Origin of the sequence: Pseudomonas sp. LB-090624 (assembly GCF_003205205.1) — a bacterium.
Classification (GTDB): Bacteria; Pseudomonadota; Gammaproteobacteria; order Pseudomonadales; family Pseudomonadaceae; genus Aquipseudomonas.
This window is the reverse complement of record NZ_QJRL01000018.1, coordinates 1-57,671: the sequence shown is the minus strand read 5'-3', so window position 1 is coordinate 57,671 and position 57,671 is coordinate 1. Positions and strand designations below refer to the sequence as shown.

Sequence of the window (57,671 nt, the reverse complement as noted above, 5' to 3'; positions counted from 1 at the left end):
GTGTTCGCGGGCCAGTTGTTCGGTGAGCAGGGCGCGGAAGTCGACGCGTTCGTCACCAGCCACCTGGGCGAGGATGGGCGGCAATTCGTTCTGCGGATTGATCTGCCAGCCTTCGTTGGCGGTGCGGTTCAAGTGGATCGCCAGGTTGGGGATGATCGCGATCGGCAGCTTGAAGTCGATCAGCTGGCTTTCGACCTTGCCGTCACGGCGGTAGGTGACGCGCCCGGCCAGCGAAAGATCGCGGTCGAACCACGGTGCCAGCAGGGCGCCGCCGTAGACTTCCACGCCCAGTTGCAGGAAGCCTTGGCGCTGCAGCTCGGGCTGTGGCTTGACCCGCAGGCACGGGCTGTCGGTGTGCGCGCCGACCATGCGAATACCGTTGAGCAGCGGGTCTTGCTTGCCCAACTGAATGGCGATGATCGAAGAATCGTTACGGGTGACGTAGTAGCGGCCGCCAAGCTCGACGACCCAGCTGTCGCGCTCGTCCAGGCGCTGGTAGCCGGCCGCCTCCAGGCGCTGGGCCAGGCTGGCGGTGGCGTGGAAGGGCGTTGGGGAGGCCTTGAGAAAGTCGATAAGGCCAGAATTCAGTGCGTCGCGCATAGCTCACTCCAAACAGCAGTGGCGCGAGTTTAGCCTATTAAGTCGACAAATTGTGTCGGCCTCTTCGCGGCTAAAGCCACTCCCACAGGTATTGCACAGCCCCTGAGAGCAGTGCGGTCCCTGTGGGAGCGGCTTTAGCCGCGAAGAGGCCGTTACCGACCCTGCAAGATCAGAACGGTGCCGGGCACTCGAACTTCAACCGCCCCCCGGACACTGGGTGGGTAAAGCTCAACATGGAGGCATGCAGGCATAGCCGCTCATGGGCAGCCAGCGCTTCGGGGTTGGCATACAGCCGGTCACCCAGCAGCGGGTGGCCGATCGACAGCATGTGCACGCGCAACTGGTGCGAGCGGCCGGTGATCGGCGTCAGCTCGACCCGGCAGTGATCCCCACAACGCTCGACGATCCGCCAGAAGGTCAGGGCATGCTTGCCCTGCTCATGGTCCACGACGTGTCGCGGTTTGGTGGGCGGGTCGTAACGCAGCGGCAAATCGATGCTGCCGCTGTCCAGTGCCGGCTGGCCCCAGCACAAGGCGGTGTAGGCCTTTTCGGTTTCGCGGTCATGGAACTGGCGTGACAGTTCGCGGTGGCTGTCGGCATCGCGCGCCAGCAGGATGATGCCGGAGGTTTCCCAGTCCAGGCGGTGCACGATCAGTGCATCCGGGTAGCCGTTTTCCTGCAGGCGGGTGATCAGGCAGTCCTTGTTGTCCTCGGCGCGGCCAGGCACCGACAGCAGCAGGGTCGGCTTGTTGATCACCAGGATGGCGGCGTCTTCGAAGAGGATCTGGACATTCGACAGCGGCATTGCAGTTCTCACGAAAATAGCAGAAAACGCTGGGGCCGCTTTGCCGCCCTTTCGCGACACAAGGCCGCTCCCACAGGAATGATTACACCTGGTGGGAGCGGCCTTGGGTGGCGAAAGGGCTGCAAGGCAGCCCCGGCTTTTAGCGCGGATCAGCGATCCGGCAGGGTGATGTTCAGCTCCAGAATCGAGCAGCTGCCCTGGTTTTCCAGCTCGATATGCACGTCATCATTGCCGATGTTCACATACTTGCGGATCACTTCCAGCAGCTCTTTCTGCAGTGCCGGCAGGTAGTCCGGCTCGCTGCGCTGGCCGCGCTCGTGCGCCACGATGATCTGTAGACGCTCTTTCGCTACCGACGCGCTGGTCTGTTTCTGCCTGCCACGAAAGAAGTCAAAAAGGTTCATGGTTTATTTGCTCCCGAAAATGCGCTCGAAGAATCCTTTCTTCTGTACATCGATGAAGCGCATTGGCTTCTCTTTGCCCAGCAGGCGATCGACAGCGTCGCTGTAGGCCTGTCCGGCGTCACTCTGGTCATCGAGGATGACCGGGATACCCTGGTTGGACGCCTTGAGCACAGCCTGGGACTCCGGAATGACGCCTTTGAGCTTGATCGACAGGATTTCTTCGACGTCGGCGACGCTGAGCATCTCGCCCTTCACCACGCGCTCGGGATGGTAGCGGGTGATCAGCAGGTGTTCCTTGATCGGCTCTTCGCCGTTCTCGGAGCGGCGCGATTTGCTCGACAGGATACCCAGCATGCGGTCGGAGTCACGTACCGACGACACTTCCGGGTTGGTCACGACAATCGCTTCATCGGCGAAGTACATCGCCAGGTGCGCGCCTTTTTCGATACCGGCCGGGGAGTCGCAGATGACGTACTCGAAGTCCTTTTTCAGGTCCATCAGTACTTTTTCCACGCCTTCCTGGGTCAGCGCGTCCTTGTCACGGGTCTGGCTGGCGGCCAGCACGTACAGGTTCTCGAGGCGCTTGTCCTTGATCAGCGCCTGCTGCAGGTTGGCTTCGCCGTTGACCACGTTGACGAAGTCATACACCACGCGGCGCTCGCAGCCCATGATCAGGTCGAGGTTACGCAAGCCCACGTCGAAGTCGACGATGACGGTCTTGTGGCCGCGCAGTGCGAGGCCGGTACCAATGGCGGCGCTGGTGGTGGTCTTGCCCACACCCCCCTTGCCGGAAGTAACCACGAGAATCTTGGCCAAGGTGTTTCACCCCTAAAATAGTCGGGACACAGGTCCCTGCAAATAACTGAAAAAGCTTAAATAACGGCAACAGTGAAAAAGTTGCTCTAAAAATGCTGGCAAGTATCCGTTAAAGACGGGTGATGTTCAACACGTCACCGGACAGGCTGACTTGCACGCCGGTCCCCCACAGCGGGTCGCGGCGCAGGTCTTCGCAGACCTTGTACTGGCCGGCGATGGAAACCATTTCGGCGGTCATCTGCTGGCAGAAGATACGCGCCTTGGTATTGCCCTTGATGCCTGCCAGGGCGCGGCCGCGCATGGGGCCGTACACATGGATGTTGCCATCGGCGAGAAGTTCCGCACCCGGGCTGACCGAGGCGGTAACGATCAGGTCGCCACCCTGGGCGTAGATTTGCTGGCCACCCCGTACCGGCGCGGTAATGATGCGGGTCGGGCGAACTTCGGGTTCGGCGGCCGGGGCTGGCGCCGGGGCCGGTTGCGGTTTGCGCACCACTTCGGGTTCAGGCTCCAGCGGTCGCTCACGGGCGCCGGAAGGTGGCAGCACTGGCAGGTCGATGGCGATGGCGGCGGCGATGTCCTCGATGCGGTTGGCGCGGATGGCCAGGGTACGCAGGCCGTGGTGGCGGCAGATCCGCATCAAGCCGGGCAGGTCGATTGCCCCTTCGTCGGCCGGCAGCTTGTCCAGCGCCAGCACCAGCGGCGTGTTGCTGAAAAAGTTAGGTGCCTGGGCGACTTTGGCCGCCAGCTGGCGGTCGAGGGCTTCAAGGTCATTGCGCGCCAGTTCCAGTACCGTGATGGCGAGCATGCTGCCCTTGAGCTGGAACACGGAGGCGGTGTCGGGTGTGTGGTTTGGGCTCATGGTCTGCATAGACGGCTTGTTGCGAAAAAAGTGCCCTGACTTATAACGAGAACACCGGTTGCCCGCAACATGCACTGATCCGTTGTAGAATGCGCGGCCTTTGTCTTTCCGGATGCTTCAATGGAACGCCCGCGTTTTCGTCGCTATTACTTTCATCCCAGGTTCTGGGGCCTGTGGCTGGGCCTGGGCCTGCTGTGGCTGGTGGTCCAGCTGCCGTACCGGGTGCTGTTGAAAATCGGTGCCGCGCTGGGCGCGCTGATGTATCACTTCGCCGGCGAGCGGCGGCGCATCGCCGCGCGCAATCTCGAGCTGTGCTTCCCGGAGCTGTCGAACGACGAACGGCAGCGTTTGCTCAAGGCCAACTTTGCCTCCACCGGCATTGCCTTCTTCGAAATGGCCATGAGCTGGTGGTGGCCCAAGGCCAGGCTGGCGCGTCTGGCCCACATCGAAGGGCTGGAGCACCTGCAGGCCGCCCAGCAGGCGGGGCAGGGGGCGATCCTCATGGCAGTGCATTTCACCACCCTGGAAATCGGCGCCGCGCTGCTTGGCCAACAGCACACCATCGACGGCATGTACCGCGAGCACGGTAACGCGCTGTTCGACTTCATCCAGCGCAGCGGCCGCGAACGCCACAACCTTGATTCGCTGGCGGTAGAGCGCGAGGACGTGCGTGGCATGCTCAAGCTGCTGCGTTCTGGTCGGGCGATCTGGTACGCACCGGACCAGGACTACGGCGCCAAGCAGAGCATCTTCGTACCGTTGTTCGGCATCCCGGCGGCGACGGTGACCGCTACCACCAAGTTTGCCCGGCTGGGCAAGGCGCAGGTGATTCCGTTTACCCAGAAGCGCCTGGAGGATGGCAGCGGCTATCGTCTGGTTATCCACCCACCGCTGGCGGACTTCCCCGGCGAGAGCGAAGAAGCCGACTGCCTGCGCATCAACCAGTGGGTCGAACGTGTGTTGCGCGAGTGCCCCGAGCAGTACCTGTGGGCGCACCGCCGGTTCAAGTCGCGGCCCGAAGGGGCGCCGCGGCTGTATGACAAGAAAAAGCGCTGAACCTTGTGTCAGCTGGTCTGGCTGCTTCGCGGGTGAACCCGCTGCCACAGGATTACCACGGGTTCTGAGTGTTGCGGGGCCCGTGGTCGCGGATGTGCCCGCTGAGCGGCCGGGTATGTAGGCACCTCAACCCCAGGAAGGACGCCATGGCACCACCCCCGATAACCGGTCTTATCCTTTCTGGCGGTGGTGCCCGCGCTGCCTATCAGGTCGGCGTGCTGGCCGGCATCGCCGAGCTGCTGCCCGCGGGCGCCCGCAACCCGTTTCCGGTCATCGTCGGCACTTCCGCCGGCGCCATCAACGCCGTGACCCTGGCCAGCGGCGCCAGCCAGTTCAACGAGACCGTGCAACGGCTCACGGCCTTCTGGCAGAATTTTCGCAGCCACCTTGTGATCCGTAGCGACTGGCCAGGGGTGGTGCGCCAGGCCAGCCGCTTCGTCAGCCACAGCCTGCTCGGCCTGGGCGGCCAGGCACCGGTGGCCTTGCTCGACAGCAGCCCGTTGCGCGGTTTGCTGGAGGCGCACCTGAACCTGGATGGCATCGCCCGTTCCCTGGCTGCCGATCAGTTGCGCGCCGTAGCGGTGACCGCTTTCGGTTACGAGTCTGGCCAGGCGGTAACTTTCTACCAAGGCCGCGGCACCATCGAAGCCTGGTTGCGCCACCGTCGCATCGGCGTGCCCACCGCGTTGACCATCGACCACCTGCTGGCCAGCGCGGCGATCCCGCTGTTGTTCGCCCCGGTACGATTGGGCGACGAATATTACGGTGACGGTGCGGTACGTCAGCCGGCACCGATCAGCCCGGCCCTGCACCTGGGCGCCAGCCGGGTGCTGGTGGTCGGCGTCAGCGGCAACCCGCAGCGGCCGGCGCCACCGTTGCCCACCCAGCGCGTGTTCAGCGGGCAGCAACCGAGCCTGGCGCAGATTGGTGGGCACATGCTCAACAGCACCTTCATCGATAGCCTGGAGGATGATATCGAGCTGTTGCAGCGGCTCAATCACCTGAGCCGGCTGTTGCCGGCGCACTTGGACGCACGGCGCCTGGGCCTGGCGCCGATCGAGGTGCTGGTAGTGGCGCCCAGCCAGCCGCTGGACGAGATCGCCGCGCGGCACCGGCGCGAGTTGCCGGCAGCGCTGCGCCTGTTCCTGCGTGGGCCGGGGGCAACGCGTACCAGTGGGGCGGGGGTGTTGAGCTATCTGCTTTTCGAGGCGAGTTATTGCAGTGAACTGATCGACCTGGGGCGGCGGGACGCTTTGGCGAAGAAGCGCGAGTTGTGCCAATTCCTGGGGGTTTGATGCCGCCGGTTCCGGCCTCATCTCCAGCAAGCCAAACCCCCAGGCCGAAGCAGGTTTACTCGGCTATCTGCAACTTGCGCGCCTGGGTGTACACGTACCGCACCTTCTCGTACTCGAACGGCGAGTTCAGCTGGCCGTAGCGGAAGTTGGTGGTGTAGCGCTTGTCCACCACGCGCAGGGCGAAGATCTCCGGGTGGTCGGTGCTGGCTTCGGCCACGTTCAGGTAGTTGACCGCCTGCTCACCCGCATAGTCCACCACCAACCCGGTGGTATCACGCAGGTTCGATGGCCCCAGCACCGGCAGCATCAGGTACGGGCCGTTCGGCACGCCGTAGAAGCCCAGGGTCTGGCCAAAGTCTTCGCTCTGCCGTGGCAGGCCCATGCTGGTCGCCGGGTCCCACAGCCCACCCACCCCGATGATGGTGTTGAACATCAGCCGTGCGGTGATCTCTGCCGAGCGCTTGGCCTTCAACTGCAACACACTGTTGAACAGGTTCGGCACATCGCCAAGGTTGTTGAAGAAGTTGCTCACCCCGGTGCGCACGAAGCGCGGTGTTACGTACTGGTAGCCGCTTACCAGCGGCAGCAGCACCCACTGGTCCAGCCGGTAGTTGAAGTGGTAGATGCGCCGGTTGATCGACTCCAGCGGGTCGTAGACGTTCAGCGCCTCCAGGGTGGAGCGCTCGAACTCGCGCTGGTCCAGCCCCGGGTTGAATTTGAGCTCGCGCAGCGGGTCGATGAAACCATCGGCTTCAGGCGCCAGCGGGGCCGTGTCGACCACCTGCGGGTCGGCCTCGACAACGCTTGCCCGGGGGGCGGTTTCGGCAGCCAGGGTGTGGCCGGCGGCAAGCAGGGCAGTGGCGAAGAGGAGTTTGTTAACCACGGAAGAACTCCAGCATGGCGTCACTGTTGACGCGGTAGTTGAGGTTGCCGCAATGGCCGCCATGGGGGTAAAGCGTCAGGCGGTCACCGAACACCTTGCGCAGGAAACCGATATCGCCAGGGCCGAGGATGACGTCGTCGGCGTTGTGCATCACGGCGATCTTGTCGCTGCTGCGCAGGTAGTCTTCCAAGGCATACAGGCTGACCTGATTGACCAGTTGCAGGATGCTGTTGCCGTCAGTGCGGGCGCGCCACATCGGGATCACCTGGTCGGTCATGTAGCAGTCGAAGTCGCACTGCAGGGCGCGCTTGAAGAACGGCGTGAGGCTGCTGCCCTCGGTGATCGGGAACTTCGGCGGAATGATCAGGCCGCGGCGGTTGATCAGGTCGGATGTAAAGGCGATGTCGGCCGCCGAAAAGCGGAATGAGGTGCCGATGAGCATGGCCATCTGTTCATTGGACAGGTGCTGCCTGGACTGCTGGAAGTCGTACAGCAAGGCGTCATTGAGGTCGATGTAGCCCTTGTCCTGGAAGTAGCGGGTGAGTTTTTCCAGCATCAGCTCGTAGAAGGTGGTGCTGCGGTCGATGCCCTTGACCTGGGTTTGTACCAGTTTGTCGAGGTTGTTGATCGAGGTGTACAGGTTGACCGGCGGGTTCAGCAGCAGCACGCGCTTGAAGTTGAAGCTGCGGCGGGTTTCGTCCAGGTGGCTGACGAAGGCGGCGTCAAGCGCACCCAGGCTGTAGCCGGTGAGGTAGAAATCACTGACCGGCAGGCGGGGGTGCTGGGCACGCACGGCCTGCATTACCCGGTACATGTCTTCGGCGTCTTCCTGGCTGATGCCGGGGGTGGCGAAGCGCGAGGCGGCGCTCATGAAGTCGTAGCTGGTGGGCGACGACAGTTGCACCACGTGGAAGCCGGCCTGGTAGAACAGCTTCTTCAGGTATTCGTTGATGGTGCTGGTGTAGGGGGCACCGGTGCCGGCGATGATGAAGATCAGCGGCGCCTCACGGTCCTGGCGGGCCAGGCGGTACTTGAGCTTCTTCACTGCCCAGAAGTTGTCGGGCAGGGTGAATTCGCGCTCCGGGCGCAGGTTCAGGCTGTAGTCGGACTGGTTGATTTCGTCGTCGCCGGGCAGGGTCGGGCGTTGCTCGGGCGGCGTGGTGGCGATGGTCGCCTCGAACGGGTTGGTCAAGGGGTAGCCGTAGCTTGCCGCGTCGATATCCCGCGCAGAAGCGGCCACAGCCATGAGCAGGCTGCCGAGCAGGGCAGCGAGGCGCAAAGATCGAAGCATGTAATCCCCCAAAAGAACGCAAGGTCGAGCAGTGTGCAGGCTAGGACCACAGCCGACCGGGCAAAGTTGCCAGTCGCGGTGGCCTTTGGTGTGCTGGTTATCTGCAACATAGCTGCAGGGTTGTGATTTTGCCTTACAACAGCCCATAAGCGATCATGGATGCTTTCGATTACCGCTATTGGAGAACAGGATGTCTCGTTCGCTGCCGGTTGCACTGCTGGTGCTGTTTGTCGGGCTGTGGCTCGCGGCCAGTTATGGCGTGCGTTATGGGCTGATGGAAGACGGGCAGTGGGTAGGGTTGTGCACGTCGCCGGCGGCCTATTGGCAGTGCGAGGTGCGCTCGCTGTTGGGGCTGGGCATTCACCACCAGGTGCTGGCCTGGGGTGGGCTGGGCCTGGCGCTGCTGGCGCAGGTGGCTCCCGGCCGCGCTGGCTGGTGGCTGGCGGTGCTGGCCCTGGTGTTCGCGGTGCCGGCGCTGGTGCTGTACACCGCTAGCATTGCGGTGTTTGCGCTGGTGCTGGCGGGGTTGCGGTTGGTCAGGTGACAACGGCGCGGCTGACAGGCGTGCGTTTTGGGTTTTGGGTTTTGGGTTTTGGGTTTTGGGTTATGGGTTATGGGTTTTGGGTTTTGGGGTGGGGCGGAAATCGCGCGCCGCCCGCGCGGCGCATCGCGAGCTGCGCTCGCTCCTACGTTTGTTTCGGGCCAGTTATGCCTGTGACAGGCGCGCGCGACCGCCTTGTTTGTACGGCGCGATATCGCGCCATGCGCCAGGGCGTCCGCGCGCAAATCCCACAGGAATGATTGGCCCGAAACAAAGGTAGGAGCGAGCGCAGCTCGCGATGCGCCGCGCGGGCGGCGCGCGATTTCCGCCCCACCCCAACAATCAAACCGGCCGCATCCGCAAACTCCGCCACAATGCCGCCGTCATCAGCACACTCACCACCGCCCAGCCCCAGGCCTGCCGGTTCTCCAGCCCTTCCACGAACAACTGCGGCGCCACCCCGGCCCCGACGATAAACGCCAGCAACGTCACCTCCGCCCGCCGCGCCCGCACCGGCCACAGCACATAGACCAGCGCCGGCAATGCCAGCGCTGCGCTGGGGAAGCTGCGGTAACGCGGGTCGAACACCATGGCCAGCATGCTTACCGCTGCGGCAAAGCCCGCCGCCAGCAGCAGCCAGCCAGCCCGCGCCTGTAGCCAGGCGAACAGCCGCTCACGCCAGCCTGCTCGACGTGCCAGCGCCAACAGTGCATGCGCCAGCACCAGCAGGTTCAACCCGGCCAGCGCCAGCGCCCACAGCCATTCCCCGGCAAAACGCGCATGGGTGCGCATCAGTTCGCCCCACAAGCCCAGGCAACCTGCGCCAAACGCTGCCAGCAACGGCAGCAGCACGGCCGCCAGCGGCGTAGCAGGGCGGCCGGCCAGCACCAGCATGACGAGCATCAGCGAGGCACTGGCCAGCAACCACTGCGGCCAGTAGTGCAGGTTGCTCACCGGCCCTTCGAGCACGCCCTTGTCGTGCCGGTCGGCGTCATACAGCCCCCAGTAGCCCCCCACCGCGCCCTCGTTGGCACGTTTCCACGGCTGGTCGAACGCCTCGATCAAGTTGTAGTGCCAGCCGTTGCGCTCGGCCATGGCCACGAAGCCCCGAATGAAGCGTGCCTCATTGACCCGGCTGGGCACCGCTGTCTCGCGCTGGCGGCCTTCGCTGGGCCAGCCGGTCTCGCCGATCAGGATGTCCTTGGGCGCAAAGCGCGTGCCGAACACCTGGCGTACATCGGCGACATGCGCCAGGGCTTCGTCGATGCCGCGTGGGTCGTCTTCCCAATAGGGCAGTAGGTGGATGGTCAGGAAGTCCACCGCCGGGGCGATCTGCGGGTGTTGCAGCCAGAACTCCCAGACATCCGCGTAGGTCACCGGCACCTTTACCTGGCTTTTCACCCGGGCGATCAGCTTGGCCAGATGTGCACCGGTAACTTCCTTGCGCAGCAGGGTCTCGTTGCCGACGATGACCGCGCTGACAACATCGGGGTTGGCGTTGGCGGCAGCGATCAGCAGGTCGATCTCTCTGTCGGTGTCGGCCGGGTGGCTGTTCACCCAGGCCCCAAGCATCACCTTCAGGCCATGCTTGCGCGCCAGCGCCGGAATTGCCTCAAGACCGCTCATGGAATAGGTACGTATGCACTGGAATCGCTCGGCGAGAAGCGCCAGGTCGGCGTCCATGCGTTGCGGGCGCAGGCGAAACGGCTGGTCGTAGGGTGACTGGTCCTTGTCGAACGGGGTGTACGAGGCGCACTGCAACTTGTGCGTGGGGCTGGCCGCGTCGGGCAGGTGTACCGGCTTGCCAAGCCCGTACCAGAGCGCCCCCAGGCCGAGCAGCGCCAACAGGCAGGCAAGCAGGTACAACGGCAGCAGCAGGCGGGCAGAACTGGGCATCGGGCGGTCCATCGTCAGGCGCAAAAGGGTAGATAGTAGCCCGGCGCCAAAGCTTTGGCATGCAAGGATCACGCAGACCGCTGTAGGCCGATGGCGCTAATGGCACAGTGCTGTCGCATATGGGGCGGGTACAGGTCGCAGCTGGATCAGGTCGCCCGGTGTTGCAGGAAGATGATGCAATCTCCAAGACCTGACGAGGGGATGCTTTGATGGCAACTTTGAAAAAAATGCGACGTTTCCTGGGTGTAGGTACCGCCCTGGTACTGGCAATGAGCGCAGCACAGGCAATGGCCAAGGAAGTCAGCATCGGTTACGTGGATGGTTGGGCCGATAGCGTGGCGACCACCAACGTGGCCGCCGAAGTGATCAAGCAGAAACTCGGCTACGACGTGAAGCTCCAGGCCGTGGCCACCGGGATCATGTGGCAGGGCGTGGCCACCGGCAAGCTCGATGCCATGTTGTCGGCCTGGTTGCCGGTGACCCATGGCGAGTACTGGACCAAGAACAAGGACAACGTGGTCGACTACGGCGCCAACTTCAAGGATGCCAAGATCGGCCTTATCGTCCCCGAGTACGTCAAGGCGGCGAGCATCGCCGACCTCAAGACCGACACCAGCTTCAAGCAGAAGATCGTCGGCATCGACGCAGGCTCGGGCGTAATGCTCAAGACTGACCAGGCGATCAAGGACTACGACCTGACCGGTTACAAGTTGCAGGCAAGTTCGGGTGCGGCAATGACCGCAGAACTGGGCCGTGCCTATGCCAAGCAGCAGTCGATTGCGGTGACCGGCTGGGTGCCGCACTGGATGTTCGCCAAGTGGAAGCTGAAATTCCTCGAAGACCCGAAAGGGGTGTATGGCGCGGCGGAAACCGTGAACAGCATCGGCAGCAAGGAACTGGCGACCAAGGCGCCGGAAGTGGCCGAGTTCCTGAAGAAGTTCAGCTGGCAGTCGAAGGACGAGATCGGTGAAGTGATGTTGGCGATCCAGGAAGGCGCCAAGCCTGACGCGGCAGCCAAGGACTGGGTGGCCAAGCACCCTGATCGCGTGAAGGAGTGGACTGGTAAGTGACTGAGGGCGTTTGCCGTTGGTTTTTTAGCGCCAGTTAGATCGAGCGCCGCCCGCGCGGCGCATCGCGAGCTGCGCTCGCTCCTACGTTCGTTTCTGGCCAATGATGCCTGCGAGATTTGCGCGCGTACGCCTTGTCGCATGGCGCGATATCGCGTCGTACAAACAAGGCGTACGCGCGCAAATCCCCCAGAAATAACTGGCCCGAAACAACCGTAGGAGCGAGCGCAGCTCGCGATGCGCCGCGCGGGCGGCGCTCGTTTTATGCCCGTCCGCTAAACCGACGCCGGTCCCTTTCCCGCCCTGTCCCAATCTTTTCTTTGTTACGCAATCGGTAAAACACCGTTGCATCTAAGACTAAGGTCGTCTGGTTGGCGTCCATCGGCAGCATAAAGTAAGGGTGTGGGTTCCATCCCCTACCTGTGCTGCTAGGACAAAAACAATGAACGACAGCATTTACCTCTCGATACAAAACAGCCCCCGCTTCAAGGAGCTGGTCAGCAAACGCGAACGCTTCGCCTGGATCCTCTCGGCGATCATGCTCGGCCTGTACTGCGCTTTCATCCTCCTCATCGCCTACGGTCCTCAAGTGCTCGGCGCCAAGCTCAGCCCTGAGTCATCGATCACCTGGGGCATCCCCCTGGGCGTCGGTCTGATCGTTTCGGCATTCGTCCTGACCGCCATCTACGTGCGCCGCGCCAACGGCGAATTCGATGAGCTGAACAAGGCCATCCTGAAGGAGGCGCAACAATGATCCGCCACGCCAAAGCCCTGGCCGTCCTGGCCTGCGGAGCCTTCGCACCCGCCGTGTGGGCCGCCGATGCCCTGACCGGCGAGGTGCAGAAACAACCGCTGAACGTTTCCGCCATCGCCATGTTCGTGGCCTTCGTCGCCTTTACCCTCGGCATCACCTACTGGGCCTCCAAGCGCAACAAGTCGGCATCGGACTACTACGCTGCCGGTGGCAAGATCACCGGCTTCCAGAACGGCCTGGCAATTGCCGGCGACTACATGTCGGCCGCCTCGTTCCTGGGCATTTCCGCACTGGTATTCACCTCTGGTTACGACGGCCTGATCTACTCGATCGGCTTCCTGGTGGGCTGGCCGATCATTCTGTTCCTGATCGCCGAACGCCTGCGCAACCTGGGCAAGTACACCTTCGCCGACGTTGCCTCGTACCGCCTCGGGCAAAAGCAAATCCGCACCCTGTCGGCCTCCGGTTCGTTGGTGGTGGTGGCGTTCTACCTGATTGCGCAGATGGTCGGTGCCGGCAAGCTGATCGAGCTGCTGTTCGGCCTGGATTACCACGTGGCGGTGATCCTGGTGGGTATCCTGATGTGCCTGTACGTGCTGTTCGGCGGCATGCTGGCCACCACTTGGGTACAGATCATCAAGGCGGTACTGCTGCTGTCGGGTGCCAGCTTCATGGCGCTGATGGTGATGAAGCACGTCGGCTTCGACTTCAACACCCTGTTCTCCGAAGCGATCAAGGTACACGCCAAGGGCGAAGCGATCATGAGCCCGGGCGGCCTGGTCAAAGACCCGATCTCGGCCTTCTCGCTGGGCCTGGCGCTGATGTTCGGCACAGCCGGCCTGCCGCACATCCTGATGCGCTTCTTCACCGTCAGTGACGCCAAGGAAGCGCGCAAGAGCGTGCTGTACGCCACCGGCTTCATCGGCTACTTCTACATCCTCACCTTCATCATCGGCTTTGGCGCCATCTTGCTGGTCAGCACCAACCCGGCCTTCAAGGACGCCGCCGGTGCCCTGCTGGGTGGCAACAACATGGCGGCGGTGCACCTGGCCAATGCGGTGGGTGGCAGCGTGTTCCTCGGCTTCATCTCGGCTGTGGCCTTCGCCACCATCCTGGCTGTGGTTGCCGGCCTGACCCTGGCCGGTGCTTCGGCGGTGTCCCACGACCTGTACGCCAGTGTCTGGCGTAAAGGCAAGGCCAACGACAAGGACGAGATCCGCGTGTCGAAGATCACCACCGTCGCCCTTGGCGTGCTGGCGATCGGCCTGGGTATCCTGTTCGAGAAGCAGAACATCGCCTTCATGGTCGGCCTGGCGTTCTCCATTGCCGCCAGCTGCAACTTCCCGGTCCTGCTGCTTTCGATGTACTGGAAGAAACTGACCACCCGGGGCGCCATGATCGGCGGCTGGCTGGGCCTGGTGAGTGCGGTAACGCTGATGATCCTCGGCCCGACCATCTGGGTGCAGATTCTCGGCCACGAGAAACCGATCTACCCGTACGAGTACCCGGCACTGTTCTCGATGGCGATTGCCTTCGTCAGCATCTGGTTCTTCTCGATTACCGACAAGTCCACGGCAGCGGATGACGAGCGTGCGAAGTTCTTCCCGCAGTTCGTGCGTTCGCAGACTGGCCTGGGTGCCAGCGGGGCGGTTTCCCACTGATGCTGTAGCCATAACGCGCTGAAACGCACAACGCCCCGCCAGCCGGGGCGTTGTGCTTTCCGGAGCAGGCCCGGGCAATACTGGCAAACTGCATCCCTTGGGAAATTTCCTAAATCCGCTCGGCGGATCTGGCACAGCTCAGGTAATCGAGCGACAAACCCTCGGCGCACGCATGGTGCGGGCACAAGCGCTGGTGGCGTCATGTGAACGGCTTGAAGCGCAACGTACGCCACGGCCAGCGGATGCGTCACAGGCGCGCCAGGCAGCCAGAGCGCTGGAGGAGACCATGCGGCGCCTGGACCGCTGGCTTGCCAGCTACCTCGCGGAGCATGCTCCCCGCCGCCAGGGCGGTACTGACCACACAGTCATGTCTGCCCATTCACTACCCTGATGAATCCTCCCAGCCCCCTTGCCCTTGATTAGACTCGCTGCACTACCTGCCAGAACAAGGCCAGCCACCATGCATAACCGCATCATGATCACCGGCGCCGGGTCCGGCCTCGGTCGCGAGATCGCCCTGCGCTGGGCGCGCGAGGGCTGGCGCCTGGCGCTGGCCGATGTCAACGAAAACGGCCTTCGCGAAACCCTGGAACTGGCGCGGGCCGCTGGCGGCCAAGGATTCATCCAGCGCTGCGATGTGCGTGACTACAGCCAGCTCACCGCTCTGGCCCAGGCATGCACCGAGCAGTTCGGTGGCATCGACGTGATCGTCAACAACGCTGGCGTTGCGTCTGGCGGTTTTTTCGCCGAACTGTCCCTGGAAGACTGGGACTGGCAGATCGCGGTCAACCTGATGGGCGTGGTCAAGGGCTGCAAGGCCTTTTTGCCGTTGCTGGAGCGCAGCAAGGGCCGGATCATCAACGTCGCATCGATGGCCGCACTGATGCAGGGCCCTGGCATGAGCAACTACAACGTCGCCAAGGCTGGCGTGCTGGCGCTTTCGGAAAGCCTGCTGGTGGAGTTACGCGAGCTGGAGGTGTCGGTGCACGTGGTGTGCCCGTCGTTCTTCCAGACCAACCTGCTGGACTCGTTCCGCGGACCGAACCCGGCGATGAAGGCGCAGGTAGGCAAGCTGCTGGAAGGTTCGCCGATCAGCGCCGCCGACATTGCCGGGTACATCCACCAGCAGGTCGCCGCGGGCGAGTTCCTGATTCTGCCCCATGAGGCCGGGCGCCAGGCTTGGCAGCTGAAACGTCAGGCGCCTGAGCGGCTGTACGACGAGATGGCCGAGATGGCGGTAAAAATGCGCGCGAAGGCCCCTTCGCGATGAATGTTCTGCAGAAGCACTGACCCGGGGCAGGGGGGGAAGGCCTGCTCCCGACAAGACCAAGCCAGCTGATGCGTCAAGCCGCAGCATCCAAGAACGCCCCGACCGTCGGGGCGTTTTCATTTCCGCAGTCACTCAGAAAACACCTACATACGCATTGATGCCCTACTCGTAAAGTTCCCGCCTGTCATACGGGCATCGATAAATGCCGGCACATTTGGGGACTGCTCAATGAAGTTACGTTGTTTTACCGCCTGCGCCCTGCTGCTGACGGTGGGGGCCGCAGGGGCCAAGGAAATACCTCAGGACGTCAGTGTTCAGGCTGTCGTTTCGACACCTGAATTTCAAGTGACCTCGGTGGATAATTGGTGGGACGACGAACTTCGGGCGGAATATGACCCGAGCCGGCTCGTCTTCAAACAAATCAAGAAAGATGTATTTGTAAAAAGTACCTACGGGCCTATTTACGCGAAAACGGACAGTCCCTTCTACCGGTTCAAACGGGTAGGCGGAGCTGAATTTCAGCGCCGTTACTATATCTCGCTGAATCGCCTTGTCATGGGTACCACGCCGGTTGAAATCGTCAGTGCTGCTGAAGCCGCTGAAGGAAAAACCATTGAATTCAGGTTTTATCCCATGGCAGAGGCATCCACGGTTCGCATGCCCGGCACCTACATCACCCACGCCACTTTGATGTTTGAAACGGGTGCGCCCTGATCCTCGTTTCAGGCGGGCGCTCCCGCGTCCCTGTTATTGATAATGTGCAACCGTTGAAGGAAATTTGATATGAAATCCTCTGTATTGGCTATTCCATTCTTTGCGATGTTTGCCGGTGTCGCTGTCGCCGCTGCTCCTGAGCCGATCAGCCATGACATTTCTGTAACGGCAGTCATTCCCGGCAATGACTTTTCCGTGGAACCTGTCGGTGATTGGGTTCGAGACGGCGTGACGCTTGAGTATCAGCCGCAGGCCGAGCAATTCACGAAAGTGACTGAAAATTTCATGGCCCAGAGTGATGTCGGCGCCATTCAGGCGAAGTTGCTGCAAACCGCAGAGTTGCAAGAGCAGAGTAACGTTGACCAGAAGATTGCGCTGGTCATCACGGTAGGGGATAAGCCATTGACGCTCGCGCCTCAGGAGGTCATGGACGCCGAAGATGCCAAAGGCGGTAAAGAACTGCCTATTGCCTTTGAAGCTGTAAAGCCTGAAGGCGGTTTTGTGAAGGGTGATTATAACGGGGTCGTGAAAGTGTTGTTTGAGACGTCCTCCACCAGCCTTTGATCGATGCAGTGCCGCCTGCCTCCACCCCGTCGGATGTTGTCCAGCGGTGGGGCAGGTGTTGATGTGGATTGAATCATGTTCCAGTTTGCTGCACCCGGCCGTGCACTCGCTGCTTGGTTGCTGGGTGCTGCTTGCCTCTTCCCTTTCGAAGTGTTGGCTGAACGCGAGCCTGATGCTAATGGCCTGAACACGTTCGGGCGTTTGCCAGACGACTTCGAGGCGCACTTTTTCGAGGTGCCACTTGCAGTGCGAGTCGAGCTGGATCAGCGCTACCTGGGTGATGCCATGGTCGTGCTGAGCCGTGATAACCGTGTGCAATTACTGGCATTTACCGACACCGAGCAGAGCACAGAGCCTGCCACAGTGCGCCAGTTATGGCTTCAACGGCTGGAGGGCGGACGCATGCTGGGCGACTGCCTGCAAAACTGCCCGGACGGGTTGCAGGCTATCCATTACAGCCTGGCCAATTCGCAGCTGTCGCTGCTCACCTCCAATGCCGAGAAACTGGAGCAGGACGCGCGCTATCACCGTCTCCCAGAGCAGGGCAGCACCGGGTTGCTGCTGCGTAATCAACTGAATCTGGTGAATGATGGTGAACAGACCTCGGGCAGAATCGGCCTGCTCGGCCAGGGCAATCTGCATGACTGGACCACGCTGGCCGAGGCACGCGTTGATCGTAGTCCAGCTGAGCAAGGCGATGTGCGTTACCGCATGAACCAGCTTTACGCAGAGCGCATGCACGAAGAGCACTTCTTTCGGCTGGGCTACTTCTCTACTGGCGCAGAAGGCCTGGTGCGCCAGCCAACGCTCCTGGGGCGTCGCCCTGACAGCACGCTTGGCTTGATGCTGGGCAGCAGTGACAGCCTGCTGGTCGACAATGGCCAAGCCAGCGCCATCCCTGTCTACGTCACGCCCAACCGCCCGGGTATCGTCGAAATCTATCGCAATGGTTCGCTGATCAACAGTCAGCCGGTACAGCCTGGTTTACAGGCACTCGACACGCGGGTGTTGCCCGGCGGCATCTACGATGTCGAGCTGCGCTTGCTCGAAGACGGCCTGGAGACCTCGCGTAGCGAAGTGTCCATCTACAAGCCCAGCCGCTGGCAGAACCTCGATAGCCGCTGGCGCTACAACCTGTACCTGGGCCAGCAGCTCGAGTTGCTGAGTAACTGGGATAGCCATCGCGAACAGGGCCTGGCGCTCGGGGCCCTCACCAATTATCTGCTGCACCCGGCTGCGGTGCTGGGGTTGTCGATGCAACAGGTCGGCGCTGACCTGCAATTGGGTACCTCGCTGGACTGGGATGTCCATGAGCGCTTCAAGCTGTACGCCAGCCTTAATCAAACCCAAGGTCTGGGCAATGGCGGTGATCTGCAGTTGACCTATACCCACCCCACGGGCTCGTTGTTGCTAAGTCATAACCAGACCTGGCTTGAGCCCAGCGGTCAGGAACGCGACGATCGTTCACAGCGGCAGGTGCGCAGCCGCACCGCGTTTTCGATCAACCAGCGGGTAACCTCGCGCAGTTCAGCAACGCTGCGCCTGGAACACAGTGCGGGCTCGGCCAGCGGGCTGGGTGCCGACCTCAGCTGGGCGTTCTACGGAAAACTGCGGGGGCATCAGAGCAGTGTTCGCCTGTCACTGTTCGACAGGCCCGGCACGCGCAGCAGTGCCGGTGTCCGCAGCCGCGGCATTAACGTCGCTGTCAGCATGAAGCTCGAGCGCGACGGCAAGCAGCTTGGGGTCGATGTCGGTAGCCGCGCCTCGCGTGAGGGGGGTAACGACCCGTACGCTTCGCTGTGGTACAGGCAGGACGTCGACCTGGGCCCAGTGCATAGCCTGGGGGGCAGCGCAACGCTCGACGGCTATGGCACCAGCCTGGCCGCCAATGGGCGCTTTCGCAGCCAGGCATTGCAGGGCGATGCCTATGCCCAGACTTCATCGTTCAACGATAACCTCAGCGGTGGCCTCAACCTGGAAAGCACCTTGGCGCTGGGCGCCGGGAAGCTGGCCATGGGGGGCCAAAACCTGCCGCTCGATGCCGGCCTGATCATCGATGTCGAAACCGACCTGCAAGGTGTGAAGCTACGCGCCAACGATGGCCAGGGCATGAGTGCAATACTCCGCCCCGGGCGCAATATCGTGCCGGTGACGGCATTCAAGTCTGGTCATGTGCGCTTCGACTTCGACGCGAAGGACATGCCGCCAGCGCAGATCCAGCCCCTTGCTGTCGACTATCACCTCAACCGCGGTGGGGTGGGCTATCACGCGGTGAAAGTCATGCGAACGGTCACTGTGTTTGGCCGGCTGCTCGACGGCCAAGGCCAGCCGCTGCAAGGCGCACATGTGATCAATGACGCGGGCCGCACGGTGGTCGAGGTGGATGGCTATTTCAGCGTCGAAATGAGTGAGGCCCGGCCCACCCTGGAAATTCGCCATGGCACGGCAGGCAGCTGCCTTCTGACATTACCGCCGGACCACTTTGACCGCGACGATGACTTGCTGATCGTCGGTGATCAGCGCTGTGTACCGCGTATGGGCTGAACCGGCTTTCAGCCTGTCGCTTTAGAGGGCCTGATCCCGGGCCAGGATTGGATGTTGTGCAAACAGAGGTCGAAGATGCAAAGGTTCACATTTTACTTATCACGTTTGTTGTTCGTCGTGCTGCTGCTGCTGCCAGGGTTTGCCAAGGCCGGGCCACAGCTGGATGTCGGGGCCTTGTATGACTACCTCGAGCCGGGCAAGGGTACCTATGCCAAACGCATCTACAACCGTGGGGACAGTACCGCGTTCGTCAAGGTCAGCGTGCTGGAGCTGGTATACGACGGCGAAGGCGAGCCGCGTGAAGTGGACGTCGATGAGTTGCCGTTCGACCAGCGCAGCGTTGTTGCCAGCCCTGCGCGGATGATCATCCCGGCACGTGGCATGCAGGCAGTCCGGTTGCTGTATCGCGGTGAGCGGGCTCAAGAGCGTTACTACCGGCTGCGTTTCGTGCCAGTGCTACCGGAGCAGGATGACAGCTTTGCACTGGACGATGCGGAACTTGAGGCTTACCGCAATGAGCTCAATGCCGGTGTGCAGTTTCTGGCTGGCTACGGCACCATCCTGATCGCCAAGCCTACTGCCACGCAGTATCAGACCTCGATCGAGCGAGCGGGCGGAAAGTGGACCGTGCGCAACGCGGGTAATGCCACGGTGCTGCTCGACAATGTCCAGACCTGTGTGCGGGGCGATGACGACTGTGATCACCCGGCCAAGCACCATCTTCGCCCTGGGCGCACGCGCGAGTTCATCGAAAAAACCGGTGTCGAATACCGCTTCGAGCTGGTGGAAGGCGATGCGCGCAAAGCCATCGATTTGAAGGCAGGGTGAGAGGTCCAGGCATGGCTGGTAAATGTGCAATGCTGGCGCTGCTGGTCGGCGGGTTTGGTGCATCGTGGGCGCAGGCTGCCGACATCACGCTTGACCTGCGTTACCGCGGCGACACCCGGCAGTTCGAAAACCTGACACCGCGGTCTTCCCCTGTTTGCACCCAGCTGCCGCAGCTTTGTGCTGATCCACTGCAGAGCCTGCTGGACGTGAATGTTGAATACGCCAAGACAGTCGATGGCGAGGGCGCGGACGGTTTCTACCTCTCGGCACCTGTTCAGCCGACGCCGCTGCTGATGGTCCGTGATCAGACCGGTGAGCAGGTCAGCATGGACTTTGCCATTACCCACCTGGGCGGCGCAGTGAGTTCGGACGATGGGGCGCCCACGCTTGCGGCGCGCACGGGCCTGGACTCGAGTGGTTGCCAGGTTGCGTTGGCGAGCGCGGCGCATCGGTTGTTCCTGTGGTCGGTGGCCAGCAGTGGGTGTTGGGCCAACCTCAACGCCGCGCGTGCAAGCATTCACCATGTCAGCCACCTTACGCTGGGTTACCGGCTGAAGACGCCTTTGCCGGCGAGCTTGAAGTCGGGCGTATACCGCGGGCGGGTGGTCTATTCGGTAGGCCCCGACAGGGAGATAGGCCTTGGCTCGAGCCGAACGGTCTCCGCGCTCACCGCAGATTCAATCGCGATCAACGTTACACTTGAGGTGGTGCATGACCTTGAGGTGCGTTTTGAGCCGGGTTCCGAGCAGGTGGCGCTGGAGCCGCCTCAGGCTCGTGGGCAACTTAGCCGAGGGCAGGGCAAGGCAGACAAACTGGAAAAGGACGTAGCGTTCAGCCTGACTGCCAGCGGGCCATTCCAAGTGTGGGCCCTGTGCAGCACCGGGTTGGGCAGCACGTGCAATCTACGGTCGGCCAAAGGCCATGACCTACCGCTGTCGCTGGCAATGACCTTGCCGGGTGTTACCTACCATGGTCGCTCGCTCAACCGGCAGGCAATGGCCTTTGGCGGGGCTGGGAACGCCATGAGCCTGGAAGTCCCGCCTGAAGGTGTGACCGGTAGCCAAGGGCAGTTGCATTTTCATGTATACCCTCGCGGCCACACCCCGGATCAGGATATGTTGCCTGGTACCGAGTATCAGGCCGTGGTGACGATCGTGTTCGATGCGGACCTTTAGGATGACAAGCGGGTGTTGCTACCCGCCTGCCACGCTCCTTCAGCAGTTGCCTGAAGTGGCTGTCCGCATCGGGTCATATCATCCCGAGCAACAGCAAGACCAGCAGAATCACCAATACCACGCCAATAATGCCGGATGGGCCATAGCCCCAGCTACGCGAGTGGGGGAAGACCGGTAAGCCACCGATCAGCAGCAGAATCAGGATGATGATAAGGATCGTGGTCATGGTGGAGTCCTTGCGTGGTTGAGGGGCAAGGGCCTCGAATTGCAGGCCTCTTGATAAATCGGACCGGCGCCGCTTGCGAAAGATTCCATTGGTGTATCGCGGGTACCGGCCTCTTCGCAGCGCAAGGCCGATATGCTGGTGAAAATGCGCGCTCAGCCCCACTCACGAGGAATAGTCTGTAGGGGAAGTTACCCTGAAATGTAGGGCCCTTCTGAATTGCAGGGGAGCTATTGAGTAGCCGAATGCCTGGCAGGCAGTCTCCGGTTTTCCCTTTGGCAGGAGTATCGGAACATGTTGGTAATCGGGCGCGAAGTGGGGGAAATCATCGTGATTGGCGATAACATCCGCATCATGGTGGCGGATGTCCGGGACGGTGTGGTGCGTTTTGGCGTGGACGCACCGCGCTCGGTGCCGGTGCACCGGGCGGAGGTGTACAAGCGTATCAAGGAGGCCAAGCGAGGCGAGGCCTGATGTTGCCTGCAGCCTCCCTACGCAGTCGTGTCCGCGATGGGGCCGGGCCGGCTAGTCGAGCAGTTCGCGGGGCACATCGTGCTTGGCCAGCAACTGGCACTGCTGGCTCTCTGGGTCGAACAAAATGAACGCCTGCCCCTTGGCCAATGCCTGGCGTACCCGCAGCACGCGGGTTTCCAGCGGGGTGTCGTCGCCGTTGTCGGTGCCGTCGCGGGTAACGAAGTCCTCGATCAGGCGGGTTAGGGTTTCTGCTTGCAGTTGGTCATAGGGGATCAGCATGGTGGGCGGCGTCTTGGGTATGGGTGCAGGCATGCTACGCGAAACCTTGGGGAATTTGGGGCCGCATGGGCGGCCCCGAACCCCTCAGCCCTTGTTACCCACCAGGCTGTCCACTGCTGGCACCCGCGTGTCGCTCTCCATCTGCGCATCGTGCTCCAGCTGGTGGCTGAAGCGTTCCAACGATGCATTGGCCGGCTGCGAATCACTGGCAAACACAGGCGGGCTCAGCAGGTACGCCGACAACAACCGGCTCAGCGCCGCCAGGCTGTCGATATGCGTGCGTTCGTAACCGTGCGTGGCATCGCACCCGAACGCGACCAGCGCAGTCCGAATATCATGCCCCGCAGTCACTGCCGAATGGGCATCGCTGAAGTAATAGCGAAACAGGTCACGGCGCACCGGCAAATCGTGGTCGCCGGCCAGCTTCAGCAAATGCCGGGACAGGTGGTAGTCGTAAGGCCCGGACGAGTCCTGCATGGCCACGCTCACCGCATGCTCGCTGGACGCCTGGCCGGGTGCCACGGGGGCAATGTCGATGCCAACGAACTCGCTGACATCCCAAGGCAGCGCGCCGGCTGCGCCCGAGCCGGTTTCCTCGGTGATGGTGAACAGCGGGTGGCAGTCGATCAGCGGCTGGCGACCGCTTTCCACCACAGCCTTCAGTGCCGCCAGCAATGCCGCTACCCCGGCCTTGTCGTCCAGGTGGCGGGCGCTGATATGGCCGCTTTCGGTAAACTCTGGCAACGGGTCGAAGGCGACAAAGTCACCGATGCTGATCCCCAGTGCCTCACAGTCGGCGCGGGTGGCGCAGTAGGCATCCAGGCGCACTTCCACATGCTCCCAGCTCACCGGCATCTGATCGATGGCGGTATTGAAGGCATGCCCGCTGGCCATCAGCGGCAGCACGCTGCCTCGGAACACGCCGGTATCGGTGAATACGCTGACCCGGCTACCTTCGGCAAAGCGGCTGGACCAGCAACCCACCGGTGCCAGCGCCAGGCGGCCGTTGTCCTGCAACTGGCGCACGCTGGCGCCGATGGTGTCGAGGTGGGCCGACACTGCGCGGTCGGGCGAGGTCTGCCGGCCCTTCAGCGTGGCGCGGATGGTGCCGCGGCGGGTCAGCTCGAAGGGGATGCCCAACTCATCCAGGCGTTCGGCCACGTAGCGCACGATGGTGTCGGTGAAGCCGGTGGGGCTGGGGATGGCGAGCATTTCCAGCAGCACGCGTTTGAGGTAGTCGAGATCGGGTTCGGGGAGTCGTTCGGACATGTCCAGGCCTCCGGTCGGGTTAAAATTTCGCAGTCATTGTGGGAGCGGCCTTGTGTCGCGAAAGGGCCGCAAAGCGGCCCCGGCAATATCGGCAGCGAAGCTGAGATCCTAGGGGCGCTTCGCACCCCATTCGCGACACAAGGCCGCTCCCACAAAAAGCCGAGCAGTTGTCAGGCCAACGGCCGGCTATGGGGAAACAGCAGGTCGATAAAACGCTCGGCCGTGGGCTGCGGTTCATGGTTGGCCAGGCCGGCACGTTCGTTGGCCTCGATGATCACGTACTCCGGCTGCTGGGCATCGCGCACCATGAAGTCCAGCCCCACCACCGGAATTTCCAGCGCTCGCGCAGCCCGCACGGCCGCGTCGGCCAGCACCGGGTGCAGGCGTTCGGTCACGTCTTCCAGGGTGCCACCGGTGTGCAGGTTGGCTGTGCGCCTTACCGCCAGGCGTTGCCCGGTCGGCAATACATCGTCATAGCCAAAGCCCGCCGCACGCAGGGTGCGCTCGGTTTCATCATCCAGCGGAATACGGCTTTCGCCGCCTGTGGCAGCCTGGCGTCGGCGGCTCTGTGCTTCGATCAACTGCCGCACGCTGTGCTTGCCGTCACCTACTACCTGCGCCGGGTGGCGGATGGCGGCGGCTACCACTTCATAACCGATCACCACAACGCGCAGGTCGAACCCGGCATGGAAGCTTTCCAGCAGCACGCGGCTGTCGAACTGGCGGGCGTGGGCAACCGCCTGGGTAATCTCGTCGATGCAGGTCAGGTTCACCGCCACCCCCTGGCCTTGCTCGCCATCGACCGGCTTCACCACCACTGCGCCATGCTCGTCGAGAAACGCCAGGTTGTCGTCGGCATTGCCCGCCAGCTGCTGTGCCGGCACCTGCAGCCCAGCGTTGTGCAGGGCATGCTGGGTGAGGCGCTTGTCCTGGCACAGGGTCATGGTCACGGCACTGGTCAAGTCGCTGAGCGATTCGCGGCAGCGAATGCGCCGACCACCCAGGCTTAGGGTAAACAGGCCGCCAGCGGCATCATCCACGTGGACCTCGATGCCGCGGCGCAGCGCCTCGTCGACGATGATGCGGGCGTAGGGGTTGAGATCAGCTTGCGGCCCGGGGCCAAGAAACAACTGCTCGTTGATGCCGTTCTTGCGCTTGACCGCAAAGGTGGGCAGGTTGCGAAAGCCCAGCTTCTGGTACAGGCGCTTGGCCTGGCGGTTGTCGTGCAGCACCGACAGGTCGAGGTAGGCCAGGCCGCGGCTCATGAAGTGCTCGATCAGGTGGCGCACCAGCACTTCACCCACACCGGGGCGGGTGCAGTGCGGGTCCACGGCCAGGCACCACAGGCTACTGCCATGTTCCGGGTCGTCGAATGCCTTGGCATGGTTAAGGCCCATGACGCTGCCGATAACCGCGCCGCTGTCTTCGTCTTCCGCCAGCCAATACACCGGGCCGCCCTGGTGGCGCGGGGTGAGCAGCTCGGCATCGACCGGCAGCATGCCGCGCGCCTGGTACAGGGTGTTGATCGCTTGCCAGTCGGCGGGGTTCTGCGCCCGCCGCACGCGAAAGCCGCGAAATACCCGCTGCGCCGGGCGGTAGTCGGTGAACCACAGGCGCAGGGTGTCGGAGGGGTCGAGGAACAGTTGCTGCGGGGCCTGGGCCAGCACCTGCTGCGGAGCTGCCACATACAGGGCGATGTCGCGTTCCCCGGGGCATTCGTCGAGCAAGTCGGTGGCCAGGCTGGCCGGGTCGGGGTAGGTGTGGCCGATCAGCAACCGGCCCCAGCCGCAGTGCACGGCCCGCGGCTGGTCGTGTGGCTGGCTGCCATCGCCGGCCAAGCGCGCCTGCAGGCGCTCGTAGGACGGCGTCTGGCCGCGCAGCAGGCGCTGACCGTAAGCGATTTCGTGGGCTTTCATGGGTCAGATTCCTTGTTCGCTCAGCCACAGGTTGAGCGCGGCCAGTTGCCACAGCTTGGACCCGCGCAGCGGCGTCAGCTGGCCGTGCGGGTTGCTCAGCAGGCGGTCGATCATGGCCGGGTTGAACAGCCCACGGTCCTGGCTGGGGTCGGTCAGCAGCTCGCGCACCCAACCCAGGGTGGCGCCCTCCAGGTGCTTCAGGCCCGGCACCGGGAAGTAGCCTTTCTTGCGGTCGATCACCTCATGCGGGATCACCCGTCGCGCCGCCTGCTTGAGCACCTGTTTACCCCCATCCGGCAGCTTGAAGCGCGCCGGGATGCGGGCCGACAGTTCCACCAGGCGGTAGTCGAGGAAGGGCGTACGTGCCTCCAGGCCCCAGGCCATGGTCATGTTGTCCACTCGCTTGACCGGGTCGTCGACCAACATCACCGTGCTGTCCAGGCGCAGGGCCTTGTCCACCGCATCCGGGGCGCCGGGGCGGGCGAAGTGCTCACGGACGAAATCGCCGGCAGCGTCGGACTCCAGCAGCCACGGCGCCTGTACGGTGTCCCGGTACTCGGCGTGGCTGCGGTCGAAGAAGGCATCGCGGTAGGCGGCAAACGCATCGTCGGCGCCGTCCACCTGCGGGTACCAGTGGTAGCCGGCAAACAGCTCGTCGGCACCCTGGCCGCTCTGCACGCCCTTGCAGTGCTTGGCCACTTCCCGCGACAGCAGGTAGAAGGCGATGCAGTCGTGGCTGACCATCGGTTCGCTCATGGCACGGAAGGCGGCCGGCAGCTGGTCGATGATTTCGTGTTCGGCAATGCGCAACTGGTGGTGACGGGTGCCGTAGTGTTTGGCGATCAGGTCCGAATACTGGAACTCGTCGCCACGCTCGCCGCCGGCATCTTCAAAGCCGATGGAGAAGGTCGACAGGTCGTCAACACCCACTTCGCGCAGCAAACCGACCAGCAGGCTGGAATCGACGCCGCCGGACAGCAACACACCCACATCGACGGCTGCCCGTTGGCGGATGGCCACGGCGTCGCGGGTGGCATCGAGTACGCGGGTGGTCCAGCCTTCCAGGTCAAGTTCACGCTCGTCCGGGTTGGGGCCGTACTTCAGCTGCCACCAGGTCTGGCGTTCCACTTCGCCATGGCGGTCGACGCGCATCCAGGTGCCAGGCTCCAGCTTCTGCACATTGGCCAGCAGGGTGCGTGGTGCCGGTACCACGGCGTGGAAGTTCAGGTAGTGGTTGAGTGCCACAGGGTCGAGCATCGGGTCGATGTCGCCGCCCTTCAGCAGCGCTGGCAAGGTCGAGGCGAAACGCAAGCGCTCGCCGTTGCGCGACAGGTACAAGGGTTTGACGCCGAGGCGGTCGCGTGCCAGGAACAGGCGCTGGTTATCGCGCTCCCAAATGGCCAGGGCAAACATGCCGTTGAGTTTGGGCAGCAGCGCCGCGCCCCAGGCGTGGTAGCCCTTGAGCAGCACCTCGGTGTCGCCATCGGACCAGAACTGGTAACCCAGGTCTTGCAGTTCCTGGCGCAGCTCGGGGAAGTTGTAGATGGCGCCGTTGAAGGCCAGCGACAGGCCCAAGGTGTTGTCGACCATCGGCTGCGCCGAACCGTCGGACAAGTCCATGATTTTCAACCGCCGGTGGCCAAGGGCAATCGGCCCCTGGCTATGGAAGCCCCAGGCATCCGGGCCACGCGGGGCCAGGTGATGGGTGATGCGCTCTACCGCAGCCAGGTCGGCTGGGCGAGGGGCTTGGTCGATGGGGGTGAAACGCAACTCTCCTGCTAATCCGCACATAAGTCCTTACCGGTTTTTCCGTTGGGGAGGTGATGCCCCGGATTAGGGCAACTTAAGGAACTGACCTGTGTGCTTTGTGAGAGTTTTAGAACAATCTGTTATATGAGGGTGAGGTGGCAGGTTATTGTCTGGGGTTTTGTGGTGTTGCAGAAATCGAGCGCCGCCCGCGCGGCGCATCGCGAGCTGCGCTCGCTCCTACATTTGTTTCGGGCCAGTAACGCCTGTGACAGGCGCGCGCGACCGCCTGGTTTGTACGACGCGATATCGCGCCATGCGCCAAGGCGTTCGCGCGCAAATCCCCCAGGAATAATTGGCCCGAAAAAAACGTAGGAGCGAGCGCAGCTCGCGATGCGCCGCGCGGGCGGCGCTCGATCTCATAGGCGACGAACAACTCAAGGCATGCACCTGCCAGCCGCTACTGGCCCACCCGACAGGTGCACCAAGCAATCACTTCCCCCGAATCAACCGGCGCAAGGCAAACCGGTTCGGATGACACGCCTGCGCCACCTCCCGCGGCACCGGCAGCGGCTCGCCGCAGACCCAGGCGGCCATCAGCTCCCCGCTCAAAGGCGCCGTGATCAACCCGCGCGACCCGTGCCCGCTGTTCACATACAACCCTTCCAGCCAAGGGCAGGGCACATCCGGCACCTGCCGGGCATCCCGGCCTAAAACGGCATAAACTTCGGCGAATGCCTGTGCGTCAGCCACCGGCCCGACGATCGGCAGATAATCCGGGCTGGTACAACGGAACGCCGCGCGCCCTTGCAATTGCTCAGGGTTCAGCTCCGCCACGCCCAGGCGCTGGGCCAGGTCAGTGGAAATCTCATCCAGCAACGCCAGGTTGCCCTGGTGCTCGGCCACTGTCGGCGCCAGGTCTTGGCTGTGGAAATCAAAGCTCGCCCCCAGGGTGTGTTCATCACCCCGCGGCGGTGCCACGTAGCCCTCCGCGCACACCACGGTGCGCAGCGCCCGGCTGCTGGCGGTAGCCGGCAAGCGGGTGATCTGTCCACGTATGCGCTTGAGCGGCAACCCTGCACAGGGCTCGAAGCGCCGCACCTCGGCAGCCCCGGCGAGGATCACCACAGGTGCACTGGCCAACAGCTGCTCGCCCGCCCAGGCCTGCCAGCGTTCATCGACCTTGCGTAGCTCGATGACTTCCTGATGGGTCACCAGGCGGATACCTGGGTGCTGCAACTGTTGCTGGCACAGCGCCGGCGGATGCACCCAGCCACCTTCGGGGTAGAACAGCCCGCCGCCAGGCAATGCCACCCCGGCGATGGCTTCGGCCTCAGCGCGTGTCAGCGCATGCAGCAAATCGTGGTCGAAAACGGCAGCCAGTTTGCCCTGGCGCTCGGCCTCCTTGCTGTCGAAGGCCAGTTGCAGCACCCCGCAGGCATCCCAGTCGCGGCCGCGCTGCAAGTGTTGCAGTTGGCGCCGGGTGTAACCGAAGCCGGACAGGATCATCTGCGACAGCGCGGTGCCATGGGCCGACAGCTTGAGGTACAGCACCCCTTGCGGGTTGCCCGACGCTTCCTGTGCTGGCGCGCCGTGGCGCTCGAGCACGGTCACCTGCCAACCACGCCGGGCCAGGCTGGCGGCGCTGGCGCTACCGGCAAGCCCGGCACCGATCACCAGTGCCTCTCGCGGGTGATGTGCAGCAGGCGGGCGAGCGTACCAAGGGGCACCAGGGCCGGGTTGGGGGCCGATGTAGGCACCACTCATCACCTCCCACTTCTTGCCGATGCCTGGCACTTTCTTCATGGCAAAACCGGCTTCTACCAAGCTGCGGCGGACCCAGCCGGTGGTGGTGAAGGTGCCCAGCACTGTGCCCGGGTGTGACAGCCGCGCCAGCTGCGCGAACAGCTCCGGGGTCCACATGTCGGGGTTCTTGGCCGGGGCGAAGCCGTCGAGGAACCACACGTCAACCTGTGCATCCAGTTGCGGTAACTGCTCCAGGACATCGCCAATCAGCAGGGTAAGGGTGACCCGGCCCTCAGCAAAGGTGAATTGCTGGAAGCCCGGATGCACTGCCACGTACTGCGCCAGCAGGGGCTCGCTGTAGGCGGCAAGCTCAGGCCACAGGCGCACGGCACGGGCCATGTCGGCGTGGCCAAGGGGGTACTTCTCGACACTGACGAAGTGCAGGCGGGCATCGCTGTGCGCGTGCTGTTCAAAAAGCTGCCAGGCACAGAAAAAGTTCATCCCGGTGCCAAAACCGGTTTCACCGATCACCAGGCTGGCGTGCGCTGCCAGGTCGGCAAAGCGCTCGGCCAGACGGGTCTGGCCGAGAAACACGTGCTTGGTTTCTTCGATGCCTTCGTTGACTGCGAAATAGACGTCGTCGTACTGCCGCGAGTGGGGGCGGCCCTGGTCGTCCCAGTCGATCTGGGCGTGCTGGAGGAGGGTGGACATGGTGGGCTCGATTGCAGCGGATGGCGCGATTTTATGCCATCCGCACCCCCTGTGGGAGCGGGTTTTCCCATGAAGGGGTCGGTACAGACAGAAATGAAATCCGCTAGTCTTGCTTATCCATTGAAGGAGCCAGTGCATGTTCGAATCCGCCGAAATCGGCCACAGCATCGACAAGGAGGCTTACGACGCCGAGGTACCCGCTTTGCGCGAGGCCTTGCTCGAAGCCCAGTACGAACTCAAACAGCAGGCGCGTTTTCCGGTGATCGTGCTGATCAACGGCGTCGAAGGCGCCGGCAAGGGTGAGACGGTCAAGCTGCTCAACGAGTGGATGGACCCGCGCATGATCGACGTGCTCACCTTCGACCAGCAGACCGACGAAGAACTGGCCCGGCCGCCGGCCTGGCGCTATTGGCGGGCGTTGCCACCGAAGGGGCGGATGGGCGTGTTCTTCGGCAATTGGTACAGCCAGATGCTGCAGGGGCGGGTGCACAGGCTGTTCAAGGACGCCGTCCTCGACCAGGCCATCACCGGCGCTGAACGCCTGGAGCAGATGCTGTGCGACGAGGGCGCGCTGATCATCAAGTTCTGGTTCCACTTGTCCAAGAAGCAGATGAAGGCCCGCCTGAAATCGCTCAAGGACGACCCACTGCACAGTTGGAAGATCAGCCCGCTGGACTGGCAGCAGTCAGAAACCTACGACCGCTTCGTACGCTTTGGCGAGCGTGTGCTGCGCCGCACCAGCCGCGATTATGCGCCCTGGCATATCGTCGAGGGGGTCGACCCGAACTACCGCAGCCTGGCGGTGGGGCGCATCTTGCTGGAAAGCCTGCAGGCCGCGCTGGCCAACAACCCCAAGGGCAAGCACCAAGGTAACGTGGCCCCGCTGGGCCGCAGTATCGACGACCGCAGCCTGCTCGGGGCCCTGGACATGACCCTGCGTCTGGACAAGGCCGATTACCAAGAGCAACTGGTAACCGAACAGGCGCGCCTGGCAGGGCTGCTACGTGACAAACGCATGCGCCGGCATGCGCTGGTGGCGGTGTTCGAAGGCAACGATGCCGCCGGCAAGGGCGGTGCCATCCGCCGCGTGGCCGCAGCGCTGGACCCGCGCCAGTATCGCATCGTGCCGATTGCCGCACCGACTGAAGAAGAACGCGCGCAGCCGTACCTGTGGCGGTTCTGGCGGCACATTCCGGCGCGCGGCAAGTTCACTATCTTCGACCGTTCCTGGTATGGCCGGGTGCTGGTGGAGCGGGTCGAAGGCTTCTGCACCCCGGCCGACTGGATGCGCGCCTACAGCGAGATCAACGACTTCGAAGAGCAGTTGGTGAATGCGGGAGTTGTGGTGGTGAAGTTCTGGCTGGCGATCGACCAGCAGACCCAGCTCGAGCGTTTCCAGGAGCGTGAGCAGATCCCGTTCAAACGCTACAAGATCACCGAAGATGACTGGCGCAACCGTGACAAGTGGGGTGACTACACCCAGGCCGTGGGTGACATGGTCGACCGCACCAGCAGCGAGATCGCGCCGTGGACGCTGGTGGAGGCCAATGACAAGCGCTGGGCGCGGGTGAAGGTGTTGCGCACCATCAATGAGGCGCTGGATCTCACAGGCGCAAAGAATCTCAGCCCATGCCCTACAAGAATGATTGGATGAATTCTTTTCTCGGTACGGTTCCCCGTAACAGTCCCCCAAGCCCGTAGAATTCAATCATTCCCACCACGGGCTTGATCGAGGAAACTATGCACACCACTTCCGGCCGCTGGACCTATGGCCTGTTCCTGGCACTTCTCACTGCATTGCTTTGGGGGATCTTGCCGATCAAGCTCAAGCAGGTGCTGCAAGTGGTCGACCCCATTACCGTCACCTGGTACCGCCTGCTGGTTTCCGGTGGCCTGCTGTTCGCCTGGCTGGCAGCCAAGCGACGCTTGCCGTCGTTCACCCAGCTGGCGCCCAAGGGGAAGGGCCTTGTCGTGGTGGCCGTACTTGGCCTGATGGGCAACTACGTGCTGTACCTGATCGGCCTCAACCTGCTCAGCCCCGGTACCGCGCAACTGGTGGTGCAGGTCGGCCCGGTGCTGTTGCTGGTGGCCAGCGTGTTCGTGTTTCGTGAGCGCTTCAGCCTGGGGCAGGGCGTGGGCCTGCTGATTTTGCTGGCGGGTTTTGGCCTGTTCTTCAACCAGCGCCTCGAAGAGCTGCTGACGTCACTGAGTACCTACACCACCGGCGTGTTGACCATTCTGCTGGCCACCAGCATCTGGGTGTTTTACGCCCTCAGTCAGAAGCAACTGCTGACCGTGTGGCATTCACAGCAGGTGATGATGGTGATCTACCTCAGTTGCGCTGCACTGCTCACGCCTTGGGTACACCCGCTGGAGGCGTTGCAACTGACTCCGGTGCAGGGCTGGCTGCTGCTGGCCTGCTGCCTGAATACCCTGGTGGCTTACGGCGCATTTGCCGAGGCGCTGGCGCACTGGGAGGCGTCGCGGGTGAGTGCCACCCTGGCGTTGACACCGCTGGTGACCTTTGTCGCGGTGGCGCTGGCGGCACTGGTGTGGCCTGAGTATGTGCAGGCCGAGGACATCAATGCCCTGGGTTATGTAGGGGCGGTGACCGTGGTGTCCGGCTCGGCGCTGGTAGCGCTGGGGCCATCGCTGGTGGCTAGTTGGCGCGCGCGCAAGGCGCGATTGGCTCAGGTTCACTAAGCCTGTGGGAGAACTGCCTTGCTCACTTTCTAGAATCTAGCGCGATCCCTGTGGGTTTGAGGCTGATGCAGTACCTCGCGAAACATCAGCGCGCCTGATCATCCGAGGAATTGCCTAGTATTTCTACCAGTTGCGAGTCTTTTGCCATTTGGATTCAATGTGCCTGAAGGTCGAGCAGGGTAAGCAATATGAAGGTACATAATTTTGTGCATCCTGGTATAAAGGTCAATGTGAATTACCTTGAGCAATTCGTTCGTCATAATCTACACCGTGAGCCTTGGAAGAGTGCCAGTGAAAAAGTACTGAATGATTATTTGAAAAGAGCAGATAAAAACTGGGTTCCGAAGCCGCGCGAGGTAGTGGATTGCGGAGCTTATAGCCAGCCGGATTGTGGGTGTACTGATGAAACTCGAGATGGTCAGGCTGCCTATGCGCAGGCATTGCTCTGGGTGATCAAGGATGACAAGGAATATGCAGCTACTGCCATCAAAATCCTTGACGCATGGTCTCGAGAATTTACCGGAGGACATATCGGCGAAAATGCACGCCTTCAGGCATCGTGGGCAGCGTGCTTATTCATCAGTGCTGCGGAAATCCTTGCTCATACTGCGTCTGGCTGGACGACTGAAGGTAAGGCGCGATTCAGAGGGATGTTGGAAGCGCAGTTTCAACCGATCATAGAGGACCTCTTCCATGGTGACGGGTGGAAGTGGGATACCGTGCCTGGCAATTGGCGCTCCACAGGTATCGAGGCACTTTTATATATAGCGATTTTTACTGACAATCACGAAATCTTCGCCAGGAGTATCCAGTTATGGAAAGACCATATCGTGGCGTCCATTTATCTGGAAAGTGATGGAGCGCGTCCCAGACTACTGCCCAATTGGACCCGGGTGCCGACCGACGAAGAGGTCAATCAACAGTGGGGTAGTCCATACCGATACATTGAGGGGATGAACGTTGAGAGCTGTCGGGACTTCGCCCACACCGCTTATGGTCTGGCGGCTACTATCAATGTGGCTGAAACGGCGTTATTGCAGGGGATCGATCTGTACAGGGATGAAGAAACGCAAGCCATGGCGCGAATGATGCAGACGATGGAGTTTCATTCTCGGTATGAAAACATTGCATTGATGCCAGACATTTGTAAGCGATACCACGGCATCCAGTTGAGTGCTCAATGGACATTTGAAATTGGTTATACCCACTATGCGGTCCGTTTGGGGCACTCTTTGCCGGAAACTCGCGCATTTGTGCAAAGACATCGGCCGACGCAAGGCGATTTTCATTACATGTGGGAAAGTCTGACCCATGCTTATCCTCGTACCGGGGATGACCCGATTTCTTGAGTGCCAGAGAGATAGGCATCTACCCGATAAAACGGTGAGCCGCCCGTGGCGCGGTGCCGAGGTGATGAGGCAACCGGGGCGGCTCATGGGGAAATCTAGCCTTTGCCCCCAGGCGCCAGCATGTTCTCCGGCCGTGCCCACTGATCGAACTGTTCATTGGTCAGGTACTTCAGCGCCAATGCAGCCTCGCGCAAGGTCTTGCCCTCGCTATACGCCTTCTTGGCAATTTCCGCCGCCTTGTCATAGCCAATATGCGGGTTCAACGCCGTCACCAGCATCAAGCCCCGCTCCAGGTGCGCGGCCATCTGCTCGGCATCCGGCTCGATGCCCGCCACACAATGCTGCTGGAAGTTGCGGCAACCATCAGCCAGCAACTCGACCGACTGCAACAGGTTATGAATGATTACCGGCTTGAACACGTTCAGCTGCAAATGCCCTTGGCTGGCGGCAAAGCCAATGGCCGCGTCATTGCCCAGCACCTGGCAGGCCAGCATCGACAGCGCTTCGCACTGGGTGGGGTTGACCTTGCCCGGCATGATCGAGCTGCCGGGCTCGTTGGCCGGCAGGCGCACCTCGGCCAGGCCGGCGCGCGGGCCGGAACCCAGCAGGCGCAGGTCGTTGGCAATTTTCATCAAGGCCACGGCCAGGGTTTTCAGGGCGCCCGCCAGGCTGGTGAGCGGTTCGTGGCCGGCCAGCGCTGCAAACTTGTTGGGCGCGGTGACGAACGGCAAACCTGACTCTGCCGCCAGCTCGGCGGCGATGGCCTCGGCAAAACCATGCGGGGCGTTCAGCCCAGTACCTACGGCGGTGCCACCCTGGGCCAGTTCGCACACCGCTGGCAGGGTGGCGCGGATGGCCCGCTGGGCGTAGTCGAGCTGGGCGACGAAGGCCGACACTTCCTGGCCGAAGGTGATCGGCGTGGCGTCCATCATGTGTGTGCGGCCGGTTTTGACCAGTTTGTTGTGGCGCGCCGACAGTTCGGCCAGCCCCGAGGACAGCTCGGCAATCGCCGGCAGCAATTTTTCATGCACCGCCTGCGCAGCAGCAATGTGCATGGCAGTGGGGAAACAGTCGTTGGAACTCTGCGAGCGGTTGACGTGGTCGTTGGGGTGCACTGGCGCCTTGCCGCCACGCCCCTTGCCGGCCAGTTCGTTGGCGCGCCCGGCGATCACTTCGTTGACGTTCATGTTGCTCTGGGTGCCGCTGCCGGTCTGCCAGACGACCAACGGGAACTGGTCATCGTGCCGGCCAGCCAGCACTTCGTCGGCGGCCTGTTCGATCAGCCGGGCGATGTCGGCCGGCAGGTCGCCATTGCGGTCGTTGACGCGTGCCGCGGCCTTCTTGATCAGCGCCAGGGCGTGCAGCACCGCAAGGGGCATGCGTTCCTTGCCAATGGCGAAGTTGATCAATGAACGCTGGGTCTGCGCACCCCAGTAGGCGTCCTCAGGAACTTCGACCGGGCCCAGGCTGTCTGTCTCGATACGGCTCATTCTGTACGCACTCCTGTGTAGTTCGAAATCGCAGTTTAGGCCCTCATTCGACGGAGCGGTTCCATCGCTCGTCGTGCCACTTGAGCACATCGCCACCACGGCGCAGAATGCTCTACTCTGAGGTACCCGCCTCCCTCTTGTTGAAGGAAATGCAATGACCCGTCTCCGTGTCCTTTGTGCCGCCGTTGCACTGGTTTGCGCCAGCGGCCAGGTACTCGCTGCCACTGCCAGCCACAACGCTGCTGCCGAGAAATTCCTGACCCTGGCCAACGCCGACAAGCTGGGCACCCCGGTGTACATGCAAGTGCAGCAGATGTTCGCCCAACGCTTCGCCCAGACCAAGGCCCCGGCCGCCAAGCAGCCGGTGCTGGAAAGCTACCAGGCCAAGGCCAACGCCGCCCTGGACAACGCCATCGGCTGGAACAAGCTGAAGCCGAAGATGGTCGACCTGTACACCCAGACCTTCACCGAGCAGGAGCTGAAGGACCTGGTCAAGTTCTACGAGTCGCCGCTGGGCAAGAAAGTGCTGCGTGAAATGCCCAAGGTCACCCAGCAGTCGGCGCAGCTGACCCAGCAGAGCCTGGAGCCCGCAGTACCGGTGGTGAACAAGCTGCTGGAAGACATGACCAAGGAGCTGGACCCTAACGCCGGCAAGGCCGCCGCCCCGGCGAAGAAGTGAGTACGCCGCAATGACCATGCAGCAGCGTATCGAACAGCAGCTGGCGACGCTGGCGCCGCAACACCTGCAAGTGCTCGACGAAAGCCACATGCACAGTCGTGGTCAGGAGACCCACTACAAGGCAGTGATCGTCTGCGAGCAGTTTGCCGGGTTGAACAGCGTCAAGCGCCACCAGAAGGTGTACGCCACCATGGGTGAGCTGATGGGCCAGATCCATGCCCTGGCCATTCATACCTACACCGCCGAAGAGTGGGCCAAGGTCGGCGTTGCACCGGCCTCCCCAGTGTGCGCCGGCGGCGGGCACTGAAACCTTTTTGTTGTTCTGGTAGAATCCGCTTCATCCCAAAGGGGGCTGCTGTGCAGCCCATCGCCAGCAAGCCAGCTTCCACAGGTACTCCACCCGTGGGCGCCGGCTTGCCGGCGATGGGGCGCGCAGCGGCCCTTTGTTCATTGTGTAACCCGGTCCGCCCCTTACGAGGGCAACCACCTGGAGAACCTGCTTCATGTCCCAAGCCATCGTCGTCGCGGCGCTGTACAAGTTCGTCACCCTGGAAGACTACGTCGAGCTGCGTGAGCCACTGCTCAAGGCCATGCTCGACAACAACGTCAAAGGCACCCTGCTGCTGGCCCACGAGGGCATCAACGGCACCGTATCGGCCACCCGCGAAGGCATCGATGGCCTGCTGGCATGGTTGCGCAACGACGCGCGCCTGGTCGATGTCGACCATAAAGAGTCGTATTGCGACGAACAGCCGTTCTACCGCACCAAGGTCAAGCTTAAGAAGGAAATCGTCACCCTCGGCGTGCCGGGCGTAGACCCCAACCAGGCAGTCGGCACCTACGTCGAGCCCAAGGACTGGAACGCCCTGATCAGCGACCCGGAAGTGTTGCTTATCGACACCCGCAACGATTACGAAGTGGCCATCGGCACTTTCAAGGGCGCCATCGACCCGAAGACCGAAACCTTCCGCGAGTTCCCGGATTACATCAAGGCCAACTTCGACCCCAGCAAGCACAAGAAGGTGGCGATGTTCTGCACCGGCGGCATTCGCTGCGAAAAAGCTTCGAGCTACATGCTCGGTGAAGGCTTCGAGGCGGTCTATCATCTTAAAGGCGGCATCCTGAAATACTTCGAGGAAGTGCCTCAGGAAGACAGCCTGTGGGACGGCGACTGCTTCGTCTTCGACAACCGCGTCACGGTGCGCCATGACCTTAGCGAAGGCGAGTACGACCAGTGCCACGCCTGCCGCCACCCGATCAATGCAGAGGAGCGCGCGTCCGAGCACTATTCGCCAGGTGTCAGCTGCCCACATTGCTGGGACAGCCTGAGCGAGAAGACCCGGCGCAGTGCCATCGACCGGCAGAAGCAGATCGAGCTGGCCAAGGCCCGCAACCTGCCGCACCCGATCGGTTACAACTACAAAGCCGAGGCTTGATGCATGTCTGCACGCCTGATCTATGTGATGGACCCGATGTGCTCCTGGTGCTGGGGGTTCGCGCCGGTGGCCGAGGCCCTGATCGCCCAGGCGCGTGACTCAGGCGTGTCTACCCACCTGGTGCCGGGCGGGCTGCGCACTGGCGGCAGCGCGCTTGACAGCGCCACCCGCAAGTACATCCTCGAACACTGGCAGGCGGTGGCCGACGCTACCGGCCAGCCGTTCCGCTTCGAGGGGGCCATGCCCGACGGTTTCGTCTACGACACAGAACCGGCCTGCCGCGCCCTGGTCACCGCCCGCGAACTGGGCGTCGAGGGCGTGTGGCCGCTGCTGGCATTGATCCAGCGCTCGTTCTACGAGCAGGGTGTGGATGTGACCACCGCGCCGCATCTGGTCGATCTGGCCGAGCAGGCCGGCTTCGACCGTATGCTGTTCGCCGACACCTTCGCCCGTGCCGACACCCGCGCAGCTACCGCCGCCGATTTCGGGTGGGCCCAGGACCTCGGTATTGCCGGCTTCCCGACGCTGCTGGCCGAGCGCAATGGCCAACTGGCCCTGCTGACCAATGGCTACCAGCCACTGGAGCGCCTGCAACCCTTGCTCGGCCGCTGGCTGCAGCAGGCCGCTTGTGCTTGATGTGCCTGGGTCACCCGACCCGGTGCCGGGCAAGCCCAGCACTGCGGCCGATCGATTGAGCTGGGCGGAAATCCGCCGTCTGGCCCTGCATCACGAGAAAAACCTCTGGTCCGCCAACCTCATCGCCGTGCTGGCGGCCTGCTGCAGCGTGCCCATTCCGCTGTTGCTGCCGCTGCTGGTGGACGAAGTGCTGCTCGGCCATGGCGATGCTGCGCTGAAATGGATGAACCACCTGCTGCCGTCCAGCTGGCAGGTGGCCGCCGGCTATATCGGCCTGATGCTGGCATTGACCCTGTGCCTGCGGCTGGCTGCGCTGGCGTTCAACGTGGTACAGGCCAAGCTGTTCGCCGGCCTCGCCAAAGACATCGTCTACCGCCTGCGCATCCGCCTGATCGAAAGGCTCAAGCGTATTTCGCTGAAGGAATACGAAAGCCTGGGCAGTGGTACGGTAACCACCCACCTGGTCACCGACCTGGACACCCTCGACAAGTTCGTCGGCGAAACCCTCAGCCGTTTCCTGGTGGCCATGCTGACCCTGACCGGCACCGCGGCCATCCTGATCTGGATGCACTGGCAGCTGGCCTTGCTGATCCTACTGTTCAACCCGCTGGTGATCTACTTCACCGTGCAGCTGGGCAAACGTGTCAAACACCTGAAAAAGCTTGAGAACGACAGCACCTCACGCTTCACCCAGGCGCTGACGGAAACCCTCGATGCCATCCAGGAAATCCGCGCCGGCAACCGCCAGGGTTACTTCCTCGGCCGCCTGGGCCTGCGCGCCCGCGAAGTGCGCGATTACGCCGTGGACTCGCAATGGAAAAGCGATGCCAGTGGCCGTGCCAGCGGCCTGTTGTTCCAGTTCGGGATCGACATCTTCCGTGCTGCGGCCATGCTTACAGTGCTGTTTTCCGACCTGTCGATCGGCCAGATGCTGGCGGTGTTCAGCTACCTGTGGTTCATGATCGGCCCGGTCGAGCAGTTGCTCAACCTGCAATATGCCTACTATGCCGCCGGCGGCGCGCTGAGCCGCCTCAATGAACTGTTGGCCCGTGCCGACGAACCCCAGTACCCGGCGGCCAGCGACCCGTTCGCCGGCCGCGAGACGGTCGGCATAGAGGTTCGCGACCTGCGCTTTGCCTACGCCGATGAGCCGGTGCTCGAACACCTCGACCTGTCGATCGCCCCAGGCGAGAAGGTGGCGATCGTCGGTGCCAGCGGTGGTGGCAAGAGCACGTTGGTGCAACTGTTGCTGGGCTTGTACAGCGCCCAGGCCGGGACCATCCGCTTTGGCGGTGCCAGCTTGCAGGAAATCGGCCTGGAAACCCTGCGCGAGAACGTTGCAGTGGTGCTGCAGCACCCGTCGCTGTTCAACGACACGGTGCGCGCCAACCTGACCATGGGCCGCGATTGCAGTGACGAGGCTTGCTGGCAGGCGCTGCGTATCGCACAGCTGGATGCCACCATTACGGCCTTGCCGCAGGGCCTGGACAGCATCGTCGGGCGCTCTGGGGTACGCTTGTCCGGCGGCCAGCGCCAGCGCCTGGCCATTGCCCGCATGGTGTTGGCGGAGCCCAAGGTGGTGATCCTCGATGAGGCGACCTCGGCTCTGGATGCCGCCACCGAGTACAACTTGCACCAGGCCCTGGCGCGCTTCCTCAGTGGCCGTACCACGTTGATCATCGCCCACCGCCTGTCGGCGGTGAAACAGGCCGATCGGGTGCTGGTGTTCGATGGCGGGCACGTGGCCGAAGAGGGTGGGCATCAGCAGCTGATCGCCGAGGGTGGGTTATACGCCAAGCTGTATGGGCACCTGCAGCAGAGCTGATTACCTGGCTGCCTGGTCCGGCGTTGTCTAGCGCGACCCCTGCAGGAGCGGGCTTGCCCCGCGACTGTGGGCGAAGCCCGTGCCATCACCCGCGGCGTCGGTTTCGGGGCTAGCCCGCTCCCGCAATGGCCAGCGCAAACGCTGTGCAAATCCCCCGATTCCTTGTCATAAAAATCCCCTCCACAACGATGGCAAATGGCCTACGCTGTGCTTGTCTGGGTCGATCTTCGCCTTATCTGCTCTGTGACAGGGACTCCATGAAGGGACATCGCACACTCGAAGCGCCGAAGCTGCTTGGCATCACATGGCCCTTCATCGCCGTCGTGGTCTTCCAGGTGGCGCTGGGCAGTCTCAGCCTTTATACGCTCTCGGCCGTGCGTGCCTATGTGGCGGGCGAAAGTCTTTGGTCCAAGGCCCAGAAAGATGCCATCTACTACCTTACCCTTTACGCTGAAACCAACGACCCAAGTACCTACCAGCATTACCGCCAGGCCATAACCGTCCCCTTGGGCGACCAACGGGTACGTGAAGTGCTGGACCAGCCCGGCCCCGACCTGGACGCCGCGCGCCAGGCGGTCCTGCAAGGGGGCAACCACCCCGACGATGTCGACGGGATCATCTGGTTCTACCGCAACTTCCGCAGCATCAGCTACATGCAGACGGCCATCGACTACTGGAGTATCGGTGACGACTACCTGGCCAAGCTGGATGTGCTGGCCGTCGAGATGCGCCAGCGGTACGACGCCGGCCCAGTCGATGCGCAGACGATCAATGGCTGGAAGGCCCGCATCGTCACCATCAACGAAGGTGTAACGCCGGCCGCCAAGGCCTTCAGCGATGCCTTGGGCGAAGGCTCACGCATGTTGCTGCGGGTGCTGCTGGTCACCAACCTGCTGACTGCGATGTTCCTGATTGCGATTGCCTGGCGCCGCTCCAGCAAGCTGTTGGCCCAGCGCCAGGCCTTTGCCAGCGCCCTGCAGGAAGAAAAAGAGCGGGCACAGATTACCCTGCGGGCTATCGGCGATGCGGTGATTACCGCCGATGTAGAAGGCTGCATTGGCTACATGAACCCGGCCGCCGAGCAGTTGACCCACTGGCAGGCCGCCCAGGCCCAGGGCCTGCCGCTGTCGGCGCTGTTCAGCCTGGTTGACGAGCAGGCCGAGGAAGACGGCCGCAGCCTGGTCGAGCAGGTGCTCAGCGGCAGCCTCAAGGGCGGCGCCGAGCATGCCCGGCTGATCCAGCGCCTGGACGGCAGCACGGTGTCGATCAACCTGGTGGGCTCACCGATCGTCAACGACGGCCAGGTCAACGGTATCGTGCTGGTGCTGCACGACATGACCCAGGAGCGCCAGTACATCGCCAACTTGTCCTGGCAGGCCACCCACGACGCCCTGACCGGGCTGGCCAACCGCCGCGAGTTCGAGTACCGCCTGGAGCAGGCCCTCAATGGCCTGGCGCGCCAGGCTGGGCGCCATTCGCTGATGTTCCTCGACCTCGACCAATTCAAGCTGGTCAACGACACCTGTGGCCACGCCGCCGGTGACGAGCTGCTGCGACATATCTGCGCCGTGCTGCAATCCGGCCTGCGCGAAGGCGATACCCTGGCCCGGCTGGGTGGGGATGAGTTCGGTGTGTTGCTGGAAAACTGCCCGCCGGACCAGGCCGAGCGTATCGCCGAGCAGCTGCGTCAGCTGGTGCAGAGCCTGCATTTCGTGTGGAAGGGGCGGCCGTTCGTCACCACCGTCAGCGTCGGCCTGGTGCACATCGCCCAGGCCCCCGGCACCCTCGAAACCTCGCTGCGGGCCGCCGACATGGCCTGCTACATGGCCAAGGAGAAGGGCCGCAACCGCGTGCAGGTGTACCATGCCGACGACAGCGAACTGTCCATGCGCTTCGGCGAAATGGCCTGGATCCAGCGCTTGCATGTGGCCCTGGAAGAAAACCGCTTCTGCCTGTACGCCCAGGAAATTGCCCCGCTGAAAAGCTTCGAAGGCCCAGGCCATATCGAAATCCTGCTGCGCCTGCATGACGAGAGCGGCCGCACCATTCTGCCCAACAGTTTCATTCCGGCGGCCGAGCGCTATGGCCTGATGACTGCGCTGGACCGCTGGGTGGTGCGCAATGTGTTCCTGGTCATCCGCCAGTGCCTGGACGAAGGACGCGAAGGGCCGCTATCGATCTGCGCGATCAACCTGTCTGGCTCAAGCATTGGTGATGACAAGTTCCTCGAGTACCTGCAGCGCCTGTTCGTCGAATACGCCATTCCGCCGCGGATGATCTGCTTCGAAATCACCGAAACCAGCGCCATCGCCAACCTGGGCAGTGCCATTCGCTTCATCAACGAGCTGAAAGGGCTGGGTTGTCGCTTCTCGCTGGATGATTTCTGCGCCGGCATGTCCTCGTTTGCCTACCTCAAGCATTTGCCCGTGGATTACCTGAAGATCGACGGCAGTTTCGTCAAGGACATGCTCGACGACCCGGTCAACCGGGCCATGGTCGAGGTCATCAACCACATCGGCCATGTGATGGGTAAGCGCACCATTGCCGAGTTCGTCGAAACACCCTTGATCGAGCAAGCCCTGCAGGAAATCGGCGTGGACTACGCCCAGGGCTACCTGATCGAACGCCCCCAGGTGTTCACCTGTGACAGTCTGCAGCGCCAACGGATCGCCACCCGGCCTCTGTTACAGCGGGCACCTGGCACGTTTCGCTAGCTAGAAATCACATGGATCAAGGAGCTGAAAGTGATTGATGCATTCATTCGTATCGGGCCACTGATGGACCCCGCCAGCTACCCCCAATGGGCCCAGCAACTGATTGAGGACTGCCGCGAGAGCAAGCGCCGGGTGGTCGAGCATGAATTCTATGCACGTCTGCGCGATGGCCAGCTGAAGCAATCGACCATTCGTCAGTACCTGATCGGTGGTTGGCCGGTGGTCGAGCAGTTTTCGTTGTACATGGCGCATAACCTGACCAAGACCCGCTATGGCCGCCATCAGGGCGAAGACATGGCCCGGCGCTGGCTGATGCGCAACATCCGGGTCGAGCTCAACCACGCTGACTACTGGGTGAACTGGTGCCAGGCCCATGGCGTGCACCTGCACGAACTGCAGGCGCAGGAAGTGCCACCCGAGCTGAATGGCCTGAACGACTGGTGCTGGCGGGTGTGTGCCACCGAGAACCTGGCCATTTCAATGGCCGCGACGAACTACGCCATCGAAGGCGCGACCGGCGAATGGTCGGCGGTGGTGTGCTCGACCGATACCTATGCGCAGGGTTTCCCCGAGGAAGGCCGCAAACGGGCGATGAAGTGGTTGAAGATGCACGCCCAGTATGACGATGCGCACCCGTGGGAGGCGCTGGAGATCATCTGTACCCTGGCCGGTGAGAATCCGACCCTGGGGCTGCGCACCGAGTTGCGCAGGGCGATCTGCAAGAGTTACGACTGCATGTACCTGTTCCTGGAGCGGTGCATGCAGCTGGAAGGGCGCCAGCAAGGCCGTATGCGACCGGCGTTGGCTGCGGGCTGAGCGCTTTCCTGTGCCGGGCTCTTCACGGGTGAACCCGCGAAGAGGCCGGTGCGGGGTTATTGAGCGTTGAACGCCTGCCCATTCACCCCTTTGCTGTCCGGCCCCATCAGGTACAGGTACACCGGCATGATGTCCTCCGGCAGCGGGTTGTTCTGCGGGTTCTCGCTCGGGTACGCCTGCGCCCGCATCGCCGTGCGCGTGGCGCCCGGGTTGATGCTGTTGGAGCGTACCGGCGCCACGCCTTCCAGCTCGTCGGCCAGGGTCTGCATCAAACCCTCGGTGGCGAACTTCGACACGCCATAGGCGCCCCAGTAAGCCCGGCCCTTGCGCCCGACGCTGCTGCTGGTGAACACCACCGAGGCATCCTCCGACAGCTTCAGCAGCGGTAGCAGGGTGCTGGTGAGCATGAAGGTGGCGTCGACGTTGATGTGCATCACCCGCATGAAGTTGTCACCCGACAGCTGCTCCAGCGGCGTGCGCGGGCCGATGATCGAGGCGTTGTTCAGCAGGCCGTCCAGGCGGCCGAACTGGTCCTCGATCATTACGGCCAGCTCGTCGTACTGGTGGGGCAGGGCGGTTTCCAGGTTGAACGGGATGACCACAGGCTGCGGGTGCCCGGCAGCCTCGATCTGGTCGTAGACCTCGTTCAGGTTGGCCTCGGTCTTGCCCAGCAACAGCACGGTGGCGCCCAGCGCGGCATACGCCTTGGCGGCCGCAGCGCCAATGCCGCGGCCGGCACCGGTAACCAGGATGACCCGGCCTTGCAGCAGGTCGGGGCGGGCGGTGTAGTCGAACATCAGCATTTTCCCTTGTTCATTGGGGTGGCGCCGATCACTGTGGGACCGGGCTCCAGCCATGGCAAATCAGCAGCCGCACAGCGCGCTGTCGATCACCTTGCGCAGTTCCAGCGGGTGGTCCACCACCACGTCGGCACCCCAATTGTTGGGGTTGTCCTCTGGATGAATATAGCCGTAGCGCACGGCCGCCGTTCGGGTGCCTGCGTCGCGGCCCGACTCGATGTCGCGCAGGTCGTCGCCGACGAACAGCACCGTGGCTGGGTCCAGGCCCAGGGTCTTGCAGGCCAGGATCAGCGGCTCGGGGTCGGGCTTGCTGTTCTTCACGTGGTCCGGGCAGATCAGCAGTGCCGAGCGCTCGGCCAGGCCCAGCTGCTGCATGATCGGCTCGGCGAAACGCACCGGCTTGTTGGTGACCACGCCCCACAGCAGGTTGCCTTTCTCGATGTCCGCCAGCAGCTCGCCCATGCCGTCGAACAGCTTGCTGTGCACCGCGCAGTCGCGCTGGTAGCGCTCGAGAAACTCCAGGCGCAGGGCCTCGAAGCCCTCGGCGTTCGGGTCCATGGCAAACGTGGCGGCGACCATGGCGCGTGCGCCGCCGGAAATCACGTCGCGGATAAGCTTGTCATCGACGGCCGGCAGGCCGCGCTCGGCGAGCATGGCCTGGCAGATGGCGATGAAGTCCGGCGCGGTGTCGAGCAAGGTGCCGTCCATGTCGAAGAGTACTGCTCGCAAACGCATGCTCATTCCTCGCGCAGTGTCTGGATCATGTAGTTGACGTCGACGTCGCTGTTGAGCTTGTAGTGCTTGGTCAGCGGGTTGTAGGTAAGGCCGATGATGTCCTTTACCTGCAGGCCGGCATCACGGCTCCAGGCGCCCAGCTCGGACGGGCGGATGAACTTCTTGAAGTCATGGGTGCCGCGCGGCAGCATTTTCAGGATGTATTCGGCGCCGACGATGGCCAGCAGGTAAGCCTTGGGGTTGCGGTTGATGGTGGAGAAGAACACCTGGCCGCCCGGCTTGACCATGCGGTAGCAGGCGCGGATCACCGAAGACGGGTCGGGTACGTGCTCGAGCATTTCCAGGCAGGTGACCACATCGAACTGTTCGGGCATTTCCTCGGCCAGGGCTTCGGCGGTGATCTGCCGGTACTCTACCTGCACACCGGACTCCAGCTGGTGCAGCTGAGCCACCGCCAGTGGCGCCTCGCCCATGTCGATACCGGTGACCGTGGCGCCGCGCAGGGCCATGGCTTCGCTGAGGATGCCGCCGCCGCAGCCTACGTCCAGCACTTTCTTGCCGGCCAGGCTGGCGCGTTCGTCGATCCAGTTGACGCGCAGCGGGTTGATTTCGTGCAGCGGCTTGAACTCGCTTTCGCGGTCCCACCAGCGGTGGGCCAGCGCTTCGAACTTGGCGATTTCGGCGCGGTCGACGTTGCTCATTGAACAGTCCTCTGAAACTTCGCAAAATTGCGTCGGAGTATACCCGAGCGCTCGGGCCCCAGGGTCGCTATAATCGCCGGCTTTTGATATCCGAACGACGGGGAGAGGCGATGCGCGAGCGACTTTTGGCGGCGGAGAAGGTGACCGGGATCCGCTGGCAGGGCGGCATCTTGCACCTGCTCGACCAGCGCCTGTTGCCGTCGGAGGAGCGTTGGCTGGCCTGCGACAATGTCGCGCAGGTCGCTGCAGCGATCCGCGACATGGCCGTGCGCGGTGCCTCGGCGATCGGTATTGCTGCAGCCTATGGCCTGGTGCTGGCCCTGGAAGAGCGGCTGGCCGAAGGCGGCGACTGGGAAATGGACCTGGAAGACGACTTCCTCAGCTTGGCCGAGGCGCGCCCCACTGCCGCCAACCTGTTCTGGGCGCTGAACCGCATGCGCGAGCGCCTGCAGCGCCTGCGCCCGGACGAAGACGTGCTGGCAGCGCTGGAAGCCGAAGCGGTGGCCATCCACGAAAGCGACCGTGAAGCCAACCTGACCATGGCCCAGCACGGCATCGAGCTGATTCGCCGCCACCAGGGCAACGCCCAGACGCTGCTCACCTATGGCAATGCCGGTGCGCTGGCCAGTGGTGGCTTTGGCACGGCGCTGGGGGTGATCCGCGCCGGTTACCTGGAGGGCATGGTCGAGCGGGTGTATGCCGGCGAGACCCGCCCCTGGCTGCAAGGCTCGCGCCTGACTGCCTGGGAGCTGGCCAACGAAGGCATTCCGGTGACCCTGTGCGCCGATTCGGCGCTGGCTCACCTGATGAAAACCAAGGGCATCACCTGGGTGGTGGTGGGCGCGGACTGCATTGCCGCCAATGGTGACATGGCCGGCAAGATCGGCACCTATCAGCTGGCGGTCAGCGCCATGCACCATGGCGTGCGCTTCATGGTGGTGGCGCCGAGTACCAGCATCGACCTGAACCTGGCCACGGGCGAAGATATCCCGCTGGAAGTGCGCGAGGCCGATGAGCTGCTGGATTACGCCGGTACCCGGGTGGCGCCCGATGTCGAGGTGTTCAACCCGGTATTCGATGTGACCCCGGCCGACCTGATCGACGTGATCGTGACCGAGCGCGGCATTGTCGAACGCCCGGATACCGCCAAGCTGGCCCAGTTGATGTGCCGCAAGCGGTTGCATTGAGGGGTAAGGCGATAGAGGTCTGTCGCGTTTTAGATCGAGCGCCGCGCGGGCGGCGCTCGGTCTCGCAGGCGACACAATATTCACGCCAAGCACCCCCGTGCCACATCTCCCCACCACCCCCGCCTTTGTGATAACATCCGGCAGTTTCCAAGACCGCCCATCACGGCGGCCTTCATTGCGCAGATCCATGGCACAACTCATTGATTTGTCGTAAGTCGTCGCACCCTATGCGCTGCGGCGGCGAGCTTCGTTCGGCCCTTGATGGAGCTGCGAAGTTTCACCAGAAAAAGGAATCAGGCTTCTCATGGGCGAACTGGCCAAAGAAATCCTCCCGGTCAATATCGAAGACGAACTGAGACAGTCTTACCTCGACTACGCGATGAGCGTGATTGTCGGGCGAGCGCTGCCCGATGCGCGTGACGGCTTGAAGCCCGTGCATCGTCGCGTTCTCTATGCGATGAGCGAACTGGGCAACGACTGGAACAAGCCGTACAAGAAATCCGCCCGTGTGGTCGGTGACGTGATCGGTAAGTACCACCCGCACGGCGACACTGCGGTCTACGACACAATCGTGCGTATGGCCCAGCCGTTCTCGCTGCGTTACCTGCTGGTCGACGGCCAGGGCAACTTCGGTTCGGTGGACGGCGACAACGCCGCGGCCATGCGATACACCGAAGTGCGCATGACCAAGCTGGCCCACGAGCTGTTGGCCGACCTGCACAAGGAAACCGTCGACTGGGTGCCCAACTACGACGGCACCGAGCAGATCCCGGCGGTCATGCCGACGCGCATCCCCAACCTGCTGGTCAACGGTTCCAGCGGTATCGCCGTGGGCATGGCAACCAACATTCCGCCGCACAACCTCGGTGAAGTCATCGATGGCTGCCTGGCGCTGATCGACAACCCGGAAGTCACCATCGATGAGCTGATGCAGTTCATCCCTGGGCCAGACTTCCCGACTGCCGGCATCATCAACGGCCGCCAGGGCATCATCGAGGCCTATCGTACCGGCCGCGGCCGCATCTACATGCGCGCACGCTCCGAGATCGAAGACATCGACAAGGTCGGCGGCCGCCAGCAGATCGTCATCACCGAGCTGCCGTACCAGCTGAACAAGGCCCGCCTGATCGAGAAGATCGCCGAGCTGGTCAAAGAGAAGAAGATCGAAGGCATCACCGAGCTGCGCGACGAGTCCGACAAGGACGGCATGCGCATCGTCATCGAGCTGCGTCGCGGCGAGGTGCCGGAGGTGGTGCTCAATAACCTCTACCAGCAAACCCAGCTGCAGAGCGTGTTCGGTATCAACGTGGTGGCCTTGGTCGATGGCCGGCCGCGCCTGCTCAACCTCAAGGACCTGCTCGAAGCGTTCGTCCGTCACCGCCGTGAAGTGGTGACCCGTCGCACCGTATTCGAGCTGCGCAAGGCCCGCGAACGCGGCCACATCCTTGAAGGCCAGGCAGTCGCGCTGTCCAACATCGATCCGGTCATTGCCCTGATCAAGGCCTCGCCAACCCCGTCCGAAGCCAAGGAAGCCCTGGTTTCCACGCCGTGGGAATCCAGCGCGGTGCAGGTCATGGTCGAGCGCGCCGGTGCCGACTCCTGCCGCCCTCAGGACCTGCCGGAGCAGTACGGCCTGCACGAAGGCAAGTACTTCCTGTCGCCGGAACAGGCCCAGGCCATCCTTGACCTGCGCCTGCACCGCCTGACCGGCCTGGAGCACGAGAAGCTGCTGGCCGAGTACCAGGAAATCCTCGAGCAGATCGGTGAGCTGATCCGCATCCTCAGCAGCGCAGAGCGCCTGATGGAAGTGATCCGCGAAGAGCTGGAAGCCATTCGTGCCGAGTACGGCGATGCCCGCCGCACCGAAATCCTCAATGCCAGCCACGACCTCAACTACGGCGACATGATCCCGGAAGAAGAGCGTGTGGTGACCATCTCCCACGGCGGTTACGCCAAGACCCAGCCGTTGTCCGCTTACCAGGCCCAGCGCCGTGGCGGCAAAGGCAAGTCGGCGACTGGCGTGAAGGACGAGGACTACATCGAGCACCTGCTGGTCGCCAACAGCCATGCCACGCTGCTGCTGTTCTCCAGCAAGGGCAAGGTGTACTGGAAGAAAACCTACGAAATCCCTGAAGCGTCCCGCGCTGCGCGTGGTCGCCCGCTGGTCAACCTGCTGCCGCTGGAAGAAGGTGAACGCATCACCGCCATGCTGCAGATCGACCTCGAAGCCTTGCAGCAGAACGCCGACCTGGACGAAGAACTGGAAGACGCCGATGACACCGTGCTCGAAGGTGAGCTGGTAGAGGCGGAAGAAGTCGACGAAGAAGACGGCGATACCCCGGAATGGGTGGCAGAGCCGACTGGCGCGTATATCTTCATGGCAACCGCTTCGGGTACCGTCAAGAAGACCCCGCTGGTGCAGTTTGCCCGTCCGCGCTCCAATGGCCTGATCGCCTTGAAGCTGAAGGAAGGCGATACCCTGATCGCCGCAGCCATCACCGACGGCGCCAAGGAAGTCATGATGTTCTCCGACGCCGGCAAGGTCATCCGCTTCGCCGAGAGCGTGGTGCGCGAAATGGGCCGTAATGCCCGTGGTGTGCGCGGCATGAAGCTGGGCAAAGGCCAGCAGATCATTTCGATGCTGATCCCGGAATCCGGTTCGCAGATCCTCACCGCCTCCGAGCGTGGCTTTGGCAAGCGCACCCCGCTGTCCAAGTTCCCGCGTCGTGGGCGTGGTGGCCAGGGCGTGATCGCCATGGGTACCAAGGGGCGCAATGGCTTGCTGATCGGTGCTATTCAGGTGCAGGAAGGCGAAGAGATCATGCTGATCTCCGACCAGGGCACGCTGGTGCGGACCCGGGTTGGCGAGGTGTCCAGCCTGAGCCGTAACACCCAGGGTGTGACCCTGATCAAGCTGGCCGCTGACGAAACGCTGGTGGGCCTGGAGCGGATCCAGGAACCGTCCGAGGACGAACTCGATGAGGTCATCGAGGCGGACGAGGAGGGCGTCGAGGCCGAAGCGCCAGACAATGATGAAGCTGCAGGCGCCGAAGAGGCCCCGCAGGAGTAAACAAGCGTAAAACCCGAACGGGGCGACCAAGGTCGCCCCGTTTGACTGACTAGCGATGGCAAAGCCCCAGAGGGCAATGCAAAACCCTGTGGGAGCGGGTTCACCCGCGAAGAAGGCACCGCGGTGCTTGGCAAGGGCTGCCCTTGTTCGCGGGTGAACCCGCTCCCACAAGTTCTATTTGGCAGAGCGAGAGTGGATGTGAGCAAACGAGCCTTTAACTTCTGCGCAGGCCCTGCCGCGCTTCCTGATGCTGTATTGCAGCGCGCCCAGGCTGAAATGCTGGACTGGAACGGCAAGGGCTTGTCGGTGATGGAAATGAGCCATCGCAGCGACGATTACGTGGCCATCGCCGAAAAGGCCGAGCAGGACCTGCGTGACCTGCTGTCCGTCCCCTCCAACTACAAGGTGCTCTTCCTGCAGGGCGGTGCCAGCCAGCAGTTCGCCGAAATCCCGCTGAACCTGCTGCCGGAAAACGGCACCGCCGACTACATCGAGACCGGCATCTGGTCGAAAAAGGCCATCGAGGAAGCGCGCCGCTTCGGCAACGTCAACGTCGCTGCCAGCGCCAAGCCCTACGACTACCTGGCCATTCCGGGCCAGAACGAATGGAACCTGACCAAGGGTGCCGCCTATGTGCACTACGCGTCCAACGAGACCATCGGTGGTCTGCAGTTCGACTGGGTGCCACAGACCGGTGACGTTCCGCTGGTGGTCGACATGTCGTCTGACATCCTCTCGCGCCCGATCGACGTGTCGCAGTTCGGCCTGATCTACGCCGGCGCGCAGAAGAATATCGGCCCAAGTGGCCTGGTGGTGGTGATTGTGCGTGAAGACCTGCTTGGGCATGCCCGCAGCAGCTGCCCGACCATGCTCGACTACAAGGTTTCGGCTGACAACGGCTCGATGTACAACACTCCGGCCACCTACTCCTGGTACCTCTCGGGCCTGGTCTTCGAGTGGCTGAAAGAGCAGGGTGGCGTCGCTGCCATGGAGCAGCGCAACCGCGCCAAGAAAGACCGCCTGTACGGCTTCATCGACAGCAGCGAGTTCTACTCCAACCCGATCAGCGTCAACGCCCGTTCGTGGATGAACGTGCCGTTCCGCCTGGCGGACGAGCGCCTGGACAAGGCCTTCCTCGCCGGCGCCGACGCCCGTGGCCTGCTCAACCTCAAGGGGCACCGGTCGGTGGGCGGTATGCGCGCCTCTATCTACAACGCTCTGGGCCTGGAAGCGGTTGAAGCGCTGGTAGGCTACATGGCTGAATTCGAGAAGGAGCACGGCTGATGTCCGAACAGGAACTCAAGGCGCTGCGCGTACGCATCGACAGCCTCGACGAGAAAATCCTCGAGCTGATCAGCGACCGCGCCCGCTGCGCCGAAGAAGTCGCCCGGGTCAAGACGGCCTCGCTGAAAGAAGGCGAGAAGCCGGTGTTCTACCGCCCCGAGCGTGAAGCTGCGGTGCTCAAGCGCGTGATGGAGCGCAACAAGGGGCCGTTGGGCAACGAAGAGATGGCGCGGCTGTTCCGCGAGATCATGTCGTCGTGCCTGGCCCTGGAAGAGCCGCTGAAAATCGCCTACCTCGGCCCTGAGGGTACCTTCACCCAGGCCGCGGCCATGAAGCACTTCGGCCACGCGGTGATCAGCCGGCCGATGGCGGCCATCGACGAAGTGTTCCGCGAAGTGGCGGCCGGTGCCGTCAACTTCGGCGTGGTGCCGGTGGAAAACTCCACCGAAGGCGCGGTAAGCCACACCCTGGACAGCTTCCTCGAGCACGACATGGTCATCTGCGGCGAAGTCGAGCTGCGTATCCACCATCACCTGCTGGTGGGCGAGAGCACCAAGACCGACAGCATCACCCGCATCTACTCCCACGCCCAGTCGCTGGCCCAGTGCCGCAAGTGGCTGGATGCGCACTACCCGAACGTTGAGCGCGTGGCCGTTTCGAGCAACGCCGAAGCGGCCAAGCGGGTCAAGGGTGAGTGGAATTCCGCAGCGATCGCCGGCGATATGGCGGCTAACCTGTACGGGTTGACCCGCCTGGCTGAAAAGATCGAGGATCGCCCGGACAACTCCACGCGCTTCCTGATGATCGGCAACCAGGAAGTGCCGCCGACCGGCGATGACAAGACCTCGATCATCGTTTCGATGAGCAACAAGCCCGGTGCCCTGCACGAGCTGCTGGTACCGTTCCACCAGAATGGCATCGACCTGACCCGCATCGAGACCCGCCCGTCGCGCAGCGGCAAGTGGACTTACGTGTTCTTCATCGACTTCGTTGGCCACCACCGCGACCCGCTGATCAAGGCAGTGCTCGAGCAGATCAGCCAGGAGGCTGTGGCGCTGAAGGTGCTGGGCTCTTATCCGAAGGCAGTGCTTTGATACAAGGCCTCGGGGCCGCACTGCGGCTCCGAGGCCCTTACGGCTGTCTAGATTTCTGAACAGGGTTCGCACCAGTGGTAAAAGCAGCAAAAACCAAACCCACACCCATCATCAACCGCCTGGTCGTGGTCGGCCTCGGCCTGATCGGTGGCTCCTTCGCCAAGGGCCTGCGTGAAAGCGGCCTGTGCCGTGAAGTGGTCGGTGTCGACCTGGACGCCCCCTCGCGCAAGCAGGCCGTGGCCCTGGGCGTGGTCGACCGCTGCGAAGAAGACCTCGCGGCCGCGTGCGTGGGGGCCGATGTCATCCAGCTGGCCGTGCCGATCCTGGCCATGGAAAAGGTGCTTGCGTGCCTGGCCGCGCTCGACTTGGGTGCCGCCATCATCACCGACGTCGGCAGTGCCAAAGGCAACGTCGTCCGTGAGGCGCGTTCGGTCTTCGGCGAACGCCTGCCGCGCTTCGTTCCCGGCCACCCCATCGCCGGCTCCGAGCAGAGCGGAGTAGAGGCTTCAAACGCCGCCTTGTTCCGTCGGCACAAGGTCATCCTTACGCCGCTGGCCGAAACCGACCCTGCCGCAATGGCCCTGGTCGACCGCCTGTGGCGAGCGCTGGACGCCGATGTGGAGCACATGTCGGTCGAGCGCCATGACGAAGTGCTGGCCGCCACCAGCCACCTGCCGCACTTGCTGGCCTTCGGCTTGGTCGATTCGTTGGCCAAGCGCAATGAAAACCTCGAGATCTTCCGGTACGCTGCGGGAGGCTTCCGCGATTTCACAAGAATCGCCGGCAGCGACCCGACCATGTGGCACGACATCTTCCTCGCCAACCGCGACGCTGTCCTGCGCACACTTGATACATATCGCAGCGATCTCGACGCCCTGCGCGACGCGATCGCTGAAGGGGACGGGCACCAGCTGCTGGGTGTGTTCACCCGCGCACGGGTTGCCCGCGAGCATTTCAGTAAAATCCTGGCCCGTCGGGCCTATGTGGACGCTATGAACGCCAACGATCTGATTTTCCTGGCCCAGCCGGGTGGCCGCCTGAACGGGCGGATCCGTGTACCGGGCGACAAGTCGATTTCCCACCGCTCGATCATGCTCGGCTCGCTGGCCGAAGGCACTACCGAGGTCGAAGGTTTCCTCGAAGGTGAGGACGCGCTGGCGACCCTGCAGGCCTTCCGTGACATGGGTGTGGTCATCGAAGGCCCCAACCACGGCCGCGTGACCATTCATGGCGTTGGCCTGCACGGCCTCAAGCCGCCACCCGGGCCGCTGTACGTCGGCAACTCCGGTACCTCGATGCGCCTGTTGTCGGGCCTGCTGGCCGGCCAGCCGTTCGACGTGACCATGACCGGTGACGCCTCGCTGTCCAAGCGGCCGATGAACCGCGTGGCCAACCCGCTGCGCGAAATGGGCGCGGTGGTCGAGACCGGCCCGGAAGGCCGCCCGCCATTGACCATTCGCGGTGGCCACAAGCTCAAGGGGCTGACCTACACGCTGCCGATGGCTAGCGCCCAGGTCAAGTCGTGCCTGTTGCTGGCCGGCCTGTATGCCGAAGGCAAGACCACCGTGACCGAGCCGGCGCCGACCCGTGACCATACCGAGCGCATGCTGCGCGGCTTCGGTTACCCGGTCGAGAGCAATGGCCCGGTAGCGTCGCTGCAATCTGGCGGCAAGCTGACCGCGACCCGCATCGAAGTGCCGGCCGACATTTCTTCGGCAGCGTTCTTCCTGGTGGCCGCGTCCATCGCCGAAGGCTCCGAGCTGGTGCTGGAGCATGTCGGCATCAACCCGACCCGTACCGGCGTGATCGACATCCTGCGCCTGATGGGCGGCGACATCACCCTGGAAAACCAGCGTGAAGTCGGTGGCGAGCCGGTGGCTGACCTGCGCGTGCGCGGTGCCAAGCTGAAAGGTATCGATATCCCGGAAGAGCTGGTGCCGCTGGCCATCGATGAATTCCCGGTACTGTTCGTGGCCGCTGCCTGCGCCGAAGGGCGTACCGTGCTGCGTGGCGCCGAAGAGCTGCGGGTGAAGGAATCCGACCGCATCCAGGTCATGGCCGATGGCCTGATCACCCTGGGTATCAAGTGCGAGCCGACCCCGGACGGCATCATCATCGACGGCGGCCAGTTGGGTGGCGGCGAAGTGCATGGTCACGGTGACCACCGTATCGCCATGGCCTTCAGCGTGGCCTCGCTGCGCGCCAGCGCGCCGATTCGCATCCATGACTGTGCCAACGTCGCCACCTCGTTCCCGAACTTCCTGGCACTGTGCGCCGAAGTCGGCATCCGCGTGGCGGAAGAGGGCAAGTCGTGAATTCGCAGGCACCGGTCATCACCATTGACGGGCCGAGCGGCTCGGGCAAAGGCACGGTCGCCGGCCTGCTGGCCCGTGAGTTGGGCTGGAAGCTGCTGGACTCCGGCGCGCTGTACCGGTTGCTGGCGTTCAACGCCAGCAACCATGGCGTCGACCTGACCAACGAAGAGCTGCTGACCAGGCTTGCCGCCCATCTGGATGTGCAGTTCGTCGCTGCCGAGCCCGGTAAGCTGCAACAGATCATCCTGGAAGGCGAGGACGTCAGCAACGTTATCCGTACCGAAACCGTCGGTGCCGGTGCATCATTGGTGGCTTCGCTGCCGGCCGTGCGTGATGCGCTGCTGGTTCGCCAGCGCGAATTCCGGGAAACGCCTGGGCTGATCGCCGACGGTCGCGACATGGGTACCGTGGTGTTTCCGGACGCGCCGTTGAAGGTCTTCCTCACCGCCAGTGCGGAGGAGCGCGCACGTCGGCGCTACCTGCAGTTGAAGGGCAAGGGTGAAGATGTTAGTCTGTCGAGTCTGCTGGATGAGATTCGTGCGCGTGATGAGCGTGACACCCAACGTGCAGTGGCCCCGCTGAAGCCAGCGGCAGATGCCATTCAGTTGGACTCTACCGAGTTGTCCATCGAGCAGGTGTTGCAACGTATCAGGAGCGAGATCGCCCAGCGCGACCTTCTCTGATCACCAGGAGAGCAGGCAGGTTCACCAGTCAACGTCTTGCCGGCCCTCCTTTACTTAAAACAGACCCACATTGTCTGGAATGTGGCGAGGGGCGTTTGTTTCGCCCGAATCTACAGGAATTAAAATGAGCGAAAGCTTTGCAGAACTCTTTGAAGAAAGCCTGAAAACCCTCAATCTTCAGCCGGGTGCCATCATCACCGGTATCGTTGTCGACATCGACGGCGACTGGGTTACCGTACACGCTGGCCTGAAGTCCGAGGGTGTCATCCCGCTCGAGCAGTTCTACAACGAAGCTGGCGAACTGACCATCAAGGTCGGTGACGAAGTTCACGTTGCGCTGGACGCGGTCGAAGACGGCTTTGGCGAAACCAAACTGTCCCGTGAAAAAGCCAAGCGCGCCGAGTGCTGGATTGTTCTGGAAGCAGCTTTCGCCGCCGAAGAAGTGGTCAAGGGCGTTATCAACGGTAAGGTTAAGGGCGGCTTCACTGTCGACGTTAACGGCATCCGTGCGTTCCTGCCGGGCTCCCTGGTTGATGTCCGCCCAGTGCGCGACACCACCCACCTGGAAGGCAAAGAGCTGGAATTCAAGGTCATCAAGCTGGACCAGAAGCGCAACAACGTTGTCGTTTCCCGTCGCAGCGTGCTGGAAGCCGAGAACTCCGCCGAGCGCGAAGCCCTGCTGGAAACCCTGCAGGAAGGCCAGCAAGTCAAAGGTATCGTCAAGAACCTCACCGACTACGGCGCATTCGTGGACCTGGGCGGTATCGACGGCCTGCTGCACATCACCGACATGGCCTGGAAGCGCATCAAGCACCCATCGGAAATCGTTAACGTTGGCGACGAAGTCGACGTACGCGTTCTGAAGTTCGATCGCGAGCGCAACCGCGTTTCGCTGGGTCTGAAGCAGATGGGCGAAGATCCGTGGGTAGCTATCACTGCCCGTTACCCAGAAGGTACTCGCGTACAGGCTCGCGTTACCAACCTGACCGACTACGGCTGCTTCGCTGAGCTGGAAGAAGGCGTTGAAGGTCTGGTACACGTTTCCGAAATGGACTGGACCAACAAGAACATCCACCCGTCGAAAGTCGTTCAGGTTGGCGACGAAGTGGAAGTCATGGTTCTGGACATCGACGAAGAGCGTCGTCGTATCTCCCTGGGCATCAAGCAGTGCAAGTCCAACCCATGGGAAGACTTCTCCGGCCAGTTCAACAAGGGTGACAAGATCACCGGTACCATCAAGTCGATCACCGACTTCGGTATCTTCATCGGCCTGGACGGCGGCATCGACGGCCTGGTTCACCTGTCCGACATCTCCTGGAACGAAACCGGCGAAGAAGCCGTACGTCGTTTCAAGAAGGGCGACGAGCTGGAAACCGTCATCCTGTCGGTCGACCCAGAGCGCGAGCGCATCTCCCTGGGCATCAAGCAGCTGGAAGACGATCCGTTCTCCAACTTCGTTGCTGTCAATGACAAGGGCGCTATCGTCAAGGGCATCGTGAAAGAAGTTGACGCCAAAGGCGCCATCGTCACCCTGGCCGACGACATCGAAGCTACTCTGAAAGCTTCCGAAATCAGCCGTGACCGCGTCGAAGACGCGCGTAACGTTCTGAAGGAAGGCGAAGAGATCGAAGCCAAGATCATCAGCGTTGACCGCAAGTCCCGCGTTATCAGCCTGTCGATCAAATCGAAAGACGACGCTGAAGAGCGCGAAGCTATCCAGAGCCTGAAAAACGCTCCGGAAGCTGCTGCCGACACCACCATGGCTGCGCTGCTGCGCGAAGCAATGGCCAAGCAGAACTGAGTTCTGTTTGATCGGTAAAAAGGGCGACCCTCGGGTCGCCCTTTTTTTTGCGTTTTTTATTGGTGGGGTAGTGGGGTGGTGGGGGAGTGTTTGCTGTAAGGGTTGTGTCGCCAGTGAGATCGAGCGCCGCCCGGGTCAGGCATCTCTACCGCCATACCCTTAAAGCCACACCGCATCCCAATGTGGATAATCACCAACCGTGGCCACCAATCCTGCCCTTACCGGATTGGCAACGATATATCTCGCGACCTTGAAAACATCCTCGTCCTTGCGCAAGGTCCGGTCGTAATAACCTGCCTGCCACACCGGCTTCCCCTTCGCTCCGGCCTTGTGCAGCGCATTGCTGGACTGGCATTTGAAACGTTGCATCAATGTGCCAAGCGTCACTTCTTTCAACTCAATCAGCCAGTGCACATGGTCTGGCATTACGACCCAGGTCAGTGATCGGCAATGGTGTTGTTCTTCCGCGTAACGGAGGTTCTGAATGACCAGTCTTGCAAAGCGAAGGTCCTGAAACAAAGGCCTGCGTAGGTGAGTGACGGTAGTCAGCATGTAGAGCCTGCCTGGTACTGAGCATCTTGCGCGGCGAAGCCTGCAGCCATGAGGGTTGGGCATTGCGTTCATCCTTGGGCGAGTATGTGCTCGATTAGCGTAGCCAGCCCATGCAGAAGTCGATTCGATAGAAATTTGCAGTATGTAAACGCGCACCAAGGCGACCGCCTTGTTTGTACGACGCAATATCGCGACATGCGCCAAGGCGTACGCGCGCAAATCCCCCAGAAATAACTGGCCCGAAACAACCGTAGGAGCGAGCGCAGCTCGCGATGCGCCGCGCGGGCGGCGCTCGGTCTCACGGGCGACGTACTTCTACCGCCATACCCTTGAAGCCACAGCGTATGGAATGAGGTTGCGCAATGGCGGGGTGTGTTTGGCGTGGGTTTTAGGGTGTGGCAGAAATCGAGC

At 62.6% G+C, this 57,671-nt stretch carries 49 protein-coding genes (1 of these 49 running past the window's edge); 30 read left to right on the top strand and 19 right to left on the bottom strand.

Annotated features, from left to right (window positions below; all coding sequences use genetic code 11):
* The 5 genes from DMX11_RS17170 to minC form a co-directional block, all read right to left on the bottom strand.
* On the bottom strand, positions 1-600 hold the 5' portion of the coding sequence (locus DMX11_RS17170; protein WP_110745585.1) for a M18 family aminopeptidase. The gene continues 690 nt to the left of window position 1, outside the view; the window shows 600 of its 1,290 coding nt (coding positions 1-600); it begins with the start codon at positions 598-600; its stop codon lies off the left edge, out of view.
* A gap of 169 nt (positions 601-769) precedes the next feature.
* The gene (locus tag DMX11_RS17165; protein ID WP_110745584.1) at positions 770-1,405 is read right to left on the bottom strand and encodes an RluA family pseudouridine synthase; all 636 of its coding nucleotides are present in this window, start codon (positions 1,403-1,405) and stop codon (positions 770-772) included.
* Between the two features lie 149 nt (positions 1,406-1,554).
* A complete protein-coding gene (minE, locus tag DMX11_RS17160; protein ID WP_003252572.1) occupies positions 1,555-1,809 on the bottom strand; it encodes a cell division topological specificity factor MinE in 255 nt (84 codons plus the stop codon).
* 3 nt (positions 1,810-1,812) lie between these two features.
* The gene (gene minD / locus DMX11_RS17155; protein WP_003252574.1) at positions 1,813-2,625 is read right to left on the bottom strand and encodes a septum site-determining protein MinD; all 813 of its coding nucleotides are present in this window, start codon (positions 2,623-2,625) and stop codon (positions 1,813-1,815) included.
* A 109-nt stretch (positions 2,626-2,734) separates the two neighbouring features.
* Positions 2,735-3,496, bottom strand: coding sequence for a septum site-determining protein MinC (minC, locus tag DMX11_RS17150; protein ID WP_110745583.1), 762 nt, complete (start codon positions 3,494-3,496; stop codon positions 2,735-2,737).
* A gap of 111 nt (positions 3,497-3,607) precedes the next feature.
* Between minC and DMX11_RS17145 the strand changes: the two genes are divergently transcribed.
* Both DMX11_RS17145 and DMX11_RS17140 read left to right on the top strand, forming a co-directional pair.
* The gene (locus tag DMX11_RS17145) at positions 3,608-4,543 is read left to right on the top strand and encodes a lipid A biosynthesis lauroyl acyltransferase (RefSeq protein WP_110745582.1); all 936 of its coding nucleotides are present in this window, start codon (positions 3,608-3,610) and stop codon (positions 4,541-4,543) included.
* A 146-nt stretch (positions 4,544-4,689) separates the two neighbouring features.
* On the top strand, positions 4,690-5,838 hold the full coding sequence (locus DMX11_RS17140; RefSeq protein WP_110745581.1) for a patatin-like phospholipase family protein: 1,149 nt from the start codon (positions 4,690-4,692) through the stop codon (positions 5,836-5,838).
* 55 nt (positions 5,839-5,893) lie between these two features.
* Here the strand turns inward: DMX11_RS17140 and DMX11_RS17135 are convergent, their stop codons facing one another.
* Together DMX11_RS17135 and DMX11_RS17130 are read right to left on the bottom strand one after the other, a co-directional pair.
* Entirely contained in the window at positions 5,894-6,721 is an 828-nt protein-coding gene (locus tag DMX11_RS17135; protein ID WP_110745580.1) for a VacJ family lipoprotein, read from the bottom strand.
* Positions 6,714-8,012, bottom strand: coding sequence for a serine/threonine protein kinase (locus DMX11_RS17130; protein WP_110745579.1), 1,299 nt, complete (start codon positions 8,010-8,012; stop codon positions 6,714-6,716). The genes DMX11_RS17135 and DMX11_RS17130 overlap by 8 nt, the downstream gene beginning before the upstream one ends.
* A gap of 190 nt (positions 8,013-8,202) precedes the next feature.
* Here DMX11_RS17130 and DMX11_RS17125 point away from each other — a divergent pair, with 190 nt between their 5' ends.
* A complete protein-coding gene (locus DMX11_RS17125; protein ID WP_110745578.1) occupies positions 8,203-8,556 on the top strand; it encodes a hypothetical protein in 354 nt (117 codons plus the stop codon).
* Between the two features lie 339 nt (positions 8,557-8,895).
* Here DMX11_RS17125 and DMX11_RS17115 read toward each other — a convergent pair whose 3' ends face one another.
* Positions 8,896-10,461: a beta (1-6) glucans synthase gene (locus DMX11_RS17115; RefSeq protein ID WP_110745577.1), complete on the bottom strand. Its 1,566-nt coding sequence runs from the start codon at positions 10,459-10,461 to the stop codon at positions 8,896-8,898.
* Between the two features lie 197 nt (positions 10,462-10,658).
* Between DMX11_RS17115 and DMX11_RS17110 the strand changes: the two genes are divergently transcribed.
* The 9 genes from DMX11_RS17110 (at position 10,659) to DMX11_RS17065 (ending at position 21,026) form a co-directional block, all read left to right on the top strand.
* Positions 10,659-11,519, top strand: coding sequence for a glycine betaine ABC transporter substrate-binding protein (locus DMX11_RS17110; RefSeq protein WP_110745576.1), 861 nt, complete (start codon positions 10,659-10,661; stop codon positions 11,517-11,519).
* Between the two features lie 439 nt (positions 11,520-11,958).
* A complete protein-coding gene (locus DMX11_RS17105) occupies positions 11,959-12,270 on the top strand; it encodes a DUF485 domain-containing protein (protein ID WP_110745575.1) in 312 nt (103 codons plus the stop codon).
* Positions 12,267-13,931, top strand: a complete 1,665-nt coding sequence (locus DMX11_RS17100) for a cation acetate symporter (RefSeq protein ID WP_110745574.1) — start codon at positions 12,267-12,269, stop codon at positions 13,929-13,931. The genes DMX11_RS17105 and DMX11_RS17100 overlap by 4 nt, the downstream gene beginning before the upstream one ends.
* Before the next feature lie 460 nt (positions 13,932-14,391).
* Positions 14,392-15,201, top strand: coding sequence for an SDR family oxidoreductase (locus tag DMX11_RS17090; protein ID WP_110745573.1), 810 nt, complete (start codon positions 14,392-14,394; stop codon positions 15,199-15,201).
* A 228-nt stretch (positions 15,202-15,429) separates the two neighbouring features.
* Positions 15,430-15,915 (top strand): hypothetical protein, encoded by a 486-nt coding sequence (locus DMX11_RS17085; protein WP_110745572.1) that lies wholly within the window; start codon positions 15,430-15,432, stop codon positions 15,913-15,915.
* A 69-nt stretch (positions 15,916-15,984) separates the two neighbouring features.
* Positions 15,985-16,479 carry a CS1 type fimbrial major subunit gene (locus tag DMX11_RS17080; RefSeq protein WP_110745571.1) on the top strand — a complete coding sequence of 165 codons (495 nt, stop codon included), beginning with the start codon at positions 15,985-15,987 and terminating at the stop codon, positions 16,477-16,479.
* Between the two features lie 75 nt (positions 16,480-16,554).
* Positions 16,555-19,023 carry a CS1-pili formation C-terminal domain-containing protein gene (locus DMX11_RS17075; protein WP_110745570.1) on the top strand — a complete coding sequence of 823 codons (2,469 nt, stop codon included), beginning with the start codon at positions 16,555-16,557 and terminating at the stop codon, positions 19,021-19,023.
* 51 nt (positions 19,024-19,074) lie between these two features.
* Positions 19,075-19,851 carry a molecular chaperone gene (locus tag DMX11_RS17070; protein WP_110745569.1) on the top strand — a complete coding sequence of 259 codons (777 nt, stop codon included), beginning with the start codon at positions 19,075-19,077 and terminating at the stop codon, positions 19,849-19,851.
* Between the two features lie 11 nt (positions 19,852-19,862).
* The gene (locus DMX11_RS17065; RefSeq protein ID WP_110745568.1) at positions 19,863-21,026 is read left to right on the top strand and encodes a hypothetical protein; all 1,164 of its coding nucleotides are present in this window, start codon (positions 19,863-19,865) and stop codon (positions 21,024-21,026) included.
* Positions 21,027-21,099: 73 nt separating this feature from the next.
* Here the strand turns inward: DMX11_RS17065 and DMX11_RS17060 are convergent, their stop codons facing one another.
* On the bottom strand, positions 21,100-21,252 hold the full coding sequence (locus DMX11_RS17060) for a DUF3309 family protein (RefSeq protein WP_003252624.1): 153 nt from the start codon (positions 21,250-21,252) through the stop codon (positions 21,100-21,102).
* Positions 21,253-21,543: 291 nt separating this feature from the next.
* On the opposite strand from DMX11_RS17060, the gene csrA reads away from it, so the two are divergent.
* Complete coding sequence (gene csrA, locus DMX11_RS17055) at positions 21,544-21,723, top strand: carbon storage regulator CsrA (protein WP_110745567.1); 180 nt, start codon at positions 21,544-21,546, stop codon at positions 21,721-21,723.
* Positions 21,724-21,774: 51 nt separating this feature from the next.
* Here the strand turns inward: csrA and DMX11_RS17050 are convergent, their stop codons facing one another.
* The 5 genes from DMX11_RS17050 to mnmC all read right to left on the bottom strand — a co-directional run bounded on the left by DMX11_RS17050 (position 21,775) and on the right by mnmC (position 29,390).
* On the bottom strand, positions 21,775-22,002 hold the full coding sequence (locus tag DMX11_RS17050; RefSeq protein WP_013971435.1) for a YheU family protein: 228 nt from the start codon (positions 22,000-22,002) through the stop codon (positions 21,775-21,777).
* 84 nt (positions 22,003-22,086) lie between these two features.
* Entirely contained in the window at positions 22,087-23,271 is a 1,185-nt protein-coding gene (locus DMX11_RS17045; RefSeq protein WP_003252630.1) for an osmoprotectant NAGGN system M42 family peptidase, read from the bottom strand.
* 170 nt (positions 23,272-23,441) lie between these two features.
* Positions 23,442-25,187 (bottom strand): N-acetylglutaminylglutamine synthetase, encoded by a 1,746-nt coding sequence (gene ngg, locus DMX11_RS17040; protein WP_110745566.1) that lies wholly within the window; start codon positions 25,185-25,187, stop codon positions 23,442-23,444.
* Between the two features lie 3 nt (positions 25,188-25,190).
* The gene (locus tag DMX11_RS17035; RefSeq protein WP_110745565.1) at positions 25,191-26,978 is read right to left on the bottom strand and encodes an N-acetylglutaminylglutamine amidotransferase; all 1,788 of its coding nucleotides are present in this window, start codon (positions 26,976-26,978) and stop codon (positions 25,191-25,193) included.
* A 447-nt stretch (positions 26,979-27,425) separates the two neighbouring features.
* Complete coding sequence (mnmC, locus tag DMX11_RS17030) at positions 27,426-29,390, bottom strand: bifunctional tRNA (5-methylaminomethyl-2-thiouridine)(34)-methyltransferase MnmD/FAD-dependent 5-carboxymethylaminomethyl-2-thiouridine(34) oxidoreductase MnmC (RefSeq protein ID WP_110745564.1); 1,965 nt, start codon at positions 29,388-29,390, stop codon at positions 27,426-27,428.
* 136 nt (positions 29,391-29,526) lie between these two features.
* On the opposite strand from mnmC, the gene pap reads away from it, so the two are divergent.
* The 3 genes from pap to DMX11_RS17015 all read left to right on the top strand — a co-directional run bounded on the left by pap (position 29,527) and on the right by DMX11_RS17015 (position 33,442).
* The gene (pap, locus tag DMX11_RS17025; protein WP_110745563.1) at positions 29,527-31,044 is read left to right on the top strand and encodes a polyphosphate:AMP phosphotransferase; all 1,518 of its coding nucleotides are present in this window, start codon (positions 29,527-29,529) and stop codon (positions 31,042-31,044) included.
* An 86-nt stretch (positions 31,045-31,130) separates the two neighbouring features.
* Complete coding sequence (locus DMX11_RS17020; protein WP_110745562.1) at positions 31,131-32,093, top strand: DMT family transporter; 963 nt, start codon at positions 31,131-31,133, stop codon at positions 32,091-32,093.
* Between the two features lie 188 nt (positions 32,094-32,281).
* Positions 32,282-33,442, top strand: a complete 1,161-nt coding sequence (locus DMX11_RS17015) for an alginate lyase family protein (RefSeq protein ID WP_110745561.1) — start codon at positions 32,282-32,284, stop codon at positions 33,440-33,442.
* Positions 33,443-33,537: 95 nt separating this feature from the next.
* Here DMX11_RS17015 and DMX11_RS17010 read toward each other — a convergent pair whose 3' ends face one another.
* A complete protein-coding gene (locus tag DMX11_RS17010; protein ID WP_110745560.1) occupies positions 33,538-34,932 on the bottom strand; it encodes a class II fumarate hydratase in 1,395 nt (464 codons plus the stop codon).
* 154 nt (positions 34,933-35,086) lie between these two features.
* Between DMX11_RS17010 and DMX11_RS17005 the strand changes: the two genes are divergently transcribed.
* The 7 genes from DMX11_RS17005 (at position 35,087) to DMX11_RS16975 (ending at position 43,038) form a co-directional block, all read left to right on the top strand.
* Positions 35,087-35,611, top strand: coding sequence for a DUF2059 domain-containing protein (locus DMX11_RS17005; RefSeq protein WP_003252642.1), 525 nt, complete (start codon positions 35,087-35,089; stop codon positions 35,609-35,611).
* 10 nt (positions 35,612-35,621) lie between these two features.
* Positions 35,622-35,918, top strand: coding sequence for a BolA family transcriptional regulator (locus tag DMX11_RS17000; protein WP_110745559.1), 297 nt, complete (start codon positions 35,622-35,624; stop codon positions 35,916-35,918).
* A 196-nt stretch (positions 35,919-36,114) separates the two neighbouring features.
* Positions 36,115-37,047: a rhodanese-related sulfurtransferase gene (locus DMX11_RS16995; protein ID WP_110745558.1), complete on the top strand. Its 933-nt coding sequence runs from the start codon at positions 36,115-36,117 to the stop codon at positions 37,045-37,047.
* 3 nt (positions 37,048-37,050) lie between these two features.
* On the top strand, positions 37,051-37,683 hold the full coding sequence (locus DMX11_RS16990; protein ID WP_110745557.1) for a DsbA family protein: 633 nt from the start codon (positions 37,051-37,053) through the stop codon (positions 37,681-37,683).
* Entirely contained in the window at positions 37,676-39,508 is a 1,833-nt protein-coding gene (locus tag DMX11_RS16985) for an ABC transporter ATP-binding protein (protein ID WP_110745556.1), read from the top strand. Before DMX11_RS16990 ends, DMX11_RS16985 begins: the two co-directional genes overlap by 8 nt.
* A 257-nt stretch (positions 39,509-39,765) precedes the next feature.
* Positions 39,766-42,222: an EAL domain-containing protein gene (locus tag DMX11_RS16980; protein ID WP_110745555.1), complete on the top strand. Its 2,457-nt coding sequence runs from the start codon at positions 39,766-39,768 to the stop codon at positions 42,220-42,222.
* A 30-nt stretch (positions 42,223-42,252) separates the two neighbouring features.
* Complete coding sequence (locus tag DMX11_RS16975; RefSeq protein ID WP_110745554.1) at positions 42,253-43,038, top strand: TenA family transcriptional regulator; 786 nt, start codon at positions 42,253-42,255, stop codon at positions 43,036-43,038.
* A gap of 56 nt (positions 43,039-43,094) precedes the next feature.
* On the opposite strand, the gene DMX11_RS16970 is transcribed toward DMX11_RS16975, so the two are convergent.
* The 3 genes from DMX11_RS16970 to ubiG all read right to left on the bottom strand — a co-directional run bounded on the left by DMX11_RS16970 (position 43,095) and on the right by ubiG (position 45,274).
* The gene (locus DMX11_RS16970) at positions 43,095-43,835 is read right to left on the bottom strand and encodes a YciK family oxidoreductase (RefSeq protein ID WP_110745626.1); all 741 of its coding nucleotides are present in this window, start codon (positions 43,833-43,835) and stop codon (positions 43,095-43,097) included.
* A gap of 66 nt (positions 43,836-43,901) precedes the next feature.
* Complete coding sequence (gene mupP / locus DMX11_RS16965) at positions 43,902-44,573, bottom strand: N-acetylmuramic acid 6-phosphate phosphatase MupP (protein ID WP_110745553.1); 672 nt, start codon at positions 44,571-44,573, stop codon at positions 43,902-43,904.
* 2 nt (positions 44,574-44,575) lie between these two features.
* Complete coding sequence (gene ubiG, locus DMX11_RS16960) at positions 44,576-45,274, bottom strand: bifunctional 2-polyprenyl-6-hydroxyphenol methylase/3-demethylubiquinol 3-O-methyltransferase UbiG (RefSeq protein ID WP_012271034.1); 699 nt, start codon at positions 45,272-45,274, stop codon at positions 44,576-44,578.
* Positions 45,275-45,384: 110 nt separating this feature from the next.
* Between ubiG and mtnA the strand changes: the two genes are divergently transcribed.
* The 7 genes from mtnA to rpsA all read left to right on the top strand — a co-directional run bounded on the left by mtnA (position 45,385) and on the right by rpsA (position 56,708).
* Positions 45,385-46,461, top strand: a complete 1,077-nt coding sequence (gene mtnA / locus DMX11_RS16955; RefSeq protein WP_110745552.1) for an S-methyl-5-thioribose-1-phosphate isomerase — start codon at positions 45,385-45,387, stop codon at positions 46,459-46,461.
* Between the two features lie 304 nt (positions 46,462-46,765).
* A complete protein-coding gene (gene gyrA, locus DMX11_RS16950) occupies positions 46,766-49,531 on the top strand; it encodes a DNA gyrase subunit A (protein WP_110745551.1) in 2,766 nt (921 codons plus the stop codon).
* Between the two features lie 198 nt (positions 49,532-49,729).
* On the top strand, positions 49,730-50,815 hold the full coding sequence (serC, locus tag DMX11_RS16945) for a 3-phosphoserine/phosphohydroxythreonine transaminase (protein ID WP_110745625.1): 1,086 nt from the start codon (positions 49,730-49,732) through the stop codon (positions 50,813-50,815).
* Positions 50,815-51,909: a prephenate dehydratase gene (gene pheA / locus DMX11_RS16940; protein ID WP_110745550.1), complete on the top strand. Its 1,095-nt coding sequence runs from the start codon at positions 50,815-50,817 to the stop codon at positions 51,907-51,909. The genes serC and pheA overlap by 1 nt, the downstream gene beginning before the upstream one ends.
* A 74-nt stretch (positions 51,910-51,983) precedes the next feature.
* A complete protein-coding gene (locus DMX11_RS16935) occupies positions 51,984-54,224 on the top strand; it encodes a bifunctional prephenate dehydrogenase/3-phosphoshikimate 1-carboxyvinyltransferase (protein WP_110745549.1) in 2,241 nt (746 codons plus the stop codon).
* Positions 54,221-54,907: a (d)CMP kinase gene (cmk, locus tag DMX11_RS16930; RefSeq protein WP_110745548.1), complete on the top strand. Its 687-nt coding sequence runs from the start codon at positions 54,221-54,223 to the stop codon at positions 54,905-54,907. Before DMX11_RS16935 ends, cmk begins: the two co-directional genes overlap by 4 nt.
* 124 nt (positions 54,908-55,031) lie before the next feature.
* Positions 55,032-56,708 carry a 30S ribosomal protein S1 gene (gene rpsA, locus DMX11_RS16925; protein WP_003252673.1) on the top strand — a complete coding sequence of 559 codons (1,677 nt, stop codon included), beginning with the start codon at positions 55,032-55,034 and terminating at the stop codon, positions 56,706-56,708.
* Positions 56,709-56,867: 159 nt separating this feature from the next.
* On the opposite strand, the gene DMX11_RS16920 is transcribed toward rpsA, so the two are convergent.
* Entirely contained in the window at positions 56,868-57,323 is a 456-nt protein-coding gene (locus tag DMX11_RS16920; protein ID WP_110745547.1) for a transposase, read from the bottom strand.
* Between the last annotated feature and the right edge of the window lie 348 nt (positions 57,324-57,671).

Bases quoted from the DNA above. Each gene is read 5' to 3' on its own strand.
- DMX11_RS17165 (WP_110745584.1), bottom strand. From the start codon at position 1,405: ATGCCGCTGTCGAATGTCCAGATCCTCTTCGAAGACGCCGCCATCCTG.
- minE (WP_003252572.1), bottom strand. From the start codon at position 1,809: ATGAACCTTTTTGACTTCTTTCGTGGCAGGCAGAAACAGACCAGCGCG.
- minC (WP_110745583.1), bottom strand. From the start codon at position 3,496: ATGCAGACCATGAGCCCAAACCACACACCCGACACCGCCTCCGTGTTC.
- DMX11_RS17145 (WP_110745582.1), top strand. From the start codon at position 3,608: ATGGAACGCCCGCGTTTTCGTCGCTATTACTTTCATCCCAGGTTCTGG.
- DMX11_RS17140 (WP_110745581.1), top strand. From the start codon at position 4,690: ATGGCACCACCCCCGATAACCGGTCTTATCCTTTCTGGCGGTGGTGCC.
- DMX11_RS17130 (WP_110745579.1), bottom strand. From the start codon at position 8,012: ATGCTTCGATCTTTGCGCCTCGCTGCCCTGCTCGGCAGCCTGCTCATG.
- DMX11_RS17125 (WP_110745578.1), top strand. From the start codon at position 8,203: ATGTCTCGTTCGCTGCCGGTTGCACTGCTGGTGCTGTTTGTCGGGCTG.
- DMX11_RS17115 (WP_110745577.1), bottom strand. From the start codon at position 10,461: ATGGACCGCCCGATGCCCAGTTCTGCCCGCCTGCTGCTGCCGTTGTAC.
- DMX11_RS17110 (WP_110745576.1), top strand. From the start codon at position 10,659: ATGGCAACTTTGAAAAAAATGCGACGTTTCCTGGGTGTAGGTACCGCC.
- DMX11_RS17105 (WP_110745575.1), top strand. From the start codon at position 11,959: ATGAACGACAGCATTTACCTCTCGATACAAAACAGCCCCCGCTTCAAG.
- DMX11_RS17100 (WP_110745574.1), top strand. From the start codon at position 12,267: ATGATCCGCCACGCCAAAGCCCTGGCCGTCCTGGCCTGCGGAGCCTTC.
- DMX11_RS17090 (WP_110745573.1), top strand. From the start codon at position 14,392: ATGCATAACCGCATCATGATCACCGGCGCCGGGTCCGGCCTCGGTCGC.
- DMX11_RS17085 (WP_110745572.1), top strand. From the start codon at position 15,430: ATGAAGTTACGTTGTTTTACCGCCTGCGCCCTGCTGCTGACGGTGGGG.
- DMX11_RS17080 (WP_110745571.1), top strand. From the start codon at position 15,985: ATGAAATCCTCTGTATTGGCTATTCCATTCTTTGCGATGTTTGCCGGT.
- DMX11_RS17075 (WP_110745570.1), top strand. From the start codon at position 16,555: ATGTTCCAGTTTGCTGCACCCGGCCGTGCACTCGCTGCTTGGTTGCTG.
- DMX11_RS17070 (WP_110745569.1), top strand. From the start codon at position 19,075: ATGTTGTGCAAACAGAGGTCGAAGATGCAAAGGTTCACATTTTACTTA.
- DMX11_RS17065 (WP_110745568.1), top strand. From the start codon at position 19,863: ATGGCTGGTAAATGTGCAATGCTGGCGCTGCTGGTCGGCGGGTTTGGT.
- DMX11_RS17060 (WP_003252624.1), bottom strand. From the start codon at position 21,252: ATGACCACGATCCTTATCATCATCCTGATTCTGCTGCTGATCGGTGGC.
- csrA (WP_110745567.1), top strand. From the start codon at position 21,544: ATGTTGGTAATCGGGCGCGAAGTGGGGGAAATCATCGTGATTGGCGAT.
- DMX11_RS17050 (WP_013971435.1), bottom strand. From the start codon at position 22,002: ATGCTGATCCCCTATGACCAACTGCAAGCAGAAACCCTAACCCGCCTG.
- DMX11_RS17045 (WP_003252630.1), bottom strand. From the start codon at position 23,271: ATGTCCGAACGACTCCCCGAACCCGATCTCGACTACCTCAAACGCGTG.
- ngg (WP_110745566.1), bottom strand. From the start codon at position 25,187: ATGAAAGCCCACGAAATCGCTTACGGTCAGCGCCTGCTGCGCGGCCAG.
- DMX11_RS17035 (WP_110745565.1), bottom strand. From the start codon at position 26,978: ATGTGCGGATTAGCAGGAGAGTTGCGTTTCACCCCCATCGACCAAGCC.
- mnmC (WP_110745564.1), bottom strand. From the start codon at position 29,390: ATGTCCACCCTCCTCCAGCACGCCCAGATCGACTGGGACGACCAGGGC.
- pap (WP_110745563.1), top strand. From the start codon at position 29,527: ATGTTCGAATCCGCCGAAATCGGCCACAGCATCGACAAGGAGGCTTAC.
- DMX11_RS17020 (WP_110745562.1), top strand. From the start codon at position 31,131: ATGCACACCACTTCCGGCCGCTGGACCTATGGCCTGTTCCTGGCACTT.
- DMX11_RS17015 (WP_110745561.1), top strand. From the start codon at position 32,282: ATGAAGGTACATAATTTTGTGCATCCTGGTATAAAGGTCAATGTGAAT.
- DMX11_RS17010 (WP_110745560.1), bottom strand. From the start codon at position 34,932: ATGAGCCGTATCGAGACAGACAGCCTGGGCCCGGTCGAAGTTCCTGAG.
- DMX11_RS17005 (WP_003252642.1), top strand. From the start codon at position 35,087: ATGACCCGTCTCCGTGTCCTTTGTGCCGCCGTTGCACTGGTTTGCGCC.
- DMX11_RS17000 (WP_110745559.1), top strand. From the start codon at position 35,622: ATGACCATGCAGCAGCGTATCGAACAGCAGCTGGCGACGCTGGCGCCG.
- DMX11_RS16995 (WP_110745558.1), top strand. From the start codon at position 36,115: ATGTCCCAAGCCATCGTCGTCGCGGCGCTGTACAAGTTCGTCACCCTG.
- DMX11_RS16990 (WP_110745557.1), top strand. From the start codon at position 37,051: ATGTCTGCACGCCTGATCTATGTGATGGACCCGATGTGCTCCTGGTGC.
- DMX11_RS16980 (WP_110745555.1), top strand. From the start codon at position 39,766: ATGAAGGGACATCGCACACTCGAAGCGCCGAAGCTGCTTGGCATCACA.
- DMX11_RS16970 (WP_110745626.1), bottom strand. From the start codon at position 43,835: ATGTTCGACTACACCGCCCGCCCCGACCTGCTGCAAGGCCGGGTCATC.
- mupP (WP_110745553.1), bottom strand. From the start codon at position 44,573: ATGCGTTTGCGAGCAGTACTCTTCGACATGGACGGCACCTTGCTCGAC.
- ubiG (WP_012271034.1), bottom strand. From the start codon at position 45,274: ATGAGCAACGTCGACCGCGCCGAAATCGCCAAGTTCGAAGCGCTGGCC.
- mtnA (WP_110745552.1), top strand. From the start codon at position 45,385: ATGCGCGAGCGACTTTTGGCGGCGGAGAAGGTGACCGGGATCCGCTGG.
- gyrA (WP_110745551.1), top strand. From the start codon at position 46,766: ATGGGCGAACTGGCCAAAGAAATCCTCCCGGTCAATATCGAAGACGAA.
- pheA (WP_110745550.1), top strand. From the start codon at position 50,815: ATGTCCGAACAGGAACTCAAGGCGCTGCGCGTACGCATCGACAGCCTC.
- rpsA (WP_003252673.1), top strand. From the start codon at position 55,032: ATGAGCGAAAGCTTTGCAGAACTCTTTGAAGAAAGCCTGAAAACCCTC.
- DMX11_RS16920 (WP_110745547.1), bottom strand. From the start codon at position 57,323: ATGCCCAACCCTCATGGCTGCAGGCTTCGCCGCGCAAGATGCTCAGTA.